We start from the raw sequence: 55,501 nt of genomic DNA, 5'->3' as shown, positions 1-55,501 counted from the left end.
ACGGTTGGCCCGCTCGTTCAGTTCACCGTAGGTCAACGTCTCTGCTCCAAACAGCACCGCCACCTGATCCGGTGTTCGTGCCGCCTGTTCCTCGAACAGCGCACTTAACGTCTGATCCTGCGGATAAGCTGCCGCCGTATCGCCCCAAACCTGAATAATTTGCGCTTGTTCTTCCGCTGTTACCAATTCCAGTTCATCCACACGGATATGCGGATTGTCTACAATTTGCCCGATGACATGGTCGATATGGCCTTGGATACGCTCCATAGCAAACCGGTTATACACAAGAGCATTGTATTCAAGCAGGATGGAGATATCCTCGTCAGGCACGACAATCAGGTTAAAGTCGTAGTTGGTTTGCTCTGCAAGTGCCACATTGGCAATAGAGAAGCCAGTCTGTGCGCCTGTCTCGGCGGAACCACCCGCCTGCTTCATTTGCTGCCCGATCGGATAGTTTTCAAAGATCATAATATGATTAATCAGGTCTTGCTTTTGTTCAGTCAGCGCCTGAATGTCATACAACGGGAAGGTGTCATACGCACCTGAGGCCAAAGCCTGCTCCTGTGTCCGTTGCAATATTTCAGCAAACGTAGCATTCTGCTCACTGCTAATGCGAACCGGAATCGTATTGATGAACAGACCGATCATGTCCTCCACACCCGGAATGTCTGCCGGACGTCCGGATACAACACTACCAAACACGACATCCTGATTATTATTGTATTTTTGTAAAATAACGCCCCAAACGCTTTGCAGCAATGTATTAATCGTTACCTGCTGCTGCTTGGCAATGCGGTTTAACGCCGCGCTCCGTTCTTTACCCAGTACAAATGACAGCTTTTCCGAAACATAACCGGAATTTGAAGCCGTACCGCTTCCTTCTTTATCTTCAACCCGTGCCATTACGGAAGCCTGTGCGTGCTCGCCAGGCAGCAAGGTCTGCTGCTCGAAGCCAGCCAAATAGTCGCTCCAGTAGCGGGTCGCTTCCTGCGTATCCTGCCGTTCCAGCCATTCAATATACTCACTATACGGCTTGATAGGTGCGAACTCTGGCTGTTTGTGCTCCAGCAGGGCAAAATATGCACCAAACACTTCGTCCGTCACCAGTGACAGGCACCAGCCGTCCATCACCATATGATGGAAGCTCCATACAAAACGGTATGAGCTATCCCCCGTGCGGAAGACGGTTACGCGCATAAGCGCGTCCTTGCCTAAATCAAAGTTTTGCTCTTTATCCAGGGCCACAAATTGAGCTACAGCGTCTTCACGACCTCTGACATCCTCATAGCGGAAGCCCGGATTTTTATAACGATAGACGACCTGTAACGGTTGACCATGCCAGCCGCTGTAGAAATTCGTCCGGAATATAGCATGTCGGCTAACCAACAGCTTCAGGCTTTCCTCGAATACGGTCGGCTCAAAATGTCCCTCAAGGTCAAAGGTCGCCTGTTCAAAGTACACTCCTGATTCTGGGTTCATCAGACTATGGAACAGCATGCCCTTCTGCATCGGCGTTAACGGATACACATTCTCCAATTCCCCAACCGTCTGTGTCTGCTCAACAATCGTATCTAATTGCTCCAGCGTCAGACCCTTTAACAGTACATCGCTTGGAGTCAATTCTGACTGCTCTCGTATGACACAATGCTCAATAATTTCAAGCAAGTTGGCTTTCAGCAGGTCAGCTAGCATTTGGATGGTGTCCTTGCGGAAGGCCTTGCCGTTATACCGAATATCCAGCTCCAGTATGCCGTTCGTGACGATCCCGCCCACATCGAGCGCGTATTTCATCTTCGTTCGGTCACTAACAGCCAGACCAATCGGGTAAGGAGACATCCGTATATCGCTGTTTTGCAAATCCTGATCAAACTGTCCGAGATAATTAAAGCTCACTTGCGGCTCGGCGTAGCCTCCATCTGTTTGACCCGTATGCAAAGTGTCTTCTTTATGACCAGCTGCCTGGCCGGCCTCACTCAGATGTCTCCAAATACCATAGCCAATTCCTTTATTCGGAATCTGACGCAGGCTCTCTTTGGCCTGTTTGATGCATCCCGACAAATCATGATCACGACCGATGTCCAGCAATACCGGATATTGACTCGTAAACCAGCCTACAGTACGTGAAATGTTCGTATCCGGCAAAATGTCCTCACGTCCGTGCCCCTCCAAGTTGATCAGGCTACGTTCATGACCCGTCCATGTGTACAGCATCATGCCCAATGCAGCCAGAAGCAGATCGTTCACTTCCGTGTTATATGCGCGGTGCGCCTGCTTCAATAGCCGTTCTGTCTCTTCTTCCGTAAGCTTGATGACCACTGTATCCGTGTCAGCCAACGTAAATTCGCCATCCTGCGCTTGATCCTCAGGCAACCGTACTTGATCCACCAAAGCAGATGCGTTCAGTTGCTTCCAGTAGGCGCGTTCGCTTTCCATTACCGCGCTATCCGCATAGGTGAAGAGTCGCTCAGACCAGGAACGGAAGGAATCCGTTTTGTCCGGTAGCTGAAGCATTTCTTGATGGACGGCTTGTTCATAGGCTGTGACCAAATCCTCAAATAAAATACGCCACGACACACCGTCCACCACCAAATGGTGAATCGCCATTAGCAGATGATCCCCATCTGCACAGTGGAACAAACCAGCTTTAAACAAAGGACCTTCATGCAGATGAATACTGCTTTGAATTTCACTGGCTTTCGCCTCAATCGCTGCGCTGAGCACGGCTTCATCCGTCAAGTCCCTAAAGTCCAGCACGTCCAGATGGTACAGCTCGCCTTCCTGCAATCCGCGGTTCCATGCTTCATAGCCTTGCTCTGTCTTGCTGAACACCATCCGTAGTGCATCATGGTGCTCCGCCAGCTTGGTGAGCGCCTGACGCAGAGCGGATTCGTCAAAGCCCTGCTTCCGGTGCAGCATGACCGCCTGATTAAAGTGATACGCGTCCACTTGCTCCTGCTCCGCAAACCAGTATTGAATCGGCGTCAGCACCACTTTCCCTGTGACTTCGCCTTGCTCGACCGTTCTCTTGCCCGCTAAACGCAGATGCGGAGCCAGCTCTTTCACGCTTGGATATTTGAACAAGTCCTTCATGTTCAGCTTATAGCCTGCCTGGAACGCACGGGATACGATTTGAATCGCCTTGATCGAATCGCCACCCAGATCAAAGAAATTGTCCAAAATACCGACGGTTTGCACGCTCAGGACGGACTGCCAGACTGCTACAAGTGCCCGTTCCGGTGCGGTGCGCGGCTCTACATAATCCGCTCCGCTTTGCAGGCTGCCTTCCGGTGCCGGCAGTGCCTTGCGGTCGATTTTGCCATTCGGTGTCAGTGGCATCTGCTCCAACTGAATGAAATATGAAGGCACCATATAGCTTGGCAGCTCCCGCCCCAGTTCACTTCTCAGCTCGCTGGCTCCGAGCTCTTGCTCCGCAATATAGTATGCCACCAGTTGGTATTGGCCTGTTTCGTCCGCACGAGCCATGACTATGGCTTCTCGTACCGACTCCACCTTCAGCAATTGCGATTCGACCTCGCCCAGCTCAATCCGGTACCCCCGGATTTTCACCTGATGGTCGATCCGGCCCAAATATTCGATATTGCCGTCCGGCATCCATCTCGCCAAATCGCCCGTGCGGTACATCCGCTCATAGCCTGCTTTCCCGCCTGCAAACGGATTATCCACAAATTTCTCGGCCGTCAGTTCTTCGCGATTCCAATACCCACGTGCCAAGCCTTCTCCTGCAATACATAACTCGCCCGGTACACCGATTGGCTGTAATCCATCATTCGCATTCAGGATATACATTTCCGTATTAGCGATAGGACGTCCGATATTAATTTGATTGGCATGGGTCAGTTCCTGTACCGTCGACCAGACCGTCGTTTCTGTAGGTCCGTACATGTTATAAATGCGAAGACCATTCATTTCTTGCAGTGCTGCCAGCAGCTTGGACGGAAGTGCTTCACCCCCGACCATAATTTCCTTCACGCTTTGCAGCGCACGGGAACCTGCTTCATGACCCAGCAGCATTTGTACCCGGGATGGTGTCATTTGCAACATATCAATATGATGATGAACGATCAACTCACCAAGCGCCTGAGGATCAACCTGATGCTGGCTGTCGCCAAGCACAACAGTCATTCCACCCAACAGTGGCAGGATGGTTTCCAATACGAAAATATCGAATGAAATTGTCGTGAGTGACAAAATGGTTTTGCCCGCTTCAAAGTCGATTATTTCGCGCATCCCAGTAATAAAGTTGAGTACCGAGCCATGCTGGAGCATAACTCCTTTCGGATTTCCAGTCGATCCAGAGGTATAGATGACGTAAGCCAAATGCTCTGGGCGGGCGATCGCCTCCAGGTTGCTGCCCTCTCCCTGATACAATTCTGTATCCTCAAGAAACATTGTATTGGCGTTGCAATGGTGCTCTTCCACCAGATCACGACTGGTCAGAAGCACTGCGGCCTTACTGTCTCCCAGCATGTATTCAATACGAGATGACGGAAATTCGGGATCAATCGGCACATAAGCACCGCCTGCTTTTAGAACAGCAAGGAGACCTACGATCATTTCCACTGAGCGCTGCACCATCAGGCCGACCAGCTTGTCGGGTCCTACTCCCTGCGCTTGAAGCATTCGTGCCAATGAGTTGGCTCGCTCATTCAGCTCCCGATAAGTGAGACTCTGATTTCCAAACACCAATGCCACTTGATCCGGCGTACGCTCCACCTGCTCCTCAAACCCCTGATGGATCGTCTGATGGCGCGGATATACCGAAGCGGTGTCATTAAACGCTTCTGTAATCTGTTGTTTTTCCACCACTGTGACCAATTCCAGCTCTTCAACGCGAACATTCGGATGGAGTGAAATTTGCTCCAGCAGACGGACAAAATGTCCATGCAGACGCTCAATGCCTATTTGATCAAAGCAGAGCGCGTTATACATAAAACGAATCTTTATACCTTCTCCCGGCATAACGGCTACGTTCAGATCGTAGTTGGTTTCCTCTGTAGTCACTACGTTCGAAATCGTAAATTTATCGTGTCCATTGCTTCCCAACTGCTCTACCTGCTGCTCCACCGGGTAATTTTCAAATATCATTATATGGTTGATCAAATCCTGCTTCTGTTCGGTCAGCGCCTGAATTTCATACAACGGGAATGCGTCGTAGCTATTAGAGGCCAGCGCCTGCCGCTGTGTTCGTTTCATCAGTTCGACAAAGGACTCACCCTTTTCAGACAGAATGCGCACTGGAATCGTGTTTATGAACAACCCAATCATGCGCTCCACACCCATAATATCGGCTGGACGACCGGATACAACACTGCCGAATACAACATCCGGACTGTTGTTATATTTTTGCAACAGCACGCCCCATACCGTCTGAATCAGTGTGTTGATCGTCACCTGATTTTGCTTCGCCACCCGTTCGATCTGAGCGACCAGTTCCGGCTGGAATTCGCATTCCAGTTCTCCGGCCACATAGTCCCCGACTTGTGCGGATTTAGGCTGTGTTTTTTGCTGCGGAAGCGTAATTTGCTGCTCATAGTCTGCCAGATACCCGCTCCAGTATTGCAGGGCCGCTTCACGATCCTGACGCTCCAGCCATTCAATAAAACGACTGAATGGCGTGACCAGCTCAAGCGCCGGCTCCTGACCCGCACGAAGTGCCTGATAGCTGCCAAACACCTCCTGTATCATAAAGGACAAGCACCAGCCATCCATCAAAATGTGATGGAAGCTCCAAACAAAGTGGTACGTTTCATCTCCCGTTTGCAAAATGGAGATACGATTGAGTGCATCCTCTGCCAGACGGAATCCTTTGGCTTTATCTGCAAGGACAAAAGCCTCAACCTGAGCTTCACGTTCTTCTTTATCTAGTCCGCGCAAGTCTTCGTAGTACAATCCTCCGCTGCGGTTGCGGAAGACGACCTGTACAGGCTCATCTTTCCATGAATGGATAAAGTTCGTCCGTAGGGCCTCATGACGTTGTACAAGCAGATCCAGACTTTTGCCGAAAGTGACCACATCAAAACGTCCGTTCAGCTCAAAGGTGGCCTGCTCAAAATAAGCCGCCGAATCCTCATCCATCATGCTGTAGAAGAGCATACCCTTTTGCATTGGCGTTAAGGCATACACATTTTCCAGCTCACCTAGATCTCGCGTATCTTCCACCAGCTGCTCCAACTCGTCCAACGTTACGTTATTTAGCAGGACATCACTTGGTGTCAATACCGTTCTCTCCTGGGCGACGCAATGGCTGATCACCTCACGCAAGCCCGAAGCCAGCAGCTCTCCAAGCTGGGCAATCGTTTCGTGACGGAATTGCGTTGTGCCGTAACGAATCGTGAAGATCAGCTCTCCGCCCTCGATCACTCCATTGATATCCAGCGCAAAATCCATAGCCGCGTTTGTGCTGACAGGCACACCCATAGAATAGGAGGAAGGCTCCAGATCGTTGCCTTTATAATCCTGATCAAACTGGCCCAGATAGTTAAAGTTGATTTCTGGGGTCAACTGGAGCTGTACGCCTGCTTGCGCGAAAGCCTCAGCATTTGACAGGTATCGCAAAATACCATAGCCAATGCCTTTTTGCGGAATATGGTGCAGCCCTTCCTTCACCCGTTTGATCAAACAGGCGATATTTCCGCCTTGTCCCAGGCTTCCATCCAGTACAACCGGGAATTGACTCGTAAACCAGCCAACCGTGCGCGTAATATCCACATCAGATAAAATGGATTCCCGTCCATGACCCTCCAGGTTGACCAGCACTCGTTCAGAACCGGACCAGTCATATACGGCTTTGCCGAGTGCAGCCAGCAACAGGTCATTCATTTCCGTGCTATACGCGCGGTGAGCTTGCTTGAGCAACAAATCGGTTTCCTGCTTCGTCCAGCGGACGGTGACAACCTCACTGTCTCCAAGCAAGGCATGATCGTTGTCATAATCCTTTGGCAACGGCTTCGCCAGACTTGCTTCTGCTTGTTCAATATGCTGCCAGTAAGCAAGCTCCCGCTCCATCGTCGCACTGTTCGCATAGGCTGACTGATGCTCGGCCCATGTCTGGAACGAATCTGTTTTCAGCGGCAATCGAATAGCTTTGCCCGTTTTACCTGCAACAGCCTGCTCATAAGCGGCTGCCAAATCCTCCAGCAGAATGCGCCACGATACACCGTCCACGACCAAATGGTGAATGACGATTAACAAATGATCGCCCTGAGCGCATTGGAACAAACCAAGCTTCACAAGCGGTCCCTCACTCAAATGAATGCCGGCTTGAATTTCACTCGCCTTGGCTTCCACAGCTGTGGATTCGTCTTCAACCCCACTGAAATCTACAATGTCCAGTGTATATAGCTCGCCTTCCTCCACACTGCGGTTCCAAGCTACGTAGCCATGCTCCGTCTCGCGGAATACAGTACGCAATGCGTCATGATGTTGGACCATGCGTTCCATTGTATGGCGCAGCGCCTCTACGTCAAAGCGCCCGGCTCGATACAGCATCATCGCCTGGTTGCTGTGATGCAGGTCAACCGGCTGCTGCTCAAAGAACCACCGTTGAATTGGTGTCAGCTCTACCTCACCGGCTACCTCTTCCTGACTGGCGATTTTGCCATCTGTGCGAAGCAAAGGACTAAGGGACGCTACCGTCGGATTACTGAACAGGTCTTTCATGTTCAGTCGATAGCCTGCTTGCAGCAATCGGGACGATACCTGCAAGGCCTTGATCGAATCGCCACCCAGCTCGAAGAAGTTATCCTGCGTACCTACCGTTTCCACGCCCAGCACCCCGGCCCATACCGTAGCCAATGCCTGCTCTACCGTTGTACGCGGTGCCACATAGGCTACACCTGTATGGATACTGCCTTCCGGCTCCGGCAAGGCCTTGCGGTCGATTTTGCCGTTGCTCGTCAGCGGTATCGTCTCCAGACGCATCAAGCGTGCTGGCACCATGTGTGCTGGCAGCCCTGCTTCCAGCTCGGCCTGTACCTCTTCGATCCGCAGCTCCGCTTCTCCCGTGATATAGCCGCACAAATACTTGTGTCCACGCTCATCTGTCCGGTCGATCACGACCGCTTGACGCACGCCCGGCACCCGCTGGATCACGGTTTCGATCTCGCCCAGCTCGATCCGGTAGCCCCGGATTTTGACTTGATAGTCCATCCGGCCGATAAAGTCCACATTCCCGTCCGGCATCCACCGTGCCAGGTCTCCGGTGCGATACAATCGTTCACCCGGCACGTACGGATTCGCCACGAATTTCTCGGCCGTCAGGTCCGCACGGTTCAGGTATCCCCGTGCTACCCCGGCTCCGCCAATGCATAGCTCGCCCAGTACGCCGACAGGCACCGGATTCAGCTGGCTGTCCACGATATAAAAACGGGCGTTTAGCCACGCCTGACCAATCGGCACACTGCCGCTGCTCGGCAGCTTCGATAGCTCTTCGTCATAGAAGCTGGAGTCAATCGCTGCTTCCGTTACACCGTAGCTGTTAATAATCCGAGTATCTGCGCCAAACCGCTCTTGCAGCACCAGGTAATCCGTCACGCTGCAGCTATCTGAGCTCGTAATCAGCAGTTCCAGACTGCTCATGTCCAGTCCCTGTTCATACACATGCTGCATGAACGGTACGATCAGGGCCGGTGTCGATTCGAACACCGTAACCTGATAATTGCGAATCCAGCTATACAGACGGCCTGGATCAATCCGGTCATCTTTCGGGCAGATGACCATCGTTCCGCCGTTATAGAGCGCCCGTGCGATATCGCCGACGAATACGTCGAAGGAGAAGCTCGCCAGCTGCAGCAACCGTACCGGGAACTGGTTCAGATGGTAATCCCGGCGATATGCCGCAGCCGTATTCACCAAGCTGCGATGCTCGATCATGACTCCCTTCGGACGTCCCGTTGTTCCGGAGGTGTAGATCACATACGCCAGATCCTGCGGCTCATTGATATGTTCGACATCCGCAATATCCCCGGTGTACAGCGACTCATCGTCCAACGCCAGTACAGTCTGCAAACGCAGTCCTGTTGCTGGTTCGGATGTTACTTCACTGTCAGATGGCGAATTTAATGTTAAACTCAGGCCTCCATGGAGGGTATCTGATTCCACCGTCTCAGCGCTAACCGCCGTTTCCAGTTGGCCCTCTGACTTCCCTCCGGCCAAGGCCCATGGGCTTTCCTCCAGCCATACCTGCGCACGCTCCTGCAAGCCTGTTTGAGTCAGCAGCACCGTCGCACCGCTGTCCTCCAGCATAAAGCGGATACGCTCTGACGGATAATCGGCATCTAACGGCACATAGGCGCCTCCAGCCTTCCATACCGCCAGCACACCGACCAGCATGTCCACCGAACGTTCGCTCAAGATGCCGACAATCGATTCGCGCCCGATGCCTTCATTCCGCAATCTACGGGCCAGCTGGTTCGCACGCTCGTTCAGTTCACGGTACGTAAGCTGATTCTCCTCGTACACAACCGCCACGTGATCCGGTACAAGCTGCGCCTGTTCTTCCACATAGGCGTGGAACAACAATTCTACTTCCTTCACATCACTCCACGCAGACACACCAACTGAACCAAAACCGTCAATGATCTTCGCTTTTTCCTCAGCAGTCACCAGCTCAAGTTCATCTACCAGCGCATTCGGTCTGTTAATCGCTTCCTCTACGATATGCAGCAAATGCTCACGGATTTGCTCAATAGCTGCGCGTTCAAACACCAGCGCGTTGTATTCCAAATGAACACCGATTTCATCACCCGGCACAATGGTAATGTTAAAATCATAGTTCGTTTGCTCCGACACGGAAGCATTCGCAATCGTAAAGCCGTTCGTGTCACGGTTGCCCATTTGCTCCATGCTCTGTTCCACCGGATAGTTTTCAAACACCATAATATGGTTTACCAAATCCTGCTTCTGCTCTGTCAGGGCCTGAATTTCATACAACGGATAGGTTTCATAGGCACGGGAAGCAAGCGCCTGCTCCTGTGTCTGCTTCATCAGCCCAGCGAACGTAACATCTTCCCCGCTATGAATCCGTACAGGAACCGTATTAATAAACAAACCGATCATTTTATCGATGCCTGGAATATCCGCCGATCTACCGGATACAACACTACCAAATACAACGTCCCGACTATTGTTATACCGTTGCAGCACAACGCCCCATGCTGCTTGCAACAGCGTATTGACCGTCACTTGCTGCTGCTTGACCAGTTGGTTCATCCGTTCCGTCACTTCACGGCTCAGTGTAAACGAAAGCTTGTCAGCCTCATATCCCTTAGCGTGACCGTCCAGTTGTTTTGCCTGCGGCAACACCGTCTGTTGTTCAAAACTGGCAAAATAGTCACTCCAGAACCGTTCTGATTCCGCGTTGTCACTCCGTTCCAGCCATTCAATATATTCGCTATATGGCGTTACCGGGGCAAGCTCCGGCTTGCGGCCTTCAAGCAGGGCAAAATACGTATTAAAGGCTTCCCCGACAACCAGGAACAAGCACCAGCCGTCCATCAAAATATGGTGGAAGCTCCACACAAAACGGTAAGACTCCTCGCCCGTACGTAATATAGATACTCTCATCAGCTCGCCTGAGCTGAAATGAAACCCTTCCGCTTTATCTCGCTCAGTAAAATCAGCAATGTACGCGTCCAGTTCTCCTTGCTCCATCGAACGCACATCTTCAAAACGGAATCCGGCAGCTTTATGACGATACACCACCTGTAAAGGCTGCTCATTCCAGCCGCTATAAAAATTCGTTCTGAAAATTTGATGGCGATTTACCAGCAGATTCAGGCTCTCGGCAAAAGCGTCCACTTGAAAGCTGCCCTGCAGATCAAATGTTGCCTGCTCAAAATACGCCCCGGATTGCGGCTCCATCAAGCCGTGGAACAAGATCCCCTTTTGCATCGGCGTTAGCGAATAAATATTTTCCAGCTCTCCCACAGCAGCGGTTTGCTCTACAATGTGCTCCAGTTCTCCAGCCGTTAGTCCTTGGAAGGACAGATCGCTTGGTGTCAACTCTGGCAGTTCTTTGTCCACGCAATGAGCTAATACCTGGCGCAAGCTTTCCTGAAGCAAATCAGCTAGCCTTTTGATTGATTTTTTCATGAACGTTTTGCCGCTGTAGCTGATCGTCAACTCCAGCGCACCGTCCGTGATCATGCCGTTGATATCAAGGGCATACCGCTTGGTCAACGTGTCACTAATGGAAGCCCCGAGGGAATAAGGAGACATACGGAATGCATTATTTTTCAAATCCTGATCGAATTGTCCGAGATAGTTAAAGCTAATTTCCGGCTCGGCGACAAAAGCTGCCTCCCCTTCTTCAGCAGCAGAAAGATATCTCAAAATCCCGTATCCAATTCCTTTATGCGGCAAACGGCGCAGCCCTTCCTTGACGTTCTTGACACGTCGTCCCACATTCCGATCCTCGCCCATATCCAGCACAACTGGGAATTGGCTGGTAAACCAACCGACCGTACGTGTAATATCCACGTCTGGCAAAATAGCTTCCCGTCCATGACCCTCCAGATTCACAAGCACCTGGCTGATGCCTGCCCACTCGTGAACCGCAGTTCCCAGAGCCGTCAGCAATAGATCGTTCGCTTCCGTATTATAGGCACGGTGTGCCTGCTTCAAAAATTGTTCTGTTTCTTCAACTGTCCACGCTACCGTGAGTGTACGGTCATCGCGGAGACGAGGCTTGGCCTCGGATTTGCGAGTGTAATCCTTGGGCAAAGCTGCTTGAGTAGCCCCAGCTTGCTCCAGCTCTTGCCAGTATGCACGTTCCTTCTGCAATGCTGTGCTGTTCGCATAAGCTGACAGCTGATCAGCCCACAGGCGGAAGGAATCCGTCTTATTCGGCAAACGGACAGACTCGCCCTGTAAAGCCTGCTCATATCCAGTTGCCAAATCCTCCAGCAAAATACGCCAAGACACACCATCCACCACAAAATGGTGAATCGCCATCAACAAATGATCGCCATCAGGGCAACGGAACAGACCCAGCTTTACCAGAGGGCCTTCATCCAGCCGGATGCTGCCTTGAATTTCACTGGCTTTTGCTTCCAGCTCATGTGCAAAATCAGGTTCGTTCGTAAAATCAATCACTTCGAGGCTGAAAAGCTCACCTGCTTGTACGCCACGGTTCCATGCTTCGTACTCGCCGTCTGTATTTTGGCTGAATACGATACGCAGAGCATCATGATGCTCAACCATGCGTTGCAGCACCTGACGAAGCGCCGTTTCGTCCATACGATCCTCACGATGCAGCATCAATGCCTGATTATAGTGTTCTGGCTTGGCCGGCTGCTGCTCAATAAACCAATACTGAATCGGCGTCAACGCTACCGTACCCGTGACTTCCCCTTGGTCTGAGACGCGGCTCACCTGCTGCACCCGTCCATTCAGCTCAGCAATGGTCGGATATTGGAACAGTTCCCTCATTTCCAGTTTATAGCCGTTTTGCAGCAGTCTCGAAGACACCTGAATGGCCTTGATCGAGTCGCCTCCCAGATGGAAAAAGTTATCCAGTACACCGATATGCTCAATGCCCAGTACAGATTGCCATACCGATACCAACGTCCGCTCCACATCGGTTCGCGCTGCTACATAATCCTCGCCGGAATCCACACTTCCCTCCGGCTGTGGCAATGACCGGCGATCCACCTTGCCATTGGGCGTGAGTGGCAATTGCTCCAGCTGTACAAAATACGACGGCACCATGTAGCCCGGCAGCTCCTGGCTCAAAGCGCTACGCAGCTCACTTGCCACAACATCCTCATGGGTTACCACATAAGCGCAGAGCTGCTTTTGCCCCTGCTCATCCTCTCGTGCTATCACGACGGCTTCTCGCACCGCCTCCAGCTTCAACAGCTGTGCCTCCACCTCGCCCAGCTCGATCCGGTACCCCCGGATTTTCACCTGTGCGTCGATCCGTCCCTTGTATTCCAGCGTCCCGTCCGCATTCCAGCGCACCAGGTCGCCTGTGCGATAGCAGCGTTCTCCACTGCGGAACGGGCTGTCCATGAACTTTTCTGCCGTCAGGTCCGGGCGGTTGCGGTATCCACGTGCCACCCCGTCACCGCCGACGATCAGCTCTCCCCATGCTCCGACAGGCTGGAGCTGCATCGAACGATCCACGACATACGCCGTCGAGTTAGGGATCGGGCTGCCAATCGGCACCGATTCTGATTGCACGCCGGTAATCCCATGTGTTGTGGAAAAGGTCGTGTTTTCTGTCGGCCCGTAGCCGTTGATGATCCGCAGGGAAGGATGGGCCTCCAGCACCCGGTTAATAGGCGGGACGGACAGCACATCACCGCCGACCAGCAGCTCCCGTATCCCCTCAAACAGTTCCAGGTCCTGCTGCGACAGTTGGTTAAAGAGCGGCGCTGTCAGCCACATCGTGGTAATGCCATGGCTGCGAACAGCTTCCTTGAGCTTCGGCGCGTCCAAAATGACATCCTGACTTACCAGTACCAGCTGTCCACCATTCAATAGCGCACCCCAAATTTCGAAGGTGGACGCGTCGAAGACAACAGCCCCGGTCTGCAAAATGCGCGTATCCGCATTCAATTGCGCATAGTTTGTATTTTTCACCAGACGCACGACATTGCGGTGCTCCACCATAACACCTTTTGGCTGGCCAGTAGTTCCCGAAGTGTACATCAAATAGGCGAGTCGATCCCCGAATTTACCCGCTTGTGAAATCTCATTTTTCATATTTGTATAATGGGTATAACCCGCATGATTAGCCTCGTTTTGTTTCCATTGTACGGTATTTAAGCCTTGCTCAGCCTCTGTCCCGTATACAGTAGCATCGCTCAGATCCAGCACAATTCCGCTGTAGTCATCTGGCTGCTGCTTCGCATGCTGCACCAGCAGTAGCTTCGCATCTGAATCCTCCAGCAGGTAGCGTACACGCTCTGCCGGATAATCCGGGTCAATCGGCACATATGCGCCGCCCGCCTTGAGGATTGCCAACATGCCGACGATCATATCTGTGGAACGCTCAGCGACGATGCCCACGGTTCGTTCAACAGTAACACCGTAACCGCGCAGCGTGTGAGCCAGCCTGTTGGCCTGTTCATTCAGTTGCCCATAGGTTAGACGACGGTTTCCAAACACAACCGCAGTCTGATCCGGCATACGCTCTGCCTGTTGCTCGAACAGTTCATGAATCCCTGCATCATGTGGATATGGCACTGCTGTAGCATTGAATACATCCACAATTTGCGTCCGCTCCTCGTCACTAATCAGTGACAACTCCTGTATACGCTTCTGCGGACCTTTCACCATATGCTCAGCCACACTCAAGAATTGTCGGATAATTCGGGCAATCTCCTGTTCACTGAACAGATCAGTACGATAATCCAGATGCAGTATAAACTTATCGTCATCCAGCATTTCTACCATATGAATATCAAAGTCATTCACCGTATCTCCACAGAAATCGGTAGCCACCTGCTGAACGGCTTCATCAAAACGGGAGAAGCTCAGCGTACGATACTGAATTGAAACGCCAAAGAGGCGCTGAATATCCAGACTGCTTTGCTGTTCACGCAAATCCTGAATAATTTTGTTGTACGGGTAACGCTGATGCCGCAAAATGGACGACTGCTCCTTGCCCACACCTTGCAGGAAGGTCAGCAGCTCGGATTCCGGCTCAACCAGCAAGCGCGTAGCCACGGTGCTGACGAACATGCCAATCGTATCCTTCTCATTCTTCGACGTACGGTTAGCGTACAGGGTACCTACGGTTAAATCCTGTTCCCCCGTCACTTTATGTAAATAAATATACAGGGCGGCCAGGAAGAACGTAAAAATACTGATTTTATGCTCCTCGCAAAAAACCTTGACACCACGATACAGTTCATGCTCCAGTGTATAGCTCTCCCGGCGTGCAGCTGTGCTCAGCGTTAACGGATTGTATGATTTTAAGCCTGTCATCTCTGGCAAATCGGCAAACTTTTCCGTCCAATATGTCTTGTCCTTCTGGTAACGGTCAGATTGCTCATAGTCTTGCTCCACCTGAATGAAATCCAGATATGGATTCGCTTTGGCCGGTGTAGCCTGACCTGTACCATGGACAATATCCATGTAATGAGTGGTAATTTCATTAATGGCCTGATTCATGGATACACCATCTGAAATAATATGGTGCATTGTGAAATTGTACCAGGTTTCTTCTGCCCCCAGCTGCAAAATAACCAATTGGTAGAGCTGAGAATCCAGCAATAAAAAGGGCTGGGAATTAAGACGGTTTACCAGTTGTTCGGCTTCCTCCGGGGTAACCTGGAGCGTTTCTACACTTTGTGCAGCAAATGGCTCTACATATTGATACGGAATACCATCCTGAGCAGTGATTTTAATGCGAAAAGAATCGTTTTGTGCAATCACCTGATTCATCGCCTGCTGCAATGCATCTATGCGAACAGTTCCCTTGATTTTAACAGTTGCAATAAGTGTGGACGTGTTGCGATTGGGATACAAAAGCTCCGTATACCAAATACGTTGCTGTGGCTGGCTTAATGCAAACAATTGAATATCGTGCTGAGTCATATGTCTCTCTCCTCGCAAAATAGATATTGTTAAAAAGAAACCTCGCATATTTATGCGGTTTGTTCCTCGGGATGCTTTCGAAACTGAAGCTCATACAGCTTCGCATAATGACCGTCCTTGGCAAGGAGCTGGTCATGGGTACCCTGTTCTTTCAGCTCGCCTTCGGCAAGAACACAGATCGTATCAGCCCGTTCAATCGTAGACAATCGATGGGCAATGACTAATGTTGTACGATCCTTCATCAGCTCATTTAAGCCCTGCTGGACTTCATATTCCGATTCAGCATCCAGCGCCGAGGTCGCTTCATCCAGCAGCAAAATCGGTGCGTTTTTGAGCAAAGCGCGAGCAATCGCGAGCCGCTGTCTTTGACCACCGGATAAGTTGGCTCCGCGTTCACCGACAATGGTGTCGTAGCCCTCTGGCAGCTCGGCTATGAAGCCGCTCGCATAGGCTGTTTTGGCCGCAGCCTCTACTTCCTCATCCGTGGCATCCGGTGAGCCAAAGCGGATATTATCCGCTACTGTACCGTGGAACAACGTAGCCTCCTGTGGTACATAGGCCATCAAATCCCTGACCTCATCTAACCGAAGCTCACCTGCCGAGCGGCCACGGACCCGCAGCACACCCTCATCCGGTGGATAAAAGCCTAGCAATAGCTTCATGACTGTGCTTTTCCCACCACCACTTGGGCCGACGAGCGCAGTGACCTGCCCTTCCGGTACGATCAGGTTCAGCCTTTGCAGCGTTGGACGGTCCGGTTGATAACCGAAGGTGATGTCGTGCAGCTCCAGCGCAGCCGGAACTTGTTCAATGGCATGGCCTGAGCTCACAGTTTCGACATCACTATGAAATCCGTTAGGTTCACGAGCCGATAAAACTGCTGCCTCCGGGCCGATCAGCCCAGCCTGCGGTTCCTTCTGTTTCGACTCTGGAAAATGCTCCTCTTCCTTCGACTCATCCAGAACTTCGCGGATACGCGCCAAGCCCGCCAAGGAGTTTTGCAACAACGATACAGCCGCCCCCAGCTGCAAAAACACCGTGGAAATGCCGCCTTGCAGTTGCACAATCTGCCCCAGTACTCCCAGCTCCATCTGCTTCTGTGAAACCAGAATCAGTCCGGCGACAAGCACACCACCCAACGTAATGAATTCAATTACAAAATTATACATATCCTGCAAGCCCATATGACGTCCCTGCCGGATGCTGATACGGTTAATGTCCTCGCTAGCATCGTTACAAAGTCCGCCTACCTTTGTCCGCAATCCGAACAGCTTCACCGTCTGCAAGCCGGACAGCAAATCACTTAACCGTTCCGTGAACCTGCTCATCCGTCCCTGTAACTCATCACTCGTCTGTCGCATCTTCTTCGCAAAATGAGAATTTACCCAAGCTGAGGCCAGCCCAAGTAAAACCGCCATAATCCCAAATCGCCAATCCAGCACCATCATAATGACTAACGAGCCAAAGAAAAGCGAAACTTCCAGTATAATCGAGCGAATATGAACAGTGTAAGCCTGCTCCAACGTCTGTACATCGTTTGTCATGCGGGATACAAGATCACCCGAATGGCGTTTTTCGGCCTTTTCATAGGACAGCTTGACAATATGCCCGAATAGTCTTACCCGTACATTGGCAATCGCCAGCCTCACACACCGCTTATACATGTAGCTGCACAGCGGAGAAATAAGACTTAGTGCCAAAAATGTACCGCTGACCAAATAAATTGCCTGGTAAAGCCCCTGCACTTCCCCATCAACCGCAAAATTCAGCAAATAATGCACCACAAAGGAAAGTAAAATCGTGATGCTCGCATTGGTCAGACTGTTGCCAACCAACCCGATAAAATACCATTTTCGGTACGGCTTCATCAGGGACAGCAACTGCTTAAACTCATAAAACCCCTGCTTGAAGGTCACGTTTCTCACTCCTTTCCTCTGGCATCGAATTGCCGTTTTCCATCGTATGCTGTTCTTCTTCGAAATTTTGCAAATACAGCTTTCGATATTCACCATCGCGACCCAGTAATTCCTCATGCGTGCCCGATTCCACAATGCTCCCCTGATCAAGTACAATAATCCGGTTCGCCTGACGCACGGTTGACAGTCGATGAGCAATCACCAGTACCGTCCGATTATGCATTGCCGCACTCATCGCGATCTGCACCTGAGCCTCCGACTGGCTATCAAGCGCTGAAGTTGGCTCATCCAGTAGAAGCAGCGGAGCATTTTTCAACAATGCTCTTGCTATGGAAATACGCTGCTTTTGTCCACCGGACAATCCTCCTCCCCGCTCGCTCAAAAGGGTCTCATAGCCCTCGGGAAGCTGAACAATAAAATCATGCGCATGCGCCGCTTTCGCCGCCTCGACAATTTCTTCACGGGTCGCCTCCAGACGTCCATATCCGATATTTTCTGCAATCGTGGCCGGAAAAAGCGACGGCTCCTGAGATACCATTGAAATATGGCTGCGCAGGCTCGTTAAATTCCAATCTGTCAAACTCTTTCCAAATAGTTGAACGGTTCCAGCATGCTCTCCCGGTTCATTAAATCCGCAAAGCAGCTTAAATATCGTGCTTTTGCCGCCACCGCTACCGCCGACAATCGCTACCGTTTCTCCTTGTCCTACCTGAAAGCTGATATCCTTGAGCACAGTGTTCCCTTCGTCGTAGCCAAAGGTCAAATGCTCAAACCTGACTACAGCAGTGTCATCGTCGCCTTCTGCTCCGTCTGTCTCGCTTTTACTTGCTTGACTCGCTTGGTTGGCTTTCCTTTCTGCATTGTCCTCAAAACGTAGGCCCTTATCCTCTCGATCATCACCGACTGAGGTGATTTCACCACCCTGACGTTCATCCGGCCAATCCAATACCTCAAACAAATGCTTCGCCGCTCCCCCCGCTTCCTTCATTTGCGAGATAATCGTCGGCAGCATGGAAACAGGCTGCAATATAAACGAAATCAGATATAAAAATAGGACAATGCCTCCAGCATTCAGCTCTCCTTGTTGAATCAGGTATCCTCCGTACGCAATGACCAAAATAATCGGTGTTGCCAGCATCATCACACCTACTGGGGTAATAGAAGCATAGCGCTTTTCCAACCCCAGACCGCGCCTGACGACCTCCTCCATCATCACCATATACTTCTTCAGTAGCACAGCCTGCATATTGAATGCCTTGACGATAGGAATTCCTCCAATTGCATCCTGTCCGACCGCGTTCAAATGAGCCATTTTCTCCTGAAGCTGCTCGGAATATTTTTCAATCCGCCTGCTCATCAGTGTTGTTACGATCATCCCTACAGGCATAAGCGCAAGACTGGCCAAGATCAGCTTCCAGCTTGTCATTAAAAGCAACGTTAGTGATGCCGTAAACACAAGCGGTAAATAAAACAGATTGGCAAAATGCTCGATAAAAAAATTCTGTAACTTCGCCGTATTGTTCGTAAGCCGGGATACCAAATCTCCGGTGAACTTCCTCTCCACTCTGGAAACTGGTAAATCGCAAAACTTATGTACGAGGTCGCCTCTCAAATCGCGGAGTGCACTAACGCTAAATCGCGCAGAAGCGTACCTCATCACAAACTTACAGGGCATTCCAATTAGCGTCATACCAACAACTAGATAGATCATGTTTTGGGTGGAGGAGAAGGTCCCCTCTACCATTTGCTCAATGGCCTTACCCAAAATAATGTCTATGGCTGCCAAACTTAAGGAGGCGATCACTGTTATGAAAACCCATAGATTGTACGGTCTTACATAACGCGCGAGTCTTCGAAAAGCAGAATTTGATCGAAACAAGGACATCCCTCTTTTTCGTTGCTCACACTTTCGCAGTGCGAACTTTTTTAGTGAGGATTTTACAAAATCCTGAAGTTGCAATGGACATGGTGAGATAAACTCTGGCTCTGGATGTATGAGTATTTACATGGAATGAAATCATTCTTGAATTATGCTGGGCATTGCATCATGGTGGTGGGTTGATTGTCGAGTGGTTGCCGAGATGTTAATCATGTTTGTGTATCGTGGTGTATCATGATGTGCGGGACTTTTAACTATGTCTGAATCGTGGTTGTAGGGTATTGTTGCTGTAAGATGTATAAGCTGCAGCAGCGTGGTTCAGGGCTGAAGATGCGGACAAAATATTCACGACTGTGCTTATAACTTCTTGCTCTTGTTCATGAATGAAAAAGTGATTTCCTTCGAACATTCGCACATCTATGGGCGATGTGGTGTGCTGCTGCCAGGCATGAAGTGAATCAGTGCTCACCTCATGATCCTTCATGCCACCCAAAATGGTCATCGGGCAGGCCAAGGGGCTTCCCGGCTGATAAACATACGTTTCGCACACCTTAAAATCCGCACGCAGACGGGGCATAATAATTTGCATTAACTCTGCATTTTGCAGTACTTCTTCGGGTGTTCCCTGCATCAAACGAAGCTCTTCGGTGAAAGGTTGATCTGCTAAATCATGGAGTTGTTTTTTGGAATACGGAAGATGTGGTGCGGATTTACCGGATACGATGATATGGACAGGCATTGTTCCGGTTTTGCTATATAACTGCCGTGCTGTTTCAAATGCAATCAGTGCTCCCATACTGTGTCCGAAAAAAGCAAACGGCTTATGTATGTATGGAGCCATAGCGGGAATCAACGATTGCACGATGTCCTGAATGGTGTCCATTGGAGCCTCTGTTGAGCGGCTTTCACGTCCTGGAAGCTGTACAGGCAGCACAGTAATGTCAGGCGCAAGTGTAGACTTCCAAGAACTGAATATGGAAGCACCACCACCGGCATAAGGGAAGCAAAATAGCTGGAGCTTCTCAGCCGGAAGAACCGCGGCTTTCGCAAACCAAGATTGTGATCGAGTCGTCATATGAATTCCTCCATCCTCTATGCAGTTCATAATTTTACAGTAAATCCTTATATCTCTTTTTTTCTTCCAACACTTTCTAACTATTTTTAAATATACAAACTTTAAAACCGCTTGACATGGGACAAAAGATCCAAATTGATAGAATTCATAAAAATAAAACAAAATCCATATTATGATATTTATTCCCAGTCTTTAAAAGCAACAATTTCACTTTATGCATTAATTTCCTGCTGATTATGATCTGTTAATTGGATTCAGAACGAGCTTTCCGATTTTCATGAATTTTGTAAAATCAAAATTATAATGATTTGTAATAAAGCTAGAAAGCCTTGTACTACAACAATTTTACCTTTACATGCCATTAACATAAATGTAACAAATTCATCCTGATTTCATCCGACAAATTCCGCCTTTTTCCGCAGCAGCCTTTGACCTCCTATTTTATGGAATAAAATTTCATCAAGCTCACATCCATCAAAATTAATAACTCTTTAATTTTTTAATAGATCATGTCATTTTGTAGTTCTAAAGAACTAATTTTCACAGATTTTTTTTCGACTCTCTATCTAAAAATTTTAGTTCAGATTGAATTTTGCTCCCCCAAAGCTATGAATTTTCTTTTCAAACTTTTATAGAAACGTTTTTATCTTCCTTCAAAAGTGTCGATTTTCAGAAATTTATATCTTTGGTGATGACCCTTCTTTAATCGGCAAACGAACCGGAAACACCAAACAGCAAGTCTCCAAATGGTAAGAGACTTGCTGTTTTCAAGCTGTATTATGGTTTGGTCTTTGATGCAGCTATGAAGACTTAAGAGGATGCTGCTGCAGCGAGCGTACCGGAAGCGTCTGTTGTGTGGTGAATACTGCGCACGAAGCGAATCGTTTTTGTTTCCGAGTGCATCACGACCGAATGGGTTTCTGCTCTATGACCAGGGAGGGAACGAACCCCTTGCAGCCACTCGCCTGGTGTCACGCCAGTAGCCACAAACATTACGCCTTTACGTCCAACCATATCATCCATGGACAATAAAGCCCCCGGATCAGCAATGCCCATACGTTTGCACCGTTCGATCTCTTCTTCACCATGAGGCAACAGGCGACCTTGAATCTCTCCACCCATGCATTTCAGCGCTGCCGCAGCCAACACACCTTCAGGCGCTCCACCGGAGCCGATATGCAGATCAACACCGCTATCCAGGCATGTTTCAATTGCACCCATTACATCCCCATGCCCAAGCAGCTTGATCCGAACACCGCTCTCCCGCAACAGCTTGATAATTCCAGCGTGACGTGTACGATCCAGAATGGACACGGTAAGTTCGGACAAGGATTTCCCCAGTATCCGTGCGGCCTTTGACAGGGTAGCCGGAATCGGATCATCCAGCGACAGTTTTCCAGCCAGTGCCGGGCCTACAGCCATTTTTTGCATATACATATCCGGAGCATGGAGCAGACCACCACGGGGGGCAGCAGCAATGACCGATAGGGCGTTGTTCAATCCGTTCGCCACCGTTTCGGTTCCCTCCAGCGGGTCAACGGCGATGTCTATGGCCGGCCCTCTGCGATTGCCTACTCTTTCCCCGATATACAGCATGGGAGCCTCATCCATTTCTCCTTCGCCAATGACGACCGTACCGTCCATAGATACTGCGTTAAAATGAGTGCGGATGGCTACCGTAGCCGCCTCGTCCGCGCTGTTCTTATCTCCACGCCCTGTCCATTGCGCTGATTGCAGCGCTGCCGCCTCTGTAACCCGAACGAACTCCAATGCCAGTTGACTCTCCATACCTATCCCTCCACCTCTTCTAAAAATTATTGTTACCCTTGGGGAAATCATTATTTTTATTTATCTATTATTCTCCTGTATCCTACGGCCGATCATTATCTATAACACTCCTGTATCCTACAGCAACTATTATCTATTGAGCAGCTACGCTTCTATAACATCCTGATAATCAAACCCGCTGTTTCTTCAATCGCTTTATCGGTGACATCAATAATCGGGCAACCTAATTCCGTAAATAGGGATTGCGCATACGCAATCTCTTCCTCCACCCGCGTCGACGTAGCATACTGCACATTGTTAGGCAGCCCCATCACCTTGAGTCGCTCACTACGTATTTTTAGCAGCAGCTCCGGCTGGATCGTCAACCCAAACACCCGACCATGCTGTACATCCTTTAACTGTGCGGGTGGAGTCAGCTCCGGTACAATGGGAATGTTGACCGTTTTATAACCTTTATGCGCCAGAAACATCGACAAAGGAGTTTTGGAAATACGGGATACGCCTAGCAGTACAATGTCTGCTTTGAGAATGGCACTCACATCTTTGCCATCATCATATTGAACCGCAAAATCCATGGCTTCCACTCGGCGGAAATAATTATCGTCCATCCGATGCAGCAGACCGGGTTTTTCCTTGGGATCATCATGGAACGTGTCGGCAAACGCCTGCATCATCGGGCCCATGATATCGACAGCCCGCACATTCAGCCGGACAGCCTCCTCTTTCATTGCTTCTCTCAACTCAGGCTGTACCAGCGTATAGGCTACAAAGCCTTTACGCTCGGCCACCTCTTCCATCACCCGGCTTAGTTCGTCTTCATCTCTTACATTCATAAATCTCTTGATCTCTGTGTCCGGTAGCTCGAATTGGCGCATGGTCGCATGAACGACGGCTTCTGCCGTCTCGCCAATCGAGTCTGAACAGATCGCTATAAAATGACTGCGCGCCTGAACCATTCGATTCCTCCCATTAATCCTCTGCTACCATATCGAGCAACATTTTGATGATATTTGTTTTCGTAATGCGTCCCACCACTTTCCAATGCTCTCCTGGTTTATCAGAGCTGGAAGGGACGACGACAGGCAGACTGTCGATTTGACGGGCAATGATTTTGCGCGCTGCCTCCAATACAGTGTCTTCCGGGGAAACAGTGACGACATTCGCCTGACGGGTCATCACGAGACTGACAGGGATGGTTGCCGCATTCGGATTGCCTAGCGTAACCTTGAGCAGATCCTTGCGGGAAGCTACTCCTGCCAGATTCCCCTCTTCATCGGTAACGATCAGGTTACTCACGTTCTCCAGAAAAAGAGCAACCACAGCTTCCTGAATCGTTGTTGTTTCACGTACGATGACTGGAACCCCGTGAAGATCGCCGACCTTCATTTGCATGAGCCGGAATTTTTCCTCCCGGTTCGGCGTGCCCCGCTTTCCGACAAAATAACCAACCTTGGGCTTCGCATCTATATAATTCAGAATGCCCAGCTTGGATAGGTCGGTCCGAATGGTCGCCTTGCTGAGATTGAGCATTTCCGCAATCTGATCACCGGTAATCGGGGCATGCTTTTGTACGATGTTTAAAATTTCCACTTGTCTTGCCGTAAGGTCGATGATGAACGCCCCTCCTTTTTTTTCCTTGCTATCTGATATTGAATATAATACGTCATATATAATTATAAATCAACCTTTAAAAGCATATAAAACATCACATATATAAAATTAAAGCGGTTATTGATGGTTTTTTATCGTTTAAAGCACTTATACCACACCAAAAAAGCGGATACTTCACACCCTGCTCTTTCGAGTAAGACGAAGTATCCGCTCCTTTATTCGTATCTTAAAGCATCAATCGGACGCAGCTTGGACGCCTTCCGCGCCGGGTACACTCCAAACAGTACACCAACCCCCATGCAGCACAGAAAAGAGTACAGCACAGGTTCCATCGTATACACAATCGGCATATGGACAAATTTCTCCAGCAGCTTCGCGCCCCCAAGACCCGCCATAACGCCAACCAGTCCGCCCATCAGACTGAGAAAAACAGCCTCGGCCAGAAATTGCAGCATAATATCACTGCGCTGCGCACCAATCGCCTTGCGAATCCCGATCTCCCTTGTCCGTTCGGTAACGGACACCAGCATAATATTCATAATGCCAACACCGCCAACACCGAGCGCAATCGCTGCAACGCCGAGCAACAGCATATTCATAACCTTGTCTACACCTGAGACCGTTTTTAGGATCTCCGTCTGGGTCATGATCTGAAAATCATCGCCCTCTGATGGCTTCAACTCATGCCGGGCACGCAGCACCTGTCGGATTTCAGCACTCGCCTGGTCAATCTTCTCCTCCGTTGTTGCAGAAGCATTCACCTGCTGAATGCTCATATTCCCCAGCCGTTCCATCCCTGTTGTAATCGGCACATATACCTGCTGCCCGCTGTTACTCATATTGGAATTGGAATTCGTCAGTACCCCGACCACCTTAAAAGGAAGCTGCTTGATCATGATCGTTTCCCCCACCGCCTTGGAGGCATCCGGACCAAAAATATTACGGGCTGCATCGCTCCCTAGCACCACGACATTCAGTCTCTTTTCCACTTCATAGTGGGTAAAAGACCTGCCCTGAGCGAGCGACAGCTTTCTCACATGGATGAAAGCCAGCGAAGTCCCCTCAATCTGCCCGCTGACCTTATTGCGGCTCCACGTAATATCCGCATTGGTCATGGCACTTGGAGCTACCTCGGCTACGGCTTTTTGCTGCTCTAGCGCAGCGATATCCTCCAGAGATATTCCTTTCGTCTGACTGAACGACATGGAGCTGGACCCATCATATGGGGCATAAGGATAAATCATGAGCAAATTATTCCCCATACTGTTAATCTGCGACGTAATCGTGGCCGTAGAGCCTTTACCGATGGCTACAATCGCGATTACAGCAGCCACCCCAATAATAATACCCAGCATGGTCAGCAAGGATCGCAGCATATTGGTTCGCAAACTGTTGAGCGATACCCGGATAATTTCCCGAAATTTCATGCCTTCACTTCCTCTGCCGCCATTCTTCGGTTCCCAACAGGCTGATCCTTTTCAATCCGTCCATCGCGAAAATGAATCAGACGCTTGGCGTATTCCGCAATTTCCTGATCATGCGTAACGAGCACAACCGTTTTACCCCGATCGTTCAGGCGTTGGAAAATCTCCATAATTTCAACGCTTGTTTTAGAGTCCAATGCGCCTGTCGGTTCATCCGCCAAAAGAATGACCGGATTGTTTACAAGTGCGCGGGCAATGGATACCCGTTGCTGCTGACCGCCTGACAGCTCATTCGGCTTGTTGTTCATCCGATCGCTCAGCCCCACGCTGGTCAGCGCCTCAATGGCACGCAAGCGCCGCTCCTTGGCTGATACCCCGGCATAGATCATGGGCAACTCTACATTATCCAAAGCCGTTGCCCTTGGGAGCAAATGAAATTTTTGAAATACAAAACCGATTTTCTGATTACGGATAATAGCCAGCTCATCTTCACGTGCATCCAGTATGGAATAACCGTCCAAATAAAATTGCCCCGAGGTAGGCAAATCCAGACAACCAATGACATTCATCATCGTGGACTTGCCTGATCCAGACGGTCCCATGATCGCAACAAAATCACCGTCAGCAATATCAAGTTGTACCTCCCGCAGGGCATGAATTTCCTGATCCCCGACCTGGTACACTTTTTTCAAATCCTCAATCTGAATGACGTATCTCATAACCGTTTAAAAGCCTCCCTGCATGCCCATAGCGGAAGGGTCCGGCGGAGGTTCAGGAGCAGGCACAATAAGAGTGTCACCCTCCTTCACACCCAACTTGAGCTCGACTCGATCTGGCGTGTAAAATCCGAGTTCTACGGGCTTGAATGTGCGTGCCCCTGGATTTGCAGAGTTATTAGAGGAAACATACACGCCGTCCTGTCCCCCCTCTGATCTTAGAGCAGTCGCTGGTACGAACAACACATTTTTGTGTACCCCCAAAATAACAGCGACATTCATAATCATGCCCGTTTTCAGTTTGCCCTTCGGATCATGAACAGACAGTTCCATCAGATAAGTCGTCATGCCTTCATCTGTGGATGCCTCCGGTGAAACGAATTGCACCTTCCCAGGGAACGACTCACCCGGATAAGCATTGGTGGATAACACCGCTGAAAGTCCTTTTTTCACCTTTACAATATCGTTCTGACTAATTTTCGCAACAATTTTGAGATTGTTGGAGTCCGAGTTGTTCATGACGATAAAAGGAGCCGTCGGACTGGTTCCGACATCCCCGTTCACCTTTAAAATGACTCCGTCCCATGGTGCCGCCACCTGAAGCTTGTTCAGGTCATTTTTTTTCTGTTCCAGCTCGGTGGCCAGTCTTCTAACCTCAATCCGTGCGGATTGGATATTGGAGGCATCGGCTGGAACCTCAGTTTTGCGAAGCTCAGCCATAGCCGAACGATAGCCGATTTCAGCCTCTGCGATAGCATGACGCTTTTGCGACATGATTTTACGGAATTGTAAATCCAGACCGTCATAATCTGTCTGTGCCTTATCCAGTGCTTGCTCTGCCTGCTCCATTTCACTGTTGGACACCGCCCCGGCATCATGTAAAAACTTTTGATCTTCATATGCCTTTTGCGCCTGCTCCAGCTGCTTTTTGGAAGCCTTTTTCTGACTTTCCGCTTCTTCCAGCTCAAATGATTCCTGCGCTGTATCGACAGCCATTTTAGCCCGAAGCACGTTTGTCTTCTGAATTTCAATATCCTCCGCCTTCGGTCCCTTCTCCAATTCAGCCAGCTTGGATTTGGATATTTCCAAATTATCGGATGCGCTCTGGATTTGCATCTTAATTTCAGAACTGTCCAGAAGAGCCAGGACTTGTCCTTTTTTCACCTTGTCTCCGGCCTTCACGTTTACCGCCGCCAGCTTATTTTCGCCTGCACTTGTGAAATTCAGCTTTACTTCCTTGGAGGCCTGCACGGTACCAGACGTTTCCAGCTTCTCGCTCACATCCCCGCGCTCCACTTTAAGTATCTCGTCCTGAACTAATGGTGCAGCCTGCTCTTTGGGCAGCTTCAAATACACTGCTGTTCCGCCCCCGCCTATAACCAACAGCACAACCGCTGTCCAGATCCACTTTTTTCTCCGTTTTCTTCGTAACTTTAACAAGGCATCGTTTAAAACCGTTTCTGCCAACTTCGTTTCCTCCTTATGTGCTCCATGGCTTGCTCAACGTGTATTCATTCTGACTCAGCTCAATCGCCAGCTCTTCCATTTGCCGTTCAATTTGGTCCACCTTCAATTGGTTATTTTTCAGCTCCAGCTCGATAATTAAGCCTCTGGCCCACTTTTTGCGAGACAGCTCCAACCCCTCTTTCGCAGTGCGCAGGCTTTCTTCCAGTTGAGCGTATTTTTTTTGGTTTTCCTTGACCGTGGCATATAAATTGCGGAGCGATTCGGCAAAATCCTTTTGTCCCTTGTCCAGCTCCTCCTTGGCTGTATCCACGTCCATTTTGGCTAGATCGTAAGCACCTGCACCGCTGTTAAAATCGAAATATCTCACATTGAGTTCCGAAGTCTTGATGCTATCCTCCAGCTTCCACAAGTTCGGATTCATGTCCATCAGCTGTTGTATATGTATTTCGATATCCAGCTTCTTCGGTTCCTTGTACACTGGTCGATCCACCATTTCGTAGGCTGTTCCGTTAGGCTGGCCCATCAGAAAATTCAGAGCGTCACGTGATTTTTGCAGCGCAATTTCCCCCTGCTCGACCGTCTGCTCCGCCTGGCTTCTGGCCTGTGTACTCTCGTTTTTCGCATACTCAGACAGCTTGCCGCGCGCAAATTTGGCGAGTGCAATCTTTTCCTCCGCTTGAGCAATTTCAAGCGCTTCCAGATTATTTTTCACCTGATTCTCTGCCACGAACACGCTCTGGTAGCTTTTCATCACATTAAAATAAATCTGGTCCTTGGCGAACTGCGCCTGCTTTTTGCTGGCTAGATAGGATAACGTCGAAGAGTTATAATTTCTCCAGGATGACTCATCACCAACATATTCACCGTCTATAAAATCGACGAATGCATTTCCCAGGTCCTTCTCTGCATTCTTAAACTCAATTCTGCGACGCTCCACGTCCCGCTCGGCGGTACGTGTGTTGTAGCTATTCGTCTGTGCCCATTCCGCTGCCTGCTTGAGCGTTAATGGAGGTAAAGCCTGACCCGTTACAGAGGCGGTCTTCGATATAACCGCAGCAGACGAAGTTCCTGATATACTTGCCGACGTATTTCCTGTTGAACTTCCTGCTGCACTATCAGCCTGAACGGTGGAAATCAAGCCTGACGACATCGTCAATACGAGCAGCGTGGCAGCCGCTTTTTGCTTCATAAAATGAATCTCTCCCCTTTCGGTGAAATCTTTCGAATTATTTCCATAGATTTCGACATAAATTTCCACAGTCTATCCGCCACCTAATTGTACTTTCAGGTTAATGATGGTACAAGGTGTCAAACCAATACATTTTTGTAACCTTTTTTTGAGTATATTGTCGATGTAAGCTGTTCTCTTACAAATCCGATATAAAACAAATCTGTTTTTACCTGAACTTTACCTAATTTTCAGCTAATTTTAAGGAAACCAACAGCATCTATTAAGGTTGGGAGCATATACTAGAGAAAGAATAACAGCCGCTCACTGGGAGGGTTAATAGATGATAAAAGAATCTCGCTTGACAACTACTAACGAACCGTCTGATTTGTGGATGACCCGATTTTTACGTGAATCCGAACAGCAAAAGAAGCAACTGATCCGGGAAGCCCGGAAAAATAACGATATACCACTTATAAATAGTATTTCTTTCCACCTTGCCCAACGGAATCAGCAGCATCTGATCAGCTAGGGATGATTTTAATAGAGATGTAACTCGCTTCTAACTTAAAATGCCGATCAACGTCGCTTGGAGGCGTACGTGATCGGCATTTTTAGGTTGTTTCTATCTATTCGTCTTCTGTCATCGCTTGAGAATCATGCAGGTATTTTTCCAGTGAAATTCGTCCGTTCTTCATAAACTGTATACCCTCGGATTCCAAAAGCAGCCTTTGTAAAGAAGCTCCTTCATCGTCCTGTAGCGCGATTTCTCCCAATCGATTTACGACTCTGTGCCAGGGCAAGCGGTGCTTGCTGCTAAGCGTATGCAAAATACGCACCACTTGACGCGCCCCTCTCGGACTCCCTGCTTCCGTTGCAATTTGTCCGTAGGTCATGATTTTCCCCTCAGGGATGGACTGGATTATTTTTAATACACGAGCTGTAAAAGGCTGCATGTGATCGTCGAATCTCCTTTCCCCTAGCCGTCAACTGTGGTCTTCACGTCTCAAAACAGTGCTGATACCATACAACAAAACCATTCCGGTTCTCGCGCTGTTTTTCTATCATTATAGCACCCACAGTCTCGGTTGGCGAAGGCTAGAATCCGCTTAGACCCTGCCTTTTTAAATCCTTAGCTACTAGACGTGCCAGTTCCTTTGCTCCCGCAACATTCGGATGCAGCGTGTCACCGTTCATATACAGGGCAAGTGTGGCTTGCGGGCCAATGGAGGTAAAATAAGCTGAGCTAAGCACGTTCAGATCGACCAAAGGCGTTTGTTCCTCTTGAGCCAGCGCTAAAATAGAGCCCCTATACCATCTATTTTCAGCGGTGTGTACATTATTCGCGTTAAAATCCGTAGCTCGCCCCTGCGGTGTTGACAGGATTACGGTTGCCCCCTTGGCCTTGACCTGCCGGATCATATCCCGCATCCAGTCCTTAAACTCCGCTTCGCTTTCGTTATGCTTCGGGTTGGTGTCATTAATGCCCAACTGGAGAATGAAATAATCCCCCGGCTTAATGTATTTGACGATGGCCTCGAGCTGACCGTCCTGATGAAAGCCCCTTGCAATTTGACCACCTGACGCCATGTTACGGATCTGGAATGTATTCGGGTTTACGAATTGTGGCAATAACTGACCCCATCCGGCCTGCACGCTGCTATCCAGTGGATAGTAATTGCAGACGGTAGAATCCCCGCCGATGTAAATCGTCCGATTCGTAACGGGGTTGTTAGACAATCGCCTGATTTCCAATGCACTTATTTCAAAAGAGGTTCCCTCTTTACCTTCAGTAATCAGCAAATTCAATTGCCCATCGGTCACGGGAATTTGAAAACGGTCCTTCGCTCCGTCCCCCGTCATATTGATGACCTGATAGACTCCCTCGGCGGCAACGCTCGCTCGGGTCGTATTTCCTAGCGTGACCGATACCTCATATAATCCTGGATCAAGATCCACATCAAATGTATTTTCGCTCTTCGTACCAGTCGTCAGAAACCGTACCGCATCACTAGCGACGCCAGTACCGGATGCTCCTACATTGCGTACGTTCTCGGGTGTACGAAAGCCATAACCGCGCGTCGCATCGTATCGCAGGGATGCGTTCACCCCGGTATAGCCTGATTCCACTGGCCCCGCACCAAAATCAAATTTGTAATCGCCAGCCGCTCCATACGCAGGCGTAGTCCCATTCAAGCCCGGCGTACTACATAATAAAGCGACCAAAAGCATACTGGTCATTCCTTTCATCCACTTCATATCATCATTCCTCCTTCAAAATGTAGAATACCCTAAGGACGTTTTGATTTTTTGTAAGCGCATACAAAAAATTCGTTCCTTTACCTCATGGATACAAGTTTGTACCCATTGATTCCTATGCAGGTGAAGGCCTGCTTATTCATCTAATCACTCCCTTTCAAATCAATCGCACTCTTAAACATTATAGAATAAATGGGTATATTATGTAAATATCCCAATGTGAATAAGCCCCGCAGATATTCACCTGCGGAGCCTCGTACAGAAGGACCTTTTTGAAATTTTAATTCATTTATAACATTACATCAATCTCCAACCAAAATACCGTCGAAGCTCTCTGGACCTACCCGTATCGTACCCAGCAGGTTTGAAGAAACAAAAGCGGTGTACACCAACTGTGGCGTAATCGGCGGGTTAAAGTCATCAGCCGAGAACGCGATGACCTGAGGAGCCGTTATACTCAAGCTAAACGTAGACGTTGCCGAGTAAACAAGTGGATCGGTTGGCAAGGTACCTCTTACAATAGTGATCGTAATTCCTACCAAAGCCAGTGGCAGTTGAACCGACAGAGTACCTTTAAGCAGAACCCGCGGCGTGCCTGTAATTCCCAGTGTGTTTAATCCGATCTGCCCAAACAATTGCGGCGTATTCAAAACGGTGATCGGAATGGCAATAGAGTTTGCAAATGAGGCATTTTGAGATGTTCTTCCATCTATAAATGTTCCCATGTTTTTTCCCCCTTTCTCTACCAGATACTCATAGTCTATGAAAAGATGACTTATATGCTTGGACTAAATAACTTGCTAAACACACAACTTTCTCTTTATAGGCGAATGTACAGCCCTTTCCCTGGCCCCATGAATACACTAAACCAACAATGGGAAAAGGAGCGATGTAATGTCTACGTTTAAAGCCACTTTAAGGGGGAGTCATGAAGTACCTCCTGTCAGAACAAATGCCACGGGAAATGCGGAGTTTCATTACCATAAGGAACGTCGGCAATTAAAATTCGAGCTTATCCTGCGCAACATTTCACGAGTAACCAGAGCGGATATTCATCTGGGACGCAAGGGTGAAAATGGTCCGGTCGTAGCTGTCCTGTTCGGCCCTTCCAAATTCGGAATCACGGTCAAAAGAGGCGTTGTCAGCGGTGTGCTGCGTGCATGTGACCTCGTCGGTCCACTCAGAGGAAGAACCATTTATGATTTAGTTTGCCAAATCAGAGAAGGCAATGCTTACGTTAATGTCCATACCGTTCGGTATCCAGATGGAGCCATTCGCGGACAGATCAGACGTTGCAAGTAACCACCGTATGACGAAAATTAAATATGAAAAAGAACTTTCATAGCCACCTTGAAGTACTTACATGCACCTTTCATGTGGATTGAAAGTTCTTTTTTCTATTCCCCATCAATTCTTAATAAAAGTTAAGAAGTTCATAAGCGTTTCTTAAGTCCTTGCCTTCCGGGTTGTTAAGAACTTTATTTTTTAATAGAGAGAGTTCATACAAGAGACAGTTCACACCCGAAAGGAAATGAAGCTTATGAAGCCCTTTATAAAGCCTACGACCAAAGAAAGAATTCCCGAGTTGCAGCTGGTCAGAGCCATGGCGATTCTCGCCGTCATCATGGTACACGCCACCTCTTACGCAACTGTTCAACTTACAGATTCCAGCCTATTTTTTGTGTATAATGCGCTCAATGTGCTTATGAAATACGGCACCCCCGTATTTATCGCTCTAAGCAGCATGGTATTGTTCTACAACTATAAGGATCGCCCTATGGGACGGGAGCTGCTGATCCGCTTTTATAAACAGAGATTACGGTATATTCTCCTGCCTTATATTATGTTTTCTCTGTTTTATTTCATCCTGTCCCTTACGGCTGGCAGCTCTGAAACCTGGAGCGTGGCCGAACTGGCGGAGAGCTTTGCAGTGAAGCTGGCAACAGGCAAGGCGTACACGCATTTAACTCGCTTCCCTCTCTATCATTCTCGCTAGTCCATATACAAACGAAACCAGCCATAGATCGTATCTTTGGCTGGTTCATTCCTGACTTTTATGGAATTAAGGGTTGTATCCCTTTATTTTTGGGAATCGAACAATACCTCCCCGTTGGATTCGATAATCTTTTGGTACCAGTAGAAGCTGTTCTTTTTTCTTCTTTCCAGTGTACCTGATCCATCGTTGTTTTTGTCCACATAGATAAAGCCGTACCTTTTTTTCATCTCTCCTGTTCCCGCGCTGACAATGTCGATTGGGCCCCACCAGGTATAGCCAAGCACTTCGCAGCCATCTTCAATAGCTTCATGGAGCTGGATCAGATGCTTGTTCAGATAGTCTACTCGCTCGGGATCATGAATTGAACCGTCTTCCAGAATTTCATCATGACTGCCGTAGCCGTTCTCTACAACGAATAGAGGCTTCTGGTATCGGTCGTACATTTCATTACATACATAGCGGAAGCCTTTCGGGTCAATCGGCCATCCCCATGGCGTTTTTTCCAAATAGGGGTTGTCGAGTCCCATAATTCCCCCTGTATTGCCCAGGATGGGCATACCTGCTTTATGTGTCGTGCTTCGATAATAGCTAAAGCCCAAATAATCAGCTGTATGCTCCCGCAGTAATTGTTCATCTCCGGGCTCCATTTGAACCATGATGTTATGCTCTTTCCAGATCCGTTTGGCATAGCTTGGATAATAGCCTCTAAGGATCACATCCGAATAAAATAAGGATCTTCTTCTCAGCTCATAGGCTTCAAACACATCGTCCGGATTGCAGGTATTCGGATAGATCGGACTCAGGGATAACATAGCGCCCATCATCGCGCCCGGGATAATTTCATGACACAGCTTAGTAGCCAGCGCGCTGGCAACGAAAACATGGTGACTAGCCTGATAAATGGTCGGCAGCTTGTGCTCATCGTCTTGAACAACAATGCCTCCTGCCGCCAAAGGAATCGTGTGAAAATGATTGATTTCGTTGAAGTTCATCCAATATTTCACTTTGTTTTTATAACGTTTGAAGACAACTTCCGCATACTTTACGTAGAATCCAATCAGCTCGCGGCTTTTCCAGCCTTCGTATTTGCGGATCAGATTCAGGGGCAGCTCAAAATGGGAAATAGTGATGACCGGCTCAATTCCATACTTCAATAGCTCATCAAACAGATTATCGTAAAATTGCAGCCCTTTTTCATTTGGCTCGGCATCATCCCCATTCGGGAAAATTCGGGACCATGCAATGGAGGTTCGAAAGCATTTCATACCCATCTCTGCGAACAGGGCGATATCTTCTTTATAACGATGATAAAAATCAATCGCTTCATGGCTGGCATAATACTTGTTCTCATCAATCGTATCATCAAACATTCCGCCTACAATTCCTCCCCGGAATGCGTCACTGATCGCAGGTCCTTTACCATCCTCGTTCCACGCCCCTTCGGCCTGATTCGCCGCTATAGCACCACCCCATAGAAAATTCTCAGGAAAACTTTTGGCTATTAGTGCTGTCATGACTCATTTCCTCCTTTATTTAATGTATTGTGAGCAAAACACTTTGCAAATCTACGGATTTTTGGTGTGTTTGGGTAACCTTTTGGTAAGCAGTGCTGTTGGTAACAATAATCGGAGTGGTCAGGTCATAGCCGGCTGCCTGGATTTTCGGAATATCAAATTCAAGCAGTAAATCCCCCCGTTCAATCCGCTGTCCTTGCTCCACATGCTTTGTAAAATAGTTGCCTTTCAGCTTCACCGTATCCAGTCCCACATGAATTAACAGATCCAGATGGTTGTCTGAGGTGATGGCTACCGCATGGCCGGTTCGGAATACGAGCGATACAACCCCGGAGACGGGTGAATATACCTTCCCTTCGCTCGGCAAAATGGCTATTCCTTGGCCCATTGCTTCTGTAGAGAATGCCGGATCAGGTACTTCACTTAGCGGAACAATTTCGCCATTTATAGGAGCATAGACACTCTCAATGACTACGGTTTGTCCAGATTCAGTCTGTAAGGCAGGCTCGGATTTTTCTGGTTCCGTCTTTCCTGTCTCCGCATCCGTTACCCCGGTTCCTTCATTAAAGCCCAGAATATAAGTTAATACGGTAGTAACCACGAATGAAATGGTGATGCTGATCAAATAAAAAGCAATGGTATTCGTAAAGAACGCTGGAATAGTCGTGATGGCCGGGAACACATAAGCAAGCACGGTCGTCTGGAAATGCCCGGCAATGGCCCCTCCGATTGTTCCCCCGATGACGGCGGCAATCATCGGTCTTTTCAGCTTCACGGACAGCCCATAAACGATAGGTTCTGTAATACCGGCGAACAGTGAAGGGAAAATAGATGACAGCGCGTAAGCTTTCAGCTTTTTGTCCTTGGCTTTCAGAAAGACCCCAAGAGCGACACCGGATTGGGCAAAGGTCGCGGAAGCCATCATGGGCCGGATCGTATCAAACCCTTTGAGGGAAAGATTATTGATCATCGCAGGCGCGATCCCCCAGTGTAAACCAAACATCACCAGGAAGGTCCAGCCTCCTCCCAGTATGGCCCCGGTCAAGAGACCGCTTTGCGTACTCAAAAATTCAATACCATCAGCAATACCTTTACCGGTATACACTCCCAGCGGACCGATCACAATGGCAGTCAGCGGAACCATAATTAATAAGGAAACGAGCGGGACCATAAATAATTCAATGCTTTTCGGAACCACGCGCTTCAGGAATCGTTCCAGATAGGAATACAGCCAAATGGCTAAAATCGCCGGAATAATGGATGTCGTATAACTCATCAGAACAACGGGAATGTGGATAAAGGAAGCAATATCGCCCGTGTTTTCCATCAGCTTGGTGAAGTTAGGCTCCAGCAAAGCGGCCATAATTGCGGCGGATACGATAGGCTGGGTTTTGAACGTTCTCGAAGCTGAAAACGCTAACATCAATGGCAGGAAGAAGAACACGCCGTTACCTGCGGCAGCAAGGATAGCATAGGTGCTGGAGGCACTGTCCAGCCACTCTAACTGCGTAAGAATAACCAGGATAGCTTTCAGCATCCCTGCACCAGCCAAAGCAGGTACAATCGGCTGGAAGATTGAGCTCATGACGGTAAAGGCTCGACTGATGAAATTACCTTCTTTTGAAGTCTCCTCCTTCTCGTTGTTGCCGCTCTTTACCTGAAGGTTGTAATTCACCGCAATCGCATCATAGACCTCGCTAACATGATTGCCAACGACCACTTGATATTGACCCCCGCTTTCTATCACGGAAATGACCCCGTCGGAATTTTCCAAAGCCTGTTTGTTGGCTTTTTGCTTGTCCTTAAGTGTGAATCTCAGACGGGTCATACAATGGTACAGATCACGGATATTTTCTTCTCCGCCTACATTTGTTACAATGAATTTCGCTAATTCATCATGCTTGCTCATAACGGTTGCCTCCAATGCTCTCTGGTTGATATAAAAAAACCTGAGTAATCTCCGATACCAAAATGCACTTTAGTATCGAAATCACTCAGGTAATGCCCACGAATGGTAACACCCTGCTAGTTTTCAGTTCTGTTGACCAATCTCGAAATGTGGATCATAAGGTACATCATTTCATCATTGGTTAGTTTCTGCTCAAACTGCTTATTCACATAAACCCCTATTTTTTGTACGCATCTGCGCTCTTCCGGAAATTTGATTTTCAGGTCTTCAAACAAGTTCATGTACTGTGGATCTGACGATTCATGGGCAAAAAGCCGCTGGGCAAAAAATTTAAGATGAGTTACAAATCGGTTATAGTTCCATGAATCTTCATCAAACTCAACATTGAAGTGATATTTTACAATATCCATAATATCCTTGATGACTCTTGACGTTTTTAGCGTCTGGTCTAGCTTCTGGTTATCCAGACGGGCGTTAACGAAATGCAGCGCAATAAATCCGGCTTCATTTTCGTCGAATGAAATGTTGATCCTGTTACGGATCATCTCCAGCGCATGTTTTCCGATAGCGAATTCTTCGCGATAAAACCGCTTGATTTCCCATAAAAACCGGTTTTCAATCGGGGTTCCCCGTGCATGCCGTTCAATGGCAAATGAAATATGGTCAATCAAGGCCAGATAAATATAATCACTAATGTCTCCGGCCAATCTCGGTCTGGCATACTCCACGATTTCATCTGCAATTTCAATGCATTCCATCTTCACATCTTTCAGCAAATCCGCCAGCTTCGCGGATAGATCCTGAGTTTTGACTACAAACAGCTTGGTGATTTTCCGCTCATCGATGGTATCCCCCGGCTTCAGGTTGAATGCGATTCCATTCCCTGTCGCAATGACCTCTTGGGCGTCTTCTTCCTCTGCTAATACGACATTGTTGTTAAGCGCTTTCTTCAAAATCATGCGACCACCTGCTTTTATTTACTGGAAGGCCATTTTTTAAAGAGACTCTGTTAAAAAATGTGCATACACTAAAAAACCTGAACAGAATACCGCTTAATAGACGTTATCGCCCATTTACCGGAACTCCATTCAGGTTATGCCTAAAATAGTAACACCCTGAAAATTATGAGATTCATTTTTGTAATCGTTTTCTTGAATTCATTATAATAGAGTTTCTTTTTTTCTGTCAACCCTTTATTAAAAACAGCCTTCCAGCCGCTTACTGCGGCTTCGGAGCCCCTGAACGGTTCACAATCCAAATGCCTGCCAGTACTAAAAAAATGCCGAGCAAGGTAGCCGCTTTGAGTTCCTCATGAAGAAAGATCCAGCCAGATACAACACCGACGATGGGAACCAGCAGAAGCGTAATAGAAGCTTTACTTGCTTCCATTCTGGTGAGAATATGGGTCCACAGCAGGAACGCAAGCGCAGACGCCACAATGCCGGAAAATAAAATATAAAAGATCGACGCTGCGCTAAAGTGCGGCTCCCAGCGTTCAAACAACAGGGAATACAATAGCAGTCCGAGCGCACCGAACGCCATCTGCCAGGTCGTAAACTGGGTTTTATCGCAATGCTGGAGCTTGAGCTTGATAATCAGGTTGGAAAGTGCCCAAGCAATCGCTGAACTCACCCCAAGCAGCATAGCCCACAAATTGCCGCCCAAATGAATGTCCATAGCAAATAACAGCCCCATGATCCCTGTAGCAATCCCAATCGTCTTGCGTGTATTGAGCCGCTCACCCGGAATAAGAAAATGGGCCACTATGGATAAAAACAGCGGCATGCTGTACGTAAGCACGGAAGTTAAGCCAGCATTAATGTAGTTCAGGGATATCTGAATAGCAATATTAAAATAGGTAGTCTGGAGAATTCCACAGATGATATACCATTTCATCGTGTGCCTGTCAGGATTAGGAACCCGCTTCCAAATGAGAATTCCGAACAGGAGCATCGTGCCCGTGAGAAACCGGAAAGCGGCAAATTGGACAGGTTCAAAGGCTCCGTTGCCCAATTTCATAATGACAAAATTAAAGCCCCAGATTAGGCATAAGAGCAGGCTCAAGCCTTTCATGCATCATACGCCTCCGTTTAGAGCACTTCTCCGCCCGATTCTATCACTTTTTTATACCAGTCAAAGCTTTTTTTCTTGTAGCGGTTCAGTGTTCCGTTGCCCAGATCATCCTGATCGACGTAGACGAAGCCGTATCTCTTGGATGCCTGTGAGGTCGAAGCACTGATCATGTCGATGGGACCCCAGGCGGTATAGCCAAATAGATCCACTCCATCCTCAATGGCTTCCCTCATTTGCTCGATATGTTTTTTCAGATAGTCGATACGGTAATCATCGTTAATCGTACCGTCAGCATTCATTTGATCTGTCGCACCCACGCCGTTTTCCGAGATAAACAGCGGCTTCTGGTAGCGGTCATACAGGTTGTTCAGCGCATAGCGTAATCCTTTAGGATCAATCTGCCAGCCCCATTCGGACTGCTCCAGGTAAGGATTTTTCACACCGCCAATCAAATTTCCGCTTGCTTTGGCATGCTGGTCGGCAGTGGCGCTGGCATTGTTGGACATATAGTAGCTCAAGGACACAAAGTCCACAAGGTTTTCGCGCAAAATCTCATCGTCGCCGGGTTCTTTATGCAGCACAACGCCTTTTTCCTTGAACATGCGTGCAGTATAGGACGGATAATATCCTCTGGTTTGTACATCACTGAAAAAGAAGGACACACGTTCTTCCTTTTGGCATTCAAGCACATCATCCGGATTGCAGGTATTCGGATAAAGCAACAGATAGCTGATCATGCACCCAATCTGGGAGTTTGGTATAATCTCATGACAGGCTTTGACTGCCAGCGCACTGGCTATAAACTGGTGATGGGCAGATTGATACTTGTCCTGCTCCAGATTCGGGTGATTTTCTTCAATGATCCCGGCGCTGACAAACGGATGGTGTTTGACACAGTTCATTTCGTTAAATGTAATCCAGTACTTCACTTTATCCTTGTAACGGGTAAATACAGTCTCGGCGAAACGGACGAAAAATTCAATCAGTTTCCGGTTTTTCCAGCCACCATACTCGGTAACAAGGTACAAAGGCATGTCGTAATGAGTAAGCGAGATGACGGGTTCAATTCCTTTGGCCAGCAGGGCATCAAAAACCTTGTCATAGAATTGCAGCCCTTTCTCATTGGGTTCTGTCTCGTCGCCATTCGGGAAAATACGTGTCCAGGAAATGGAAGTGCGGAAGCATTTAAAACCCATCTCGGCCAGCAGATTAATATCTTCTTCATAACGGTGATAGAAATCATTTCCCCGGCGTTTGGGATAATTTTTGGTGCTGTCTGGGTCCAATGCTTCCTTGACTTGGGCGTGGGTCATCATATGCCACTGATCCAGCCAGTGCTTTTTGTCGAGTTCCGGATCAAAGGTAAATACATCAGAGATCGAGAGCCCTCTCCCATCTACATTGTAAGCCCCTTCAATCTGCATGGCAGCGGCTGCCCCGCCCCATAGAAAGTCCTTGGGAAATCCTTTTGCCTGTTCCATGTTGCATTCCTCCAGGTAATATATAATTTGTGAAGATGTATGACGGAACCCGTGTGCCTCAAATGCATCCCGGATTGCTGCATACGCTTTATGCTTTCATGCTACAATCTGGGATGCATTCCAGGTCAAGAACTAAATTTTTGGAGTTGAATTCCATGCATAATATTAAAAAAATTGCGGAAATCGCGGGAGTATCGACAAGTACCGTGTCTCGGGTGCTGAATCATCATCCTTATGTCAGTGAAGCTACGCGGACCAGGGTGATGGAAGTGATTCGGGAACTGGATTATATTCCGAATATTAATGCGGTGCAGTTGAAAGTGGGCCGTACCAAGGTCATCGGGATCATGACCCCGACCATTAACAATTATTACATGCAAATCATCAAGGGAGTGTCCAATGCGGGTAAAGAGCAGGATTATCAAGTTCTCATCTACCAGACGGAGGAAAAGCGGGATTTGGAGAGCGCGGCGTTAGAGCTATTGAGGCAGAAAAAAGTGGACGGGCTCGTCATTTTACGGCGTATGCTGGACTGGTCTGCTGTGAGGCGTTATACCCAATATGGGCCGATTGTGACCTGTGAGCCATTAAAAAATAAAGAGATTTCATCCATTTATCTTGACCACTATGAAGGGTTTCGGATTGGATTAGAACATTTGACCGAGCTGGGATTTGAAAAAATCGCCTGCACCGTGGGCAGGAAAAACAGCGTAAACAGCCAAAGAAGACTCCAGGCTTATTATGACCTGCTCGCGGCAAGAAAGCTGCCCGTGAATGAGGAGTGGTTGCTCAGTGGTATCCATACGGTGCAGGACGGAATGCGGGCGTTTGCCAAGCTGGAGTCATTAAAGGAACGTCCCCATGCCATCATGACAACCAATGATTTTGTGGCATGCGGTATTATCTCAGCCGCCCGCAGTAAGGGATGGAATATTCCAAAAGATTTGGCAGTGGTGGGCTTTGAAGCCGATGAAAGCCAGGTAGCTGACGCTATGGGACTGACCAATATTACGAATCCATTGCAGCGCATCGGACAGGAAATGTTCCGTACGTTGTATCGGCAGTTGAACAGCCAGCCTCTGGAGCCAATCTCCCTTGCTTTTGAATTGAAGGTCCGCCAGTCTACCTTGCTAACTCAACCTATTAACAACGTATAAACGATGCCGGGGCCGTGTACACCGATGGTCAGATCATTTTCAATATCCGACGAGCGGCTGGGTCCGGTAATAAAATGAATCCCTGCGGGCAATTGCTCACGTCCAACCTCATCAAAGCGGTTTAAAATTTCGCCCAGCCGCGTCTTCAGACGCTCCACCGGCAGGAGAATGATCAGCACGGTCGGCAGCAAACTGACTGCGCGGCCCTTCTCCGATGAGGACAGCACCGCCACCGATCCGGTGTAGGCGGCAGCTTCATCGGCGATGACGATACCGATATCCGCCTCGGCGGCGCGGGCCTTCCAGTCCTCGACTGGATCGGTGTTCCACACCGATAGGCGGACTTCCGGCAGCGCCGCTTCCAGCTGGAGTGCATCCAGGTCCGGCTCATTCTGCCGGACGATATTGGCCGCTCCCAGCTCTCGCGCCTTGCGCGCGATCCAGTCTGCCGAATGCTCCAGACTCGGCAGACGCACGACATGCCCGCCAACACTTGTAAAGTTGGCGGTAAACTCTTCGATGCGCTGCTCCGCGCTCCATTCGAATTCATGCCAAAATGCAGGTGCGCCGCGAAACGGCTGCACGGGTGGCTCCGTCTGTCGCGGACGCTTGAGCTTCGTTGCAATGCCATCCATAAAGCGTACCTGCTTGGTGCGGGATTCGGCTTCCATTTGATGGAGCCACGCTTCATGGACGGTCTTTGCTTGCGCAGAAGGTTTATTCTGTTCACTCATGTTGGCTACCTCCTTTACTTCTATCCGCCAAAATCGTTTCCATTCGGCTATGGACATCCGATTGCATAGCGTTGCGTTCTTGCTCCAACTCATGCTCCAGTGTTTTCCATTGCTGACGGAAGGATTTTTTCGCCAGAGAGGGAGCCACACGGTACGTATTCCAGCCCTTTAACGGGCCAACCTTAAGGGTGATTTCTCCCTTACGGACGACCGCTTTTTGGGCAATCTGCCCAAGCCGAATCGCTGCTGCGAATCGATTCGAACTGGAAACCACTGTCGCGAACCCCTTCATCCCCGCCGTCTCCAGCTTATCTCCCTGTCCTGCCTCCACCTTGCGTCTGCGTAGATAGACAAGCATATCATGCAACGGTATTTTGACCGGACAAGCTTCATAGCACGCACCACACAGACTGGATGCACTCGCAATGTCGTTCCACTCTTCAATTTTGCCATGCAAAGCAGGCGTAAGCACCGCGCCGATAGGGCCGCTATAGGTCCCGCCATACGCATGTCCGCCAATGTGGCGGTAAACCGGGCAGGCGTTCAGGCAAGCTCCGCAACGGATGCAATTCAGCAGCTCCTGAAACTCCGGATTACCCAATTGAAGAGAGCGTCCGTTATCTACGATGATGATATGCATTTCCTCCGGCCCATCGGCATCTTGGCTGCGTCGTGGGCCTGAAATGCCGGACATATACATCGTCAGCTTCTGTCCGGTAGCAGAACGTGGCAGCAATGTAGCCATGACCTCCAAATCCGTCCATGATGGAATAATCCGTTCCATACCCATCAGCGTAATTTGCGTTTTGGGCAAAGTGGAAACCATCCGCGCATTGCCTTCATTTTCGAACAGTACCATGGAACCCGTCTCTGCGATGGCAAAATTACAGCCAGTCATTCCGATATCTGCCTCCAGAAACTTTTCACGCAGCTTCTTACGGACAAAACCAGCCAAAATCGTCGTATCCGCAGACAATTCCTCCCCCGCTTCTTTGGACAGCAGTTCGGCAATCTGATAGCGGTTTTTGTGAATCGCCGGAATGACGATATGGGATGGGGCCTCGCCTGCAAGCTGAATAATATATTCACCGAGATCACTTTCAATCGTCTCGATATCCACGCCCTCCAGCGCCTGATTCAAATGTAGCTCTTCGGACACCATCGACTTGGATTTAACAACAGACCGGGCCTGATTGTGGGCAGCAATATCCAGCGTAATCCGTACCGCATCTGCTGCTGTATCGGCAAAATGGATATGCACCCCGTTGGCCCGGGCATTGTCCACAAACAGGTTCAGATAATAGTCCAGATGGGCAATGGTATGCAACCGAATTTGACGGCCCCGCTCACGCCATTCCTCCCAATTCCCATGCTGCTCTGAAGCCGCCTGCTTGCCGTTACGCAAACGCTCCGTCGTGAAACGGACCGCATTCCGCAGAAAATCGTCGTTCAAGGCCAGCTCGGCGCGTTTTTTGACCTTTTGGCTCATCGAATGTGAATGTACAGTGGTCATGCGTGCTTCACCCCTTCATACAGCAGCTCGGCAAGATGCATAACCCGAACCGGCTCTTCCCGATACCTGAGATTTCCCGCAATGTTCATCAGGCAGGCCATATCCAGTCCAACCAGCACCTCGGCCTCCGTTTCCCTGATATGATCCACCTTTTCCGTCACCATGGCTCCCGAAATATCCGACATTTTTACCGCAAAAGTCCCGCCAAAGCCACAGCAATCCTCGGCAAAAGGAAGCGGCACCAGTTGCAAGCCCTTTACACTGCCAAGTAGCTGCATCGGCTCCTCCTTCACGCCCAACAAACGGGTACCGTGGCAAGACGGATGGTAGGTTACGGTATGCGGAAAAGACGCGCCCACATCGGTCACGCCAAGCACCTGTACCATAAATTGCGTAAACTCATACGTCTTTTGCTCCAGTCGCCGCGCTGAGTCCAGCCATTCCGGCTCATCCTTGAACAACTCCGGGTAATGATGAATCATATAAGTGCAGGAACCGGAGGGCGATACAACAAAGTCGCTGTCGTCAAACGCTTTCAAAATTGTTTTCGCTGCTGCCCTCGTTTCATCCCAGTAGCCGCTGTTATAGGACGGCTGTCCGCAGCATGTCTGCACCTTCGGAAAATCCAGTTGAACACCATATCTGGCAAGCAAGCGTGCCATCGCTTCCCCCACCTTGGGATAAATCGCATCACTCAGGCAGGTAATAAATAAAGATACCTTCATACGGAACACCCCTTCCGTCCATAGAATAGCCATTACTTTATACATAAAACTGAGCTGGAAAGCTACATATAGCGCCACTGCGCAGTGGGATGGTGCTTCCCATCGCGATCGCTTCGCTTGACAGCACCATTCCGCCTACTCCGTTTTTATGTGAATTTTTCGAGTTCAGCTTATATGAAAAGTAAACGCTTTCTAGTTATTTTGGATATTAAACCATTTACCTGTGGAACGTCTGATCTGGTCTGTCGGCATTAGGGTTGAACCGATACTACCTTACTCACTACAAAAAAATCCACTTACGGAGGATACCAGCGTCGCGGTTCATTTGAATCTGGAGAAGCGTCAGCGCTCGCCTAAGAGCTCTCCAAAGGAAAGCTCTTAGCGTAAGCATAAGCTTGCAGCGGGATTCTCACCTATGCATGTTCTACATCATCAGAGAATCCCGCTGCAACAGCGATCGTAAGATCAAATGAAACGCGGAGCGCCTTTCACCTCGACATTTTTAAATTTACACAACCGTTACCGGAATCGACAACTCTGCCAAATGACTGCGAATGGGGTCCGACAACCGCGAATCCGTAATAATCTCGGACACCTGCGACAATTTCACGACATGCGTAAACGCCTGCTGCCCAAATTTGCTCGCATCTGCCAGTAAAATCACGCGGTCTGCAATGCTGACCATTTTCTGCTTCAAACGCGCTTGCAGCTCATTCGATTCACTAATGCCCCGATCTAGATGCACCCCCTGACTGGAGAAAAACAATTTATCCACATAATACGATTCCAACGAGCGCTCCGCGAGCGGGCCTACGAATGACAGTGAACGCTGTAGTAACTGTCCTCCGGTCGAAATGACCTCGATTTTGTCCTTACCCGCCAGCTCTGTTGCTACACGGATCGAATTCGTCAATATCGTCAGCGGAATATCCGGCAAAATCGACGCCATATACCAGGCCGTCGTGCTGGCATCCAGCAAAATACGATCATGCGGCTGAATCTGCTTTACCGCTTCCTCGGCAATCCGGCGCTTTTCCTCTGCGTTCATAATTTCCCGTACCGCATAGGGCGTTTCGGGCTGCTCGTTTTTGACGCTAACCGCTCCCCCATGCGAACGGCGCAACCGTCCCGCCTGCTCCAGACGGTCCAGATCGCGGCGGATCGTTTCCTCTGTCACTTTGCACAGCTCACTCAACTCCGACACACGTATGCTTCCTTTTTCATTGACGAGCTGTACGATCATCTCATATCTTTCTGCGACCAGCATGGCAATCTCACTCCACATCTTTAATGTACAAAAAGTCCCGCCACCCGCCGGAATCGTCCGTAGGCATCCTCCCACGCTTGCGACTCAGCAGGTTCATACACCTCTACGGAAATAGAATCCGCGATGACCCGGCGTGCTTCCCATATATCGGCGAACTTTCCCTGTGCCATCCATTGTACCGCAAGATTGCCGATTGCGCTTGCTTCTGCGGGTCCGGCCCACACGGGTTTTTGAATCGAGTTGGCCGTCCATTGGCACAACAACCGATTTTGAATCCCCCCGCCGACCATATGCAGCCCGTTAAATCGTTGTCCTGACACGCGCTCCGTAAGCTCTAGAACGTAACGGTATTTCAACGCCAGACTTTCCAAAATACAGCGCGTAACCTCACCCGGTGTCTCTGGCAAAGGCTGCCCGGTATTGCGGCAATATTGGCGTATGCGTGTTCTCATATCTCCGGCATGCAGAAACAGCTCATCGTCCGGGTCGATCCAAGAAACGAACGCCGGAGCTTGCTCCGCCATGTGTACCAGCTCAGGGAAGGAATAAGAGGTTCCTTGACGCTCCCACTCTCTGCGTGCCTCCTGTAAAATCCACAAGCCCATAATATTTTTAAGCAGCCTGTAGGTCCGGCCTACCCCGCCTTCGTTCGTAAAATTAAATCTCAGCGTATCATCGTTGATCACCGGCTGCGGGGTTTCCGTTCCCATCAGGGACCACGTTCCGCAGCTTAAATATGCAAATGACCGCTCCAACGCAGGCACCGCAGCCACAGCCGATCCCGTATCATGTTCCGCGACCGCAATGACAGGAATCGCCCCGATGCCCAGATCAGTCATGACCGAGGAACGGATCGTACCGGCGGCACTTCCCGGCTCCAGTACCTTTCCAAACCAGGAACGGGGAATGCTGATACTAGACAATAACTCATGATCCCATGCCTGCTGCAACGGATTATATAACTGCGTGCTAGTCGCATTGGAAAACTCATTGTGCATTTCACCTGTTAGAAAATACCGCAGCAGATCGGGAATCATCAAGAAATGCTCTGCCTGCTCCAGCAGCGGCGATTTTGCTTTTCGCATAGCAGCCAACTGAAACATCGTATTAAAGGTCAAAAACTGAATCCCTGTGCGCTGAAAAATAAACTCCTTGCCCAGCTGACCCTGTACTTCCTCCATCACCCCGTGGGTATGCCAATCCCGATAATGATAAGGGTTACCCAGCAATTCTCCGGCTTCTCCAATCAGTCCAAAATCGACCGACCAGGAATCAATCGCCAGACTGGACGGGTTCACTCCCATGTGCTTAGCTTTGAGCAGTCCTTGCTGAACCTCGTGATACAGACGCAAAATATCCCAGTGCAGACGCTCCCCGACCTTGACCGGATCATTCGAAAAGCGATGGATTTCCTCCACCTCTATACGTGAATCCGTCAATCGACCGAGCAGAACCCTGCCGCTGCTTGCCCCCAGATCATATGCGAGGATGCTCACCAGCTTGCACCACCCTTGCCTCTTTGCAAAATCTGCGTGCCATAATCAGACGCTAAATAGGCTTTCATCGGATCAGCGGGTAGCCCTTGCTCCTCACGTATTGCCTTGAGCAATGGTGCAACGTCGAACTCAAACGCTTTACGCACAGCATCCTCCGCACCCAGCACATCCTGACGGCTCGCCGCTTCCTCCACCTCTGCATGATTGATCAGCAGCGCCTTCGCATATTGTGTCTGCACATTCAGCACTGATCGAATCATCGCCGGGATTTTTTGTTCAATATTGTGCGACTGGTCGATCAAATAAGCGATTTTGTCCACCGTATGTCGGATATCCGTATCCACATCCTGAGCTGCATTTAAAATTTGATAAAAAATCAAGAACAGCTCATACGGATTCGCGGAGCCCACGATGAGATCATCATCCGCATATTTGTAGCTATTAAAATGAAAGCCGCCCAGTCGCTTCTCATCAATTAAAAACGCGACAATATGCTCCACGTTAGCTCCTGGCAGATGATGCCCTGTATCCACAAGCACCTGTGCCTGCGGTCCCAACTTGGTCGCGTAATTGTACGCCATGCCCCAGTCGGCAATATCCGTATGATAAAAGGCTGGCTCGAACGCCTTGTATTCAATCAGCATGCGCATATCAGGTGTAAGCGCCTTATACATTTCGCTGAGTGCTTCCAGCATCCAATTTTTCCGCTTGCGGATGTCTCCCTGACCCGGATAGTTTGTTCCGTCTGCAAACCACAGGCTAAAATCGTTGGAACCTGTTTCCTTCGCAATGTCCACACATTCCAGCAAGTGGTTTGTTGCCTTGCGGCGGATTGCCGGGTCTACATTGGTGACGCTGCCGAGCATGTAATCTTCATCCTGAAACAGATTCGGATTAACCGCCCCAAGCCGCAGTCCGAGGCTTTCGGCATGACTGCGGAGCTTGCCGTAATTATCCACCTTATCCCACGGGATATGAATGGCGACCGATGGACACAATCCGGTTACTGCATGAACCTGTGCGGCATCCTCCAGCTTTTCGAACGGATCACGCGGCACGCCTGTTTTTTGAAAAACTTTAAACCGTGTACCTGAGTCGCCATAGCCCCATGATGGGGTTTCTATGCTAAGCGCTTTCAGCTTTGACTTTACTTGTTCCAGGTCAATGCCCCTTTGTTGCTGCTGTTCCTCGAATAAAGCGTACGCTTTGTCACTCATCGTGGTTCCTCCTTGAAAAGTGAGTGAGTTATGGTGGTGGGAGGCCGCTTCGCGTGCGGATTGTTCTTCCGATCGCTGTTATCCCCAGATTTTTTTATTTTATAGAACATATAAAGGTAAAAATCCGGGGATAAAGGCGAACGCTACGCTTCTTCAGAACAATTCCGCCCGCTCCGCTGCTGACCACCCATAAAGTCACTTCTATTTTAAAGTGTTAGTGTGTATATATAAAAGGATGCAAACACATAAATAAGTATTATTACTTATTTACGTGTTCCCAACTAATTACGAACCCTACAGTACTATGGTCCTGTGGCTTGGATTAGTGAAATGGATCTAGCATTTACTGAGGTTCATTTTAATAAAGCTAGTTCTTGTTTTCATCACGTGTAGCTTTATTGACTGCCTCTCATAACTTCCTATCTTGTAAAGGCTGCGGGGACGCCACCGTCGATGGTGAGCATACAGCCTGTCGTTTTCTCCGCCTTGGATGAGGCGAAAAAGGCAATCCCCTCGGCGATATCCTGCGGGTAAATGTTTACCAGTAGCGTCGTCCGCTTGCGGTAGTGTTCTTCCAGTTGGTCTGGCTCGATGCCGTAGGCGGCGGCGCGTTCGTTGCGCCAGTTGGAGTTCCAGATCGCCGAGCCTTGCAGAATCGCGTCCGGCAAAATCGTGTTTACCCGAATGCCGTATTCGCCGCCTTCTGCGGCAATACAACGGGCGAGATGCGCTTCCAGCGCCTTGACCGAGCTGTAGGCCGTTACATTTTTACCTGCATAGACGGAGTTTTTCGAGCCGACGAACACCATGCTGCCGCCAAGTGTCTGCTCCTTCATCAGCTTGAACGCTTCCCGTGCTACCAAAAAATAACCTGTGCCCAGCACGTTTATGTTCAAATTCCATTCCTTTAATGATGTTTCGTCGAATGGACTGGAGGTGGCCAGCCCTGCATTGTTGACGATGATATCCACACCGCCGTAGGTTAGCGCGGTTTCCGCATAGGCATCCTGAATCTGGTCCTCCTGCGTCACATCCATTTTGACTGCAATAGCGCGGTTTTCTCCGTAGTGGTCATTCAGCTCGGAGGCCACCTTTTGTGCGCCTTCCAGATTCAGGTCGGCCAACACGACATGTGCTCCTTCATCCACCAAACGGCGTGCGGTTGCACTGCCGATTCCGCCTGCACCGCCTGTAATGAGCGCGATTTTGCGTGAAAATTCCGCTTCTGCCGGAGCGAGTGACAGCTTATACAACTCCAAGGGCCAGTATTCCACGTTATACGATTCGTTTTCACTAAGCGAAACAAACTGTCCTAACGCCGTCGCACCCCGCATCACCGCGATAGCACGATGATACAAAGCGCCACTCACCTGTGCGTTGCTCCAGCTTTTGCCTGTGTTAATCATGCCGATGCCCGGGATTAAAATCACACGTGGCGCGGCCTCAAACATAACGTCTCCTTCATGCCGATTGCGTTCAAAATAAGCTTGGTATTGCTCCTTATAGGCTGCGATACCCTCTACGAGCTTTATTTTTAAACCCTCGACATCCTCTACGTCCGGTGTCCAGTCTACAAAAAACGGCACCACCTTGGTATGAACCAGATGATCCGGGCACGCTGCCCCGACCTGTGACAATACAGCAGAATCCTGACCATTTACAAACTCCAGCACGCCCTCTGCATCATCAAAGGTAAGGATCATCTTCTTCTCATCACTGACCGCTCCCCGAACAGATGGCATGACGCTAGACGCAATACTGCGGCGTTCCTCAGGAGTAAGCGCTTTATATTTTACGCCTCCAAACGACTCTTTTTCCTCTTGACGAGCTTTAATATAGCTTTCTGCTTCTTGAATGATTTCGATGGTTTTCGCATAGGCTGCCTCGGAAGTTTCTCCCCATGTAACCAGACCGTGCTTTTCCATCAATACCAATTCTGCTTGCGGATGATCGAGTACACCTTGAGCAATCATCTTGGACAGCTTAAAACCAGGACGAATATAAGGTACCCATACAAAACGGTCACCGAAAATCTCTTTCGCAATGTACTTGCCGTTATGCGCACAGCACAAGCTGATAATGGCGTCCGGGTGGGTATGATCCACATGTCTAAAAGGTAAAAAAGCGTGCAATAGTGTCTCAATCGAAGCACGCGGATGCTTGGCATCTATCATACAATTCGCCAGATACGCGACCATATCCTCGTCAGACATATCTTCCCTTTCGAACAAGGGACGGATATCCTCCATACGAAGCCCTGTAAAGTTATGCGCTTTCATCGTAGCAAGATCGGAACCGCTGCCCTTGACGTACATTACTTCTACTTCACGCCCGCGAAAATCCTGTATCGTCGTTTTGGCCGAAGTATTGCCGCCTCCCCAGTTACACACGCTCCTGTCTGTGCCGATAAGGTTAGAACGATATACGAGCTGTTCCAGCGTGTTTTTTTGCTCAGATGCTTGTGAAGAATTCCACAGACTTTGTACCATAGGAAAAAGACCTCCAAGTTCAGTTTTAGTTTTGAACTACTTTATTACAGTGGTTATTCTTGGTTTATGGAGACTATAACACTTTTGTTTTCATTTGAAAATAAGAAATACAAAAATAATCAAAAATAAATTTTAATTTTGAATAACCTGTAAAACGAGTATATTCATCTAGCTTAAAATATAATAAGGCCGTGCCGGGCCAGGTCATAAGAACCTTTTCCAGTACAGCCTTTTGGCAGGTAAATCACTTCATTGCCAAGCATATTGCTACGAAATGAATACGCTCTGTTCCAAGGGAAGGAGGCTCAGGGCATATCAAGCCGTTTTTTGACGACTGCTGGTACACCTGCAGCCATGGTAAATTCGGGTATATCCTCTTTAACAAAGGCCCCACCACCGATCATAGACCAACAACCGATGTGACGTTTCTCCCGTACTGAGGCTCCAATGCCGATATAGGCTCCCTCATCTATGGTTACATTGCCTGCCAGATTCACACCGGGGGCCATGGTTACATAATCACCAATAACCGCATCATGACTCACGTTAACACTCCGATTGATAATTACATGCTGTCCGATCTTAATATTGTCTGACAGGACAGCCCCCTCAAAGATCATGCTTCCCTCTCCAACGGTGTTTCTCTGAGATAAGCGAACACGGGGGTGTAATAGTGGGGCTGCGATACGAAATCCCGATTGAGTTGTATGATAAGCGAATCGCTTCTTTAATGCCGGGTCACCCACCCCCGCACATATCAGCTCTACCTCATATTTTAACGCTTCAATGTCAGTTAACGTCCCCAGTACAGGAACGCCATTTACGATCTTCCCTTTCGTCTCTGGCCGTTCGTCTAAAAAACCTACCACTTGAATTCCCAGCTCTTCACATAACCAGTTGACTTCCCTGGCATGTCCGCCCGATCCCCATATGACGATTTTCCTCATCTGGTTGTCTCTCTTCCCAAGCTCCCTAGAACGTTCACAATTCTTCGAACGATAATATCGTCCAACTCTTCCCACAAGGGCAGGCTGACAATATGTTTGGTAATATGCTCGGTAATATGAAGAGTAGACCGGGTATAACTTTGGAACTGCTTCTGCTGATGGCACGCCGGAGAAAAGTAGGTTCTGGCTTCAATCGAATTAGAGGCTAATAACTTAACAACTTCTTGATTGCTGTGAGAATCTGGACAAAGAATAGGTATAAATTGATGAACAACCGATCCTTGCGTTTTTTGTATAGACCATCCTCGTTCTAATAAGTCTGCTTGGATCAGTTCTTGAAGATAACATTCGTAGATGGTCCTTCTATTCTCCCGTACAGCTTTGAAATGGTCGAAAGTGGCTAAAGCGATAGCAGCGGTATACTCGGATATCTTACTGTTAAGACCTTGGGTGACAGACTCCCTGTTGCTGGAGAAACCGAAATTTCCCGCCTGACGAATTCGCTTGATGAGATCTTGGTCCAAACTGTATACCAATCCACCCTCTCCAATACCAAAAGATTTGGTGGCATGAAAGCTGAACACTACGGCTCCTCCGAAGCCTTTGCCAAAATGTACGGTTTCCTCTGAAGTCATGGTTCCAAAACTGGCAGCCGCATCGATGACTACCGGAATTCCTTGCTCTTGCAGCTTATTGTAGACGGATAAATCAATGGCTGTACCGAAAGTGGCATATGGAACGATTACCGCAATCTCATCGCCCAGCAGCTTGACCGTCTGTTCTAACTGTTCCCTATTCATTTGCCAATTCTCCGGTTCAATGTCAAGGAAGTAGGGTTCAAGCCCGCACCACTCAGCAGCAAGTGGGGTGGCAGCAAAAGTAAAACTTGGCATAACTGCATATTTTCCCTGTGGTCGCTTGCTTTGAGCGATCGCCAAAATCAACCCGATGGTAGCGTTATGAACGGTCACAGCCGAACCGATTCCATCAAACATTTGCGCAATGACCCGCTCTTCAAACAGGTTATTTAAGGGACCATAATTGGAGTAAATCCGCGTCTCTTCTATTTTCTCAAAATTGGCAATAAATCGTTCCTTTTTTACTAGATTAGGTCGTAAGAAGGGAATGTTGAACATGAGCTAGCCTCCTTCGCATATCGGATGAACAAGCTAGGACTCCAATGTTTTTAATATTATTTCAATTCGCTTGCTATCTGCATCAAATTGTGGACGACCCTTTATACGTTCATGATAAGAATGAAGTGCAGTTTTAAACAAATCGTCAGTATCAAGAAATCCATCATCCCTTGCGGCAATCATAATATCCAACCATTCCGTAAACGCATTTTGACCAAGTGTTTGATTATTTTGATTGGGATGTATTCGGAAATAGCTTAACGCTTCAGGAATATAAACTGCTTTTCCTTTGGATAGTAAGTTCAACCAAGATGCTAAATCATTAAGAAGAGAATACTGTTTTCCTTTATATACTCCAAACTGTTCGATAAGATCTGTTTTTTTAAACAACACTGTCGTAGGTTCACCAATCACATTTAAACAACGAGTTAATGCAACGTTTGCCAACATTCTTCCGTCCATTATCCTTGTTTCCTCGTGCAGCCTTTCCGTTGCATAGAGCGGTGGGAGAATAGCCCCTGATTCATTAATGGTTTGCCGATACGAGGTAACCAGTGTGATGCTTTCGAAATTTTCAAAAAAATAGATCATCCTTGCTATTTTTTCTTTATGAAACATGTCGTCATCCATCAAGTAATTGATATATTCACCTGACGTCAAATCGAAACATTTATGCCAATTTCCAAGAAAAAGATTTTTATCATTTTTATAATATTTAATTTGGGGAAAAGAATCTAAATAAGAATCAAGCATTTCTTGTACTTCACTCGTTGTACTGTCATCACAGATAATGATTTCGATGTTCGGGTAAGTTTGTTCCAATACACTGTCGATGGCGATTTTTAGTGTATGCGGCCGGTTATATGCAGGTATAACTACACTTACTAATGGGCATTCCACGCTTACTCCACCTTTCTTTTATGCTTAATTCAGACGATTTACTCGTTGGTTTTCATATGGGCTGATCTGTTCCTCACATCCCCGAACACATACACATACATATATATTACTAGGAAATAAAATGATGCCAGGAAAATGGATGCTTCAATAAAAACAACAACTCACGTCTGAATCGGCACCTCTCTCTCGTTGGTGTTCGAAACTGGTAAAGGAGAATGATCATGCCACTGAATTTCACTCCGCTACTGACAACTCATTTATTTGTATCGAAGAAGGTTTTAAAGGATCATGTAAAAGAATTGATAGATAGATTGGAAGAAAATCACATTACAATAAACTTGTATGAGGCTGATCAACCACTTATAAACAACAGCCTCCAAAAACCTCGGGTTTACGTCTCGCTCGGAGAAGAGTGGGGAGAATTTCCAGCACTAAAAGCGTTGCCTGATCACGAAAAAAAACGCTGGTTGCACTTCCATTCACCAGACGAAATTCAACCTATGCATTTATTTTTCTGCTGGCTCAAGGCAACAGATCCTCTTCCGGAGAATAGAACGATTCCTCCAACACATTTTTCTTCAAACACACCTTTAATATCCGTGTTTACTGCCAGCTACAGGTCAAAAGAAAAAATTCAACGCCCTTATCAATCCTTATTGAAGCAGACCTACAAGAACTGGGAATGGGTAATCGTGGATGATTCCGGTGATGAAGATGAGACATACAAGGAGTATTTACTCCCTTTAGAGGATCACCGTGTGCGGAGATATCGCCAGGATTCCCGTAATGGCTATATAGGGGCCATCAAAAGGTTTGCAGCAGGTCTATGTACAGGGGAAATTTTAGTAGAAGTCGATCATGATGATGAGCTAACTCCTGACTGCCTGGAGAAAATCGTCAAAGCATTTCAACAAAATCCTGACTGTGGCTTTGTTTATGGGGATTGTGCTGAAGTGTATGCAGAGAGCAATCATGCACATTGGTATGGCTGGGATTGTGGCTTTGGTTACAGTGTTCATTATCGAGTCTGGCTGCATGAAATGAACAGATGGCAAAATGCACAAAAACATACGACCATTAATGGCAAAACCATTCGTCATTTGGTCGGTTTACCCAATCATCCCCGTGCGTGGACGAGGGACTGTTATCATCTGATCGGAGGCCATCGCAATGAACTACTGGTAGCAGATGATTACGATATGCTAGTCCGGACGTTTCTTTGTACTAAATTTGTAAACATCCCCGATTTGATATATATCCAATATCGTAATGAAAATGGAAATAACACTACATTCCTCAGAAATAAGCAGATTCAGGTTCTTGTAAGGGAACTAAATAGATGCTATTTTCAAAGGATTCAAATGAGATTGAAAGAGCTCGATTTGCCTGAGCAATTGCCTTATCGTCGTATATGGGAGGCTTCTACGGATGATCTTGCCCGGAAATCTGCTCATGTTATTCAAGAAGATAATTCAAGATTCTCAATATTGTTCCCTATCCCCCATTCCTGCCCTGAAATAGAGCATACCCAATTAATTAAGACGCTCCAAAAGGGCATTGAAAACAACTTTATGGAGATCCAAATCGTGGTTGTAGGTCGAATTCCATCAGAAATTGAAACCTATGCCTCCAAAGCTCCCAGGGGAGCCATACGATGGTGGCCTATGGAGCCAAATGATTCATTAGAAACTTGTATTCAATATGCAAAATTTGTTGCGTCCTGTAAAGAGAAAGTGGTTGTGTTGCCTTAAATCTCAGGCAAGGCTGATTAGAATACTAGCCAACAGTTATTTTCCAATACCTTTGTCGAAGTCTCTTGGAATTCATTTCCACATGACTTCGACAAAGGTTTTTTTCGTTAGAGCAGAACTGCAAACATTAACTTAAGACAAAAAAAGACCCAAAAGTTATAATAACTTTTGGGTCATCTAAATATACCTTGACCTTAAGCTTACAGAATGCCTTGAGGTCCTTGGACTCCTTGAACTCCTTGAGGTCCTTGGTCTCCTTGGTCACCTTGAACACCTTGAGGTCCTTGGTCACCTTGGACTCCTTGAACTCCTTGAGGTCCTTGGTC

General features: G+C 48.4%; 35 protein-coding genes. 5 read left to right on the top strand and 30 right to left on the bottom strand.

From position 1 onward, the window contains the following. The 11 genes from ACWXW9_RS26740 to ACWXW9_RS26690 form a co-directional block, all read right to left on the bottom strand. Positions 1-15,567 (bottom strand): non-ribosomal peptide synthase/polyketide synthase (locus tag ACWXW9_RS26740; RefSeq protein ID WP_494931853.1); only part of this gene is annotated, 15,567 nt, incomplete at its 3' end. Positions 15,568-15,617: 50 nt separating this feature from the next. Further along, positions 15,618-17,483, bottom strand: coding sequence for an ABC transporter ATP-binding protein (locus tag ACWXW9_RS26735; RefSeq protein ID WP_494931852.1), 1,866 nt, complete (start codon positions 17,481-17,483; stop codon positions 15,618-15,620). Continuing rightward, positions 17,458-19,362 carry an ABC transporter ATP-binding protein gene (locus ACWXW9_RS26730; RefSeq protein ID WP_494931851.1) on the bottom strand — a complete coding sequence of 635 codons (1,905 nt, stop codon included), beginning with the start codon at positions 19,360-19,362 and terminating at the stop codon, positions 17,458-17,460. The genes ACWXW9_RS26735 and ACWXW9_RS26730 overlap by 26 nt, the downstream gene beginning before the upstream one ends. A gap of 250 nt (positions 19,363-19,612) precedes the next feature. After that, positions 19,613-20,437 carry a thioesterase II family protein gene (locus ACWXW9_RS26725; RefSeq protein WP_494931850.1) on the bottom strand — a complete coding sequence of 275 codons (825 nt, stop codon included), beginning with the start codon at positions 20,435-20,437 and terminating at the stop codon, positions 19,613-19,615. 810 nt (positions 20,438-21,247) lie between these two features. After that, entirely contained in the window at positions 21,248-22,225 is a 978-nt protein-coding gene (glpX, locus tag ACWXW9_RS26720) for a class II fructose-bisphosphatase (protein ID WP_494931849.1), read from the bottom strand. 152 nt (positions 22,226-22,377) lie between these two features. Next, positions 22,378-23,181 carry a pyruvate, water dikinase regulatory protein gene (locus ACWXW9_RS26715; protein ID WP_149094054.1) on the bottom strand — a complete coding sequence of 268 codons (804 nt, stop codon included), beginning with the start codon at positions 23,179-23,181 and terminating at the stop codon, positions 22,378-22,380. Between the two features lie 13 nt (positions 23,182-23,194). Then, a complete protein-coding gene (locus ACWXW9_RS26710; RefSeq protein ID WP_134914270.1) occupies positions 23,195-23,815 on the bottom strand; it encodes a helix-turn-helix transcriptional regulator in 621 nt (206 codons plus the stop codon). A gap of 236 nt (positions 23,816-24,051) precedes the next feature. Further along, positions 24,052-25,263 carry an ABC transporter permease gene (locus tag ACWXW9_RS26705; RefSeq protein ID WP_494931848.1) on the bottom strand — a complete coding sequence of 404 codons (1,212 nt, stop codon included), beginning with the start codon at positions 25,261-25,263 and terminating at the stop codon, positions 24,052-24,054. Then, entirely contained in the window at positions 25,260-25,979 is a 720-nt protein-coding gene (locus tag ACWXW9_RS26700) for an ABC transporter ATP-binding protein (protein ID WP_134914272.1), read from the bottom strand. Before ACWXW9_RS26700 ends, ACWXW9_RS26705 begins: the two co-directional genes overlap by 4 nt. 6 nt (positions 25,980-25,985) lie before the next feature. Beyond that, on the bottom strand, positions 25,986-27,443 hold the full coding sequence (locus ACWXW9_RS26695; RefSeq protein ID WP_494931847.1) for an efflux RND transporter periplasmic adaptor subunit: 1,458 nt from the start codon (positions 27,441-27,443) through the stop codon (positions 25,986-25,988). A gap of 13 nt (positions 27,444-27,456) precedes the next feature. After that, entirely contained in the window at positions 27,457-28,632 is a 1,176-nt protein-coding gene (locus tag ACWXW9_RS26690; protein ID WP_494931846.1) for a TolC family protein, read from the bottom strand. A gap of 322 nt (positions 28,633-28,954) precedes the next feature. Here ACWXW9_RS26690 and ACWXW9_RS26685 point away from each other — a divergent pair, with 322 nt between their 5' ends. Further along, positions 28,955-29,143, top strand: a complete 189-nt coding sequence (locus ACWXW9_RS26685) for a hypothetical protein (protein WP_494931845.1) — start codon at positions 28,955-28,957, stop codon at positions 29,141-29,143. 97 nt (positions 29,144-29,240) lie between these two features. Here the strand turns inward: ACWXW9_RS26685 and ACWXW9_RS26680 are convergent, their stop codons facing one another. The 3 genes from ACWXW9_RS26680 to ACWXW9_RS26670 all read right to left on the bottom strand — a co-directional run bounded on the left by ACWXW9_RS26680 (position 29,241) and on the right by ACWXW9_RS26670 (position 31,595). Further along, on the bottom strand, positions 29,241-29,567 hold the full coding sequence (locus ACWXW9_RS26680) for an MGMT family protein (protein ID WP_494931844.1): 327 nt from the start codon (positions 29,565-29,567) through the stop codon (positions 29,241-29,243). Between the two features lie 142 nt (positions 29,568-29,709). Then, positions 29,710-30,870, bottom strand: coding sequence for a rhamnogalacturonan acetylesterase (locus tag ACWXW9_RS26675; protein ID WP_494931843.1), 1,161 nt, complete (start codon positions 30,868-30,870; stop codon positions 29,710-29,712). Positions 30,871-31,172: 302 nt separating this feature from the next. After that, entirely contained in the window at positions 31,173-31,595 is a 423-nt protein-coding gene (locus ACWXW9_RS26670) for a hypothetical protein (RefSeq protein ID WP_192512965.1), read from the bottom strand. A 169-nt stretch (positions 31,596-31,764) separates the two neighbouring features. Here ACWXW9_RS26670 and ACWXW9_RS26665 point away from each other — a divergent pair, with 169 nt between their 5' ends. Continuing rightward, complete coding sequence (locus ACWXW9_RS26665) at positions 31,765-32,172, top strand: CHRD domain-containing protein (RefSeq protein ID WP_494931842.1); 408 nt, start codon at positions 31,765-31,767, stop codon at positions 32,170-32,172. Between the two features lie 238 nt (positions 32,173-32,410). Then, a complete protein-coding gene (locus tag ACWXW9_RS26660) occupies positions 32,411-32,866 on the top strand; it encodes an acyltransferase family protein (RefSeq protein WP_494931841.1) in 456 nt (151 codons plus the stop codon). A gap of 83 nt (positions 32,867-32,949) precedes the next feature. On the opposite strand, the gene ACWXW9_RS26655 is transcribed toward ACWXW9_RS26660, so the two are convergent. The 5 genes from ACWXW9_RS26655 to ACWXW9_RS26635 all read right to left on the bottom strand — a co-directional run bounded on the left by ACWXW9_RS26655 (position 32,950) and on the right by ACWXW9_RS26635 (position 39,843). Continuing rightward, on the bottom strand, positions 32,950-34,380 hold the full coding sequence (locus tag ACWXW9_RS26655; RefSeq protein ID WP_494931840.1) for a glycoside hydrolase family 1 protein: 1,431 nt from the start codon (positions 34,378-34,380) through the stop codon (positions 32,950-32,952). Between the two features lie 19 nt (positions 34,381-34,399). Then, entirely contained in the window at positions 34,400-36,289 is a 1,890-nt protein-coding gene (locus tag ACWXW9_RS26650) for a beta-glucoside-specific PTS transporter subunit IIABC (RefSeq protein ID WP_494931839.1), read from the bottom strand. A gap of 116 nt (positions 36,290-36,405) precedes the next feature. Further along, entirely contained in the window at positions 36,406-37,248 is an 843-nt protein-coding gene (gene licT, locus ACWXW9_RS26645) for a BglG family transcription antiterminator LicT (RefSeq protein WP_494931838.1), read from the bottom strand. A 259-nt stretch (positions 37,249-37,507) separates the two neighbouring features. Further along, positions 37,508-38,362 carry a DMT family transporter gene (locus ACWXW9_RS26640; protein WP_494931837.1) on the bottom strand — a complete coding sequence of 285 codons (855 nt, stop codon included), beginning with the start codon at positions 38,360-38,362 and terminating at the stop codon, positions 37,508-37,510. Between the two features lie 17 nt (positions 38,363-38,379). After that, positions 38,380-39,843 carry a glycoside hydrolase family 1 protein gene (locus tag ACWXW9_RS26635; RefSeq protein WP_494931836.1) on the bottom strand — a complete coding sequence of 488 codons (1,464 nt, stop codon included), beginning with the start codon at positions 39,841-39,843 and terminating at the stop codon, positions 38,380-38,382. A gap of 155 nt (positions 39,844-39,998) precedes the next feature. Here ACWXW9_RS26635 and ACWXW9_RS26630 point away from each other — a divergent pair, with 155 nt between their 5' ends. Next, positions 39,999-41,000 carry a LacI family DNA-binding transcriptional regulator gene (locus ACWXW9_RS26630; RefSeq protein WP_494931835.1) on the top strand — a complete coding sequence of 334 codons (1,002 nt, stop codon included), beginning with the start codon at positions 39,999-40,001 and terminating at the stop codon, positions 40,998-41,000. Here ACWXW9_RS26630 and ACWXW9_RS26625 read toward each other — a convergent pair. The 10 genes from ACWXW9_RS26625 to ACWXW9_RS26580 all read right to left on the bottom strand — a co-directional run bounded on the left by ACWXW9_RS26625 (position 40,979) and on the right by ACWXW9_RS26580 (position 53,424). Next, positions 40,979-41,734: a LutC/YkgG family protein gene (locus ACWXW9_RS26625; protein WP_494931834.1), complete on the bottom strand. Its 756-nt coding sequence runs from the start codon at positions 41,732-41,734 to the stop codon at positions 40,979-40,981. The genes ACWXW9_RS26630 and ACWXW9_RS26625 overlap by 22 nt on opposite strands. Continuing rightward, positions 41,727-43,247, bottom strand: coding sequence for a LutB/LldF family L-lactate oxidation iron-sulfur protein (locus ACWXW9_RS26620; protein ID WP_494931833.1), 1,521 nt, complete (start codon positions 43,245-43,247; stop codon positions 41,727-41,729). Before ACWXW9_RS26620 ends, ACWXW9_RS26625 begins: the two co-directional genes overlap by 8 nt. Then, entirely contained in the window at positions 43,244-43,972 is a 729-nt protein-coding gene (locus tag ACWXW9_RS26615; protein WP_044647134.1) for a (Fe-S)-binding protein, read from the bottom strand. The genes ACWXW9_RS26620 and ACWXW9_RS26615 overlap by 4 nt, the downstream gene beginning before the upstream one ends. Before the next feature lie 508 nt (positions 43,973-44,480). Beyond that, on the bottom strand, positions 44,481-45,239 hold the full coding sequence (locus ACWXW9_RS26610) for a DeoR/GlpR family DNA-binding transcription regulator (RefSeq protein ID WP_494931854.1): 759 nt from the start codon (positions 45,237-45,239) through the stop codon (positions 44,481-44,483). A gap of 20 nt (positions 45,240-45,259) precedes the next feature. Then, on the bottom strand, positions 45,260-46,735 hold the full coding sequence (rhaB, locus tag ACWXW9_RS26605) for a rhamnulokinase (protein ID WP_494931832.1): 1,476 nt from the start codon (positions 46,733-46,735) through the stop codon (positions 45,260-45,262). Further along, a complete protein-coding gene (gene rhaI, locus ACWXW9_RS26600; RefSeq protein ID WP_283655852.1) occupies positions 46,732-47,952 on the bottom strand; it encodes an L-rhamnose isomerase in 1,221 nt (406 codons plus the stop codon). The genes rhaB and rhaI overlap by 4 nt, the downstream gene beginning before the upstream one ends. A gap of 419 nt (positions 47,953-48,371) precedes the next feature. Then, the gene (locus ACWXW9_RS26595) at positions 48,372-50,441 is read right to left on the bottom strand and encodes a bifunctional aldolase/short-chain dehydrogenase (RefSeq protein WP_494931831.1); all 2,070 of its coding nucleotides are present in this window, start codon (positions 50,439-50,441) and stop codon (positions 48,372-48,374) included. A 305-nt stretch (positions 50,442-50,746) separates the two neighbouring features. Beyond that, complete coding sequence (locus ACWXW9_RS26590; protein ID WP_494931830.1) at positions 50,747-51,388, bottom strand: acetyltransferase; 642 nt, start codon at positions 51,386-51,388, stop codon at positions 50,747-50,749. Beyond that, positions 51,385-52,524: a DegT/DnrJ/EryC1/StrS family aminotransferase gene (locus tag ACWXW9_RS26585; protein ID WP_494931829.1), complete on the bottom strand. Its 1,140-nt coding sequence runs from the start codon at positions 52,522-52,524 to the stop codon at positions 51,385-51,387. Before ACWXW9_RS26585 ends, ACWXW9_RS26590 begins: the two co-directional genes overlap by 4 nt. A 33-nt stretch (positions 52,525-52,557) precedes the next feature. Next, the gene (locus ACWXW9_RS26580) at positions 52,558-53,424 is read right to left on the bottom strand and encodes a glycosyltransferase family 2 protein (RefSeq protein ID WP_494931828.1); all 867 of its coding nucleotides are present in this window, start codon (positions 53,422-53,424) and stop codon (positions 52,558-52,560) included. Positions 53,425-53,645: 221 nt separating this feature from the next. On the opposite strand from ACWXW9_RS26580, the gene ACWXW9_RS26575 reads away from it, so the two are divergent. Then, complete coding sequence (locus ACWXW9_RS26575) at positions 53,646-55,175, top strand: glycosyltransferase (RefSeq protein WP_494931827.1); 1,530 nt, start codon at positions 53,646-53,648, stop codon at positions 55,173-55,175. A 127-nt stretch (positions 55,176-55,302) separates the two neighbouring features. Here ACWXW9_RS26575 and ACWXW9_RS26570 read toward each other — a convergent pair. After that, positions 55,303-55,501, bottom strand: a 199-nt coding sequence (locus tag ACWXW9_RS26570; protein WP_494931826.1) for a hypothetical protein, incomplete at its 5' end; no start/stop codon positions are given.

It is taken from the genome of Paenibacillus sp. LT-B23, assembly GCF_059417685.1.
This window is presented reverse-complemented; position numbering and strand designations above follow the sequence as displayed.

Excerpts from the sequence above, each read along its gene's own strand:
- ACWXW9_RS26725 (WP_494931850.1), bottom strand. The coding sequence starts at position 20,437 with ATGACGACTCGATCACAATCTTGGTTTGCGAAAGCCGCGGTTCTTCCG.
- glpX (WP_494931849.1), bottom strand. The coding sequence starts at position 22,225 with ATGGAGAGTCAACTGGCATTGGAGTTCGTTCGGGTTACAGAGGCGGCA.
- ACWXW9_RS26715 (WP_149094054.1), bottom strand. The coding sequence starts at position 23,181 with ATGGTTCAGGCGCGCAGTCATTTTATAGCGATCTGTTCAGACTCGATT.
- ACWXW9_RS26705 (WP_494931848.1), bottom strand. The coding sequence starts at position 25,263 with ATGAAATTTCGGGAAATTATCCGGGTATCGCTCAACAGTTTGCGAACC.
- ACWXW9_RS26700 (WP_134914272.1), bottom strand. The coding sequence starts at position 25,979 with ATGAGATACGTCATTCAGATTGAGGATTTGAAAAAAGTGTACCAGGTC.
- ACWXW9_RS26690 (WP_494931846.1), bottom strand. The coding sequence starts at position 28,632 with ATGAAGCAAAAAGCGGCTGCCACGCTGCTCGTATTGACGATGTCGTCA.
- ACWXW9_RS26685 (WP_494931845.1), top strand. The coding sequence starts at position 28,955 with ATGATAAAAGAATCTCGCTTGACAACTACTAACGAACCGTCTGATTTG.
- ACWXW9_RS26680 (WP_494931844.1), bottom strand. The coding sequence starts at position 29,567 with ATGCAGCCTTTTACAGCTCGTGTATTAAAAATAATCCAGTCCATCCCT.
- ACWXW9_RS26675 (WP_494931843.1), bottom strand. The coding sequence starts at position 30,870 with ATGAAGTGGATGAAAGGAATGACCAGTATGCTTTTGGTCGCTTTATTA.
- ACWXW9_RS26670 (WP_192512965.1), bottom strand. The coding sequence starts at position 31,595 with ATGGGAACATTTATAGATGGAAGAACATCTCAAAATGCCTCATTTGCA.
- ACWXW9_RS26665 (WP_494931842.1), top strand. The coding sequence starts at position 31,765 with ATGTCTACGTTTAAAGCCACTTTAAGGGGGAGTCATGAAGTACCTCCT.
- ACWXW9_RS26660 (WP_494931841.1), top strand. The coding sequence starts at position 32,411 with ATGAAGCCCTTTATAAAGCCTACGACCAAAGAAAGAATTCCCGAGTTG.
- ACWXW9_RS26655 (WP_494931840.1), bottom strand. The coding sequence starts at position 34,380 with ATGACAGCACTAATAGCCAAAAGTTTTCCTGAGAATTTTCTATGGGGT.
- ACWXW9_RS26650 (WP_494931839.1), bottom strand. The coding sequence starts at position 36,289 with ATGAGCAAGCATGATGAATTAGCGAAATTCATTGTAACAAATGTAGGC.
- licT (WP_494931838.1), bottom strand. The coding sequence starts at position 37,248 with ATGATTTTGAAGAAAGCGCTTAACAACAATGTCGTATTAGCAGAGGAA.
- ACWXW9_RS26640 (WP_494931837.1), bottom strand. The coding sequence starts at position 38,362 with ATGAAAGGCTTGAGCCTGCTCTTATGCCTAATCTGGGGCTTTAATTTT.
- ACWXW9_RS26635 (WP_494931836.1), bottom strand. The coding sequence starts at position 39,843 with ATGGAACAGGCAAAAGGATTTCCCAAGGACTTTCTATGGGGCGGGGCA.
- ACWXW9_RS26630 (WP_494931835.1), top strand. The coding sequence starts at position 39,999 with ATGCATAATATTAAAAAAATTGCGGAAATCGCGGGAGTATCGACAAGT.
- ACWXW9_RS26625 (WP_494931834.1), bottom strand. The coding sequence starts at position 41,734 with ATGAGTGAACAGAATAAACCTTCTGCGCAAGCAAAGACCGTCCATGAA.
- ACWXW9_RS26620 (WP_494931833.1), bottom strand. The coding sequence starts at position 43,247 with ATGACCACTGTACATTCACATTCGATGAGCCAAAAGGTCAAAAAACGC.
- ACWXW9_RS26615 (WP_044647134.1), bottom strand. The coding sequence starts at position 43,972 with ATGAAGGTATCTTTATTTATTACCTGCCTGAGTGATGCGATTTATCCC.
- ACWXW9_RS26610 (WP_494931854.1), bottom strand. The coding sequence starts at position 45,239 with ATGCTGGTCGCAGAAAGATATGAGATGATCGTACAGCTCGTCAATGAA.
- rhaI (WP_283655852.1), bottom strand. The coding sequence starts at position 47,952 with ATGAGTGACAAAGCGTACGCTTTATTCGAGGAACAGCAGCAACAAAGG.
- ACWXW9_RS26595 (WP_494931831.1), bottom strand. The coding sequence starts at position 50,441 with ATGGTACAAAGTCTGTGGAATTCTTCACAAGCATCTGAGCAAAAAAAC.
- ACWXW9_RS26590 (WP_494931830.1), bottom strand. The coding sequence starts at position 51,388 with ATGAGGAAAATCGTCATATGGGGATCGGGCGGACATGCCAGGGAAGTC.
- ACWXW9_RS26585 (WP_494931829.1), bottom strand. The coding sequence starts at position 52,524 with ATGTTCAACATTCCCTTCTTACGACCTAATCTAGTAAAAAAGGAACGA.
- ACWXW9_RS26575 (WP_494931827.1), top strand. The coding sequence starts at position 53,646 with ATGCCACTGAATTTCACTCCGCTACTGACAACTCATTTATTTGTATCG.